This is a genomic window from Stutzerimonas chloritidismutans, from assembly GCF_051486945.1.
GTDB classification, from domain to species: domain Bacteria; phylum Pseudomonadota; class Gammaproteobacteria; order Pseudomonadales; family Pseudomonadaceae; genus Stutzerimonas; species Stutzerimonas chloritidismutans_B.
The window spans coordinates 1-56,426 of sequence record NZ_JAHVDX010000002.1 but is presented as its reverse complement, the minus strand read 5'-3'; the positions used below and the strand labels follow the sequence as shown (position 1 = coordinate 56,426).

At 60.4% G+C, this 56,426-nt stretch carries 53 protein-coding genes (1 of these 53 running past the window's edge); 26 read left to right on the top strand and 27 right to left on the bottom strand.

Translation table 11 applies throughout. From position 1 onward, the window contains the following. The 11 genes from KXR72_RS07200 to KXR72_RS07150 form a co-directional block, all read left to right on the top strand. Positions 1–76, top strand: partial view of a Wzz/FepE/Etk N-terminal domain-containing protein gene (locus KXR72_RS07200; protein WP_437420443.1) — the 3' portion only. Its footprint begins 1,202 nt before the window's first position; the window shows 76 of its 1,278 coding nt (coding positions 1,203–1,278); its start codon lies beyond the left edge, outside the window; the stop codon is at positions 74–76. 410 nt (positions 77–486) lie between these two features. Further along, entirely contained in the window at positions 487–1,767 is a 1,281-nt protein-coding gene (locus KXR72_RS07195) for a Wzz/FepE/Etk N-terminal domain-containing protein (protein ID WP_437420442.1), read from the top strand. Positions 1,768–1,898: 131 nt separating this feature from the next. Continuing rightward, positions 1,899–3,389: an MBL fold metallo-hydrolase RNA specificity domain-containing protein gene (locus KXR72_RS07190; protein ID WP_437421312.1), complete on the top strand. Its 1,491-nt coding sequence runs from the start codon at positions 1,899–1,901 to the stop codon at positions 3,387–3,389. Between the two features lie 64 nt (positions 3,390–3,453). Next, positions 3,454–4,713, top strand: coding sequence for a hypothetical protein (locus tag KXR72_RS07185; RefSeq protein ID WP_437420441.1), 1,260 nt, complete (start codon positions 3,454–3,456; stop codon positions 4,711–4,713). 9 nt (positions 4,714–4,722) lie between these two features. Then, positions 4,723–5,832: a polysaccharide pyruvyl transferase family protein gene (locus KXR72_RS07180; RefSeq protein WP_437420440.1), complete on the top strand. Its 1,110-nt coding sequence runs from the start codon at positions 4,723–4,725 to the stop codon at positions 5,830–5,832. Positions 5,833–5,905: 73 nt separating this feature from the next. Next, a complete protein-coding gene (locus KXR72_RS07175) occupies positions 5,906–6,955 on the top strand; it encodes an EpsG family protein (RefSeq protein ID WP_437420439.1) in 1,050 nt (349 codons plus the stop codon). Between the two features lie 8 nt (positions 6,956–6,963). Further along, a complete protein-coding gene (locus KXR72_RS07170; protein WP_437420438.1) occupies positions 6,964–7,746 on the top strand; it encodes a glycosyltransferase family 2 protein in 783 nt (260 codons plus the stop codon). Between the two features lie 100 nt (positions 7,747–7,846). After that, positions 7,847–8,761, top strand: coding sequence for a glycosyltransferase (locus KXR72_RS07165; RefSeq protein WP_437420437.1), 915 nt, complete (start codon positions 7,847–7,849; stop codon positions 8,759–8,761). Then, the gene (locus KXR72_RS07160) at positions 8,758–9,711 is read left to right on the top strand and encodes a UDP-glucose 4-epimerase family protein (RefSeq protein ID WP_437420436.1); all 954 of its coding nucleotides are present in this window, start codon (positions 8,758–8,760) and stop codon (positions 9,709–9,711) included. Before KXR72_RS07165 ends, KXR72_RS07160 begins: the two co-directional genes overlap by 4 nt. Positions 9,712–9,730: 19 nt before the next feature. Beyond that, positions 9,731–10,285 carry a sugar transferase gene (locus KXR72_RS07155; RefSeq protein ID WP_437420435.1) on the top strand — a complete coding sequence of 185 codons (555 nt, stop codon included), beginning with the start codon at positions 9,731–9,733 and terminating at the stop codon, positions 10,283–10,285. A 111-nt stretch (positions 10,286–10,396) separates the two neighbouring features. Beyond that, on the top strand, positions 10,397–12,400 hold the full coding sequence (locus KXR72_RS07150) for a polysaccharide biosynthesis protein (RefSeq protein ID WP_437421311.1): 2,004 nt from the start codon (positions 10,397–10,399) through the stop codon (positions 12,398–12,400). Between the two features lie 146 nt (positions 12,401–12,546). Here KXR72_RS07150 and KXR72_RS07145 read toward each other — a convergent pair whose 3' ends face one another. Next, positions 12,547–12,855 (bottom strand): nucleotidyltransferase domain-containing protein, encoded by a 309-nt coding sequence (locus tag KXR72_RS07145; RefSeq protein ID WP_437420434.1) that lies wholly within the window; start codon positions 12,853–12,855, stop codon positions 12,547–12,549. A gap of 207 nt (positions 12,856–13,062) precedes the next feature. Between KXR72_RS07145 and tnpB the strand changes: the two genes are divergently transcribed. Continuing rightward, entirely contained in the window at positions 13,063–13,422 is a 360-nt protein-coding gene (gene tnpB, locus KXR72_RS07140; protein ID WP_437420433.1) for an IS66 family insertion sequence element accessory protein TnpB, read from the top strand. Between the two features lie 19 nt (positions 13,423–13,441). Continuing rightward, positions 13,442–14,980: an IS66 family transposase gene (gene tnpC, locus KXR72_RS07135; protein ID WP_437420432.1), complete on the top strand. Its 1,539-nt coding sequence runs from the start codon at positions 13,442–13,444 to the stop codon at positions 14,978–14,980. 209 nt (positions 14,981–15,189) lie between these two features. On the opposite strand, the gene KXR72_RS07130 is transcribed toward tnpC, so the two are convergent. Together KXR72_RS07130 and KXR72_RS07125 are read right to left on the bottom strand one after the other, a co-directional pair. Further along, positions 15,190–15,597, bottom strand: a complete 408-nt coding sequence (locus tag KXR72_RS07130; protein WP_437420431.1) for a PA2817 family protein — start codon at positions 15,595–15,597, stop codon at positions 15,190–15,192. Between the two features lie 377 nt (positions 15,598–15,974). After that, the gene (locus tag KXR72_RS07125; protein WP_437420430.1) at positions 15,975–18,422 is read right to left on the bottom strand and encodes an acyl-CoA dehydrogenase; all 2,448 of its coding nucleotides are present in this window, start codon (positions 18,420–18,422) and stop codon (positions 15,975–15,977) included. A 638-nt stretch (positions 18,423–19,060) separates the two neighbouring features. On the opposite strand from KXR72_RS07125, the gene KXR72_RS07120 reads away from it, so the two are divergent. From KXR72_RS07120 to queF, 3 genes are all read left to right on the top strand, one after another. Continuing rightward, positions 19,061–19,993, top strand: coding sequence for an ABC transporter ATP-binding protein (locus KXR72_RS07120; RefSeq protein WP_437420429.1), 933 nt, complete (start codon positions 19,061–19,063; stop codon positions 19,991–19,993). Further along, the gene (locus KXR72_RS07115) at positions 19,990–20,769 is read left to right on the top strand and encodes an ABC transporter permease (RefSeq protein WP_437420428.1); all 780 of its coding nucleotides are present in this window, start codon (positions 19,990–19,992) and stop codon (positions 20,767–20,769) included. Before KXR72_RS07120 ends, KXR72_RS07115 begins: the two co-directional genes overlap by 4 nt. A gap of 75 nt (positions 20,770–20,844) precedes the next feature. After that, positions 20,845–21,675, top strand: a complete 831-nt coding sequence (queF, locus tag KXR72_RS07110) for an NADPH-dependent 7-cyano-7-deazaguanine reductase QueF (protein ID WP_437420427.1) — start codon at positions 20,845–20,847, stop codon at positions 21,673–21,675. Positions 21,676–21,720: 45 nt separating this feature from the next. Here the strand turns inward: queF and KXR72_RS07105 are convergent, their stop codons facing one another. Next, entirely contained in the window at positions 21,721–21,987 is a 267-nt protein-coding gene (locus KXR72_RS07105; RefSeq protein ID WP_437420426.1) for a DUF4404 family protein, read from the bottom strand. A 226-nt stretch (positions 21,988–22,213) separates the two neighbouring features. Between KXR72_RS07105 and KXR72_RS07100 the strand changes: the two genes are divergently transcribed. After that, positions 22,214–22,915, top strand: coding sequence for an MlaA family lipoprotein (locus tag KXR72_RS07100; protein ID WP_437420425.1), 702 nt, complete (start codon positions 22,214–22,216; stop codon positions 22,913–22,915). A gap of 80 nt (positions 22,916–22,995) precedes the next feature. Here the strand turns inward: KXR72_RS07100 and KXR72_RS07095 are convergent, their stop codons facing one another. Continuing rightward, on the bottom strand, positions 22,996–23,295 hold the full coding sequence (locus KXR72_RS07095; RefSeq protein ID WP_437420424.1) for a PilZ domain-containing protein: 300 nt from the start codon (positions 23,293–23,295) through the stop codon (positions 22,996–22,998). 205 nt (positions 23,296–23,500) lie between these two features. Here KXR72_RS07095 and rssB point away from each other — a divergent pair, with 205 nt between their 5' ends. Beyond that, positions 23,501–24,685 carry a two-component system response regulator RssB gene (rssB, locus tag KXR72_RS07090; RefSeq protein ID WP_437420423.1) on the top strand — a complete coding sequence of 395 codons (1,185 nt, stop codon included), beginning with the start codon at positions 23,501–23,503 and terminating at the stop codon, positions 24,683–24,685. Continuing rightward, positions 24,682–25,164, top strand: coding sequence for an anti-sigma factor antagonist RssC (gene rssC, locus KXR72_RS07085; RefSeq protein WP_437420422.1), 483 nt, complete (start codon positions 24,682–24,684; stop codon positions 25,162–25,164). The genes rssB and rssC overlap by 4 nt, the downstream gene beginning before the upstream one ends. Before the next feature lie 33 nt (positions 25,165–25,197). Here rssC and tal read toward each other — a convergent pair whose 3' ends face one another. From tal to KXR72_RS07065, 4 genes are all read right to left on the bottom strand, one after another. Then, positions 25,198–26,124 carry a transaldolase gene (gene tal / locus KXR72_RS07080; protein WP_437420421.1) on the bottom strand — a complete coding sequence of 309 codons (927 nt, stop codon included), beginning with the start codon at positions 26,122–26,124 and terminating at the stop codon, positions 25,198–25,200. A 101-nt stretch (positions 26,125–26,225) separates the two neighbouring features. Further along, positions 26,226–27,227 carry a tRNA dihydrouridine(20/20a) synthase DusA gene (gene dusA, locus KXR72_RS07075; protein WP_437420420.1) on the bottom strand — a complete coding sequence of 334 codons (1,002 nt, stop codon included), beginning with the start codon at positions 27,225–27,227 and terminating at the stop codon, positions 26,226–26,228. A 115-nt stretch (positions 27,228–27,342) separates the two neighbouring features. Beyond that, positions 27,343–28,431, bottom strand: coding sequence for an alanine racemase (gene alr / locus KXR72_RS07070; RefSeq protein WP_437420419.1), 1,089 nt, complete (start codon positions 28,429–28,431; stop codon positions 27,343–27,345). A 205-nt stretch (positions 28,432–28,636) separates the two neighbouring features. Continuing rightward, positions 28,637–29,566 (bottom strand): LysR substrate-binding domain-containing protein, encoded by a 930-nt coding sequence (locus KXR72_RS07065; RefSeq protein ID WP_437420418.1) that lies wholly within the window; start codon positions 29,564–29,566, stop codon positions 28,637–28,639. A gap of 101 nt (positions 29,567–29,667) precedes the next feature. On the opposite strand from KXR72_RS07065, the gene KXR72_RS07060 reads away from it, so the two are divergent. Further along, positions 29,668–30,372, top strand: coding sequence for an SDR family oxidoreductase (locus tag KXR72_RS07060; RefSeq protein ID WP_437420417.1), 705 nt, complete (start codon positions 29,668–29,670; stop codon positions 30,370–30,372). A 14-nt stretch (positions 30,373–30,386) separates the two neighbouring features. Here KXR72_RS07060 and KXR72_RS07055 read toward each other — a convergent pair whose 3' ends face one another. From KXR72_RS07055 to KXR72_RS07005, 11 genes are all read right to left on the bottom strand, one after another. Beyond that, positions 30,387–31,091, bottom strand: a complete 705-nt coding sequence (locus KXR72_RS07055) for a GntR family transcriptional regulator (protein ID WP_437420416.1) — start codon at positions 31,089–31,091, stop codon at positions 30,387–30,389. Positions 31,092–31,150: 59 nt separating this feature from the next. Beyond that, a complete protein-coding gene (locus tag KXR72_RS07050) occupies positions 31,151–31,858 on the bottom strand; it encodes a GntR family transcriptional regulator (protein WP_437420415.1) in 708 nt (235 codons plus the stop codon). Between the two features lie 50 nt (positions 31,859–31,908). Then, positions 31,909–32,937, bottom strand: coding sequence for a proline racemase family protein (locus KXR72_RS07045; RefSeq protein ID WP_437420414.1), 1,029 nt, complete (start codon positions 32,935–32,937; stop codon positions 31,909–31,911). A 10-nt stretch (positions 32,938–32,947) separates the two neighbouring features. Continuing rightward, a complete protein-coding gene (locus tag KXR72_RS07040) occupies positions 32,948–34,429 on the bottom strand; it encodes an aldehyde dehydrogenase family protein (RefSeq protein ID WP_437420413.1) in 1,482 nt (493 codons plus the stop codon). Then, positions 34,426–35,709 carry an NAD(P)/FAD-dependent oxidoreductase gene (locus KXR72_RS07035; RefSeq protein ID WP_437420412.1) on the bottom strand — a complete coding sequence of 428 codons (1,284 nt, stop codon included), beginning with the start codon at positions 35,707–35,709 and terminating at the stop codon, positions 34,426–34,428. Before KXR72_RS07035 ends, KXR72_RS07040 begins: the two co-directional genes overlap by 4 nt. 87 nt (positions 35,710–35,796) lie before the next feature. Beyond that, positions 35,797–36,675 carry a 4-hydroxy-tetrahydrodipicolinate synthase gene (dapA, locus tag KXR72_RS07030; RefSeq protein ID WP_437420411.1) on the bottom strand — a complete coding sequence of 293 codons (879 nt, stop codon included), beginning with the start codon at positions 36,673–36,675 and terminating at the stop codon, positions 35,797–35,799. A 32-nt stretch (positions 36,676–36,707) separates the two neighbouring features. Further along, the gene (locus KXR72_RS07025) at positions 36,708–37,373 is read right to left on the bottom strand and encodes an amino acid ABC transporter permease (protein ID WP_437421310.1); all 666 of its coding nucleotides are present in this window, start codon (positions 37,371–37,373) and stop codon (positions 36,708–36,710) included. Between the two features lie 16 nt (positions 37,374–37,389). Continuing rightward, positions 37,390–38,061 (bottom strand): amino acid ABC transporter permease, encoded by a 672-nt coding sequence (locus KXR72_RS07020; RefSeq protein WP_437420410.1) that lies wholly within the window; start codon positions 38,059–38,061, stop codon positions 37,390–37,392. Positions 38,062–38,073: 12 nt separating this feature from the next. Beyond that, complete coding sequence (locus KXR72_RS07015) at positions 38,074–38,835, bottom strand: amino acid ABC transporter ATP-binding protein (RefSeq protein WP_437421309.1); 762 nt, start codon at positions 38,833–38,835, stop codon at positions 38,074–38,076. 145 nt (positions 38,836–38,980) lie between these two features. After that, a complete protein-coding gene (locus KXR72_RS07010) occupies positions 38,981–39,826 on the bottom strand; it encodes a transporter substrate-binding domain-containing protein (protein WP_437420409.1) in 846 nt (281 codons plus the stop codon). A 211-nt stretch (positions 39,827–40,037) separates the two neighbouring features. Next, positions 40,038–40,949 carry a LysR family transcriptional regulator gene (locus KXR72_RS07005; protein ID WP_437420408.1) on the bottom strand — a complete coding sequence of 304 codons (912 nt, stop codon included), beginning with the start codon at positions 40,947–40,949 and terminating at the stop codon, positions 40,038–40,040. Positions 40,950–41,052: 103 nt separating this feature from the next. Here KXR72_RS07005 and KXR72_RS07000 point away from each other — a divergent pair, with 103 nt between their 5' ends. From KXR72_RS07000 to KXR72_RS06990, 3 genes are all read left to right on the top strand, one after another. Beyond that, positions 41,053–42,399 carry an aspartate aminotransferase family protein gene (locus KXR72_RS07000; RefSeq protein WP_437420407.1) on the top strand — a complete coding sequence of 449 codons (1,347 nt, stop codon included), beginning with the start codon at positions 41,053–41,055 and terminating at the stop codon, positions 42,397–42,399. A 49-nt stretch (positions 42,400–42,448) separates the two neighbouring features. Continuing rightward, positions 42,449–43,945, top strand: a complete 1,497-nt coding sequence (locus KXR72_RS06995; RefSeq protein ID WP_437420406.1) for a CoA-acylating methylmalonate-semialdehyde dehydrogenase — start codon at positions 42,449–42,451, stop codon at positions 43,943–43,945. A gap of 72 nt (positions 43,946–44,017) precedes the next feature. Continuing rightward, positions 44,018–44,776 (top strand): SDR family NAD(P)-dependent oxidoreductase, encoded by a 759-nt coding sequence (locus tag KXR72_RS06990; protein ID WP_437420405.1) that lies wholly within the window; start codon positions 44,018–44,020, stop codon positions 44,774–44,776. A 70-nt stretch (positions 44,777–44,846) separates the two neighbouring features. Here the strand turns inward: KXR72_RS06990 and KXR72_RS06985 are convergent, their stop codons facing one another. Then, positions 44,847–45,362: a nuclear transport factor 2 family protein gene (locus KXR72_RS06985; protein ID WP_437420404.1), complete on the bottom strand. Its 516-nt coding sequence runs from the start codon at positions 45,360–45,362 to the stop codon at positions 44,847–44,849. A 220-nt stretch (positions 45,363–45,582) separates the two neighbouring features. Next, entirely contained in the window at positions 45,583–46,533 is a 951-nt protein-coding gene (locus KXR72_RS06980) for a LysR family transcriptional regulator (protein ID WP_437420403.1), read from the bottom strand. 98 nt (positions 46,534–46,631) lie between these two features. Between KXR72_RS06980 and KXR72_RS06975 the strand changes: the two genes are divergently transcribed. Beyond that, positions 46,632–47,843 (top strand): MFS transporter, encoded by a 1,212-nt coding sequence (locus KXR72_RS06975; RefSeq protein WP_437420402.1) that lies wholly within the window; start codon positions 46,632–46,634, stop codon positions 47,841–47,843. Between the two features lie 89 nt (positions 47,844–47,932). Here the strand turns inward: KXR72_RS06975 and KXR72_RS06970 are convergent, their stop codons facing one another. After that, positions 47,933–50,059: a TonB-dependent siderophore receptor gene (locus KXR72_RS06970; RefSeq protein WP_437420401.1), complete on the bottom strand. Its 2,127-nt coding sequence runs from the start codon at positions 50,057–50,059 to the stop codon at positions 47,933–47,935. Between the two features lie 151 nt (positions 50,060–50,210). Between KXR72_RS06970 and KXR72_RS06965 the strand changes: the two genes are divergently transcribed. Beyond that, positions 50,211–51,929, top strand: a complete 1,719-nt coding sequence (locus KXR72_RS06965; RefSeq protein WP_437420400.1) for an amidase — start codon at positions 50,211–50,213, stop codon at positions 51,927–51,929. Positions 51,930–51,969: 40 nt separating this feature from the next. Here KXR72_RS06965 and KXR72_RS06960 read toward each other — a convergent pair whose 3' ends face one another. Both KXR72_RS06960 and KXR72_RS06955 read right to left on the bottom strand, forming a co-directional pair. Next, positions 51,970–52,161: a hypothetical protein gene (locus tag KXR72_RS06960; protein ID WP_437420399.1), complete on the bottom strand. Its 192-nt coding sequence runs from the start codon at positions 52,159–52,161 to the stop codon at positions 51,970–51,972. A gap of 159 nt (positions 52,162–52,320) precedes the next feature. Further along, positions 52,321–52,497 (bottom strand): hypothetical protein, encoded by a 177-nt coding sequence (locus tag KXR72_RS06955; protein ID WP_437420398.1) that lies wholly within the window; start codon positions 52,495–52,497, stop codon positions 52,321–52,323. Between the two features lie 298 nt (positions 52,498–52,795). Here KXR72_RS06955 and KXR72_RS06950 point away from each other — a divergent pair, with 298 nt between their 5' ends. Further along, entirely contained in the window at positions 52,796–54,802 is a 2,007-nt protein-coding gene (locus KXR72_RS06950; protein ID WP_437420397.1) for a TonB-dependent receptor family protein, read from the top strand. 80 nt (positions 54,803–54,882) lie between these two features. Here the strand turns inward: KXR72_RS06950 and KXR72_RS06945 are convergent, their stop codons facing one another. Then, complete coding sequence (locus tag KXR72_RS06945; RefSeq protein ID WP_437420396.1) at positions 54,883–56,148, bottom strand: OprD family porin; 1,266 nt, start codon at positions 56,146–56,148, stop codon at positions 54,883–54,885. A gap of 95 nt (positions 56,149–56,243) precedes the next feature. After that, the coding region (locus tag KXR72_RS06940) for a TRAP transporter large permease subunit (protein ID WP_437420395.1) at positions 56,244–56,426 on the bottom strand (183 nt) is incomplete at its 5' end.

Sequence of the window (56,426 nt, the reverse complement as noted above, 5' to 3'; positions counted from 1 at the left end):
AATGCTGGGGGTGTTTGTCGCGTTGATACGCAGTCTGATGACACGTAGTAACGAACAGCATCCCGTCCTGAGCTGAGCGAGGCTGCGCGCTTCAACGTCTACTAGCTTGCCCATACCTTGCCCGAGCAGCACCGCCCGGTGCTGCTCCGTCTCTTGTTGATATCCTCTTCCGCTTCGCTCCCCCTTCGACAGAACCTCCCTGCCAGAAATTTGTAGGGCCGAACTCGTTCGGCCTTCACAAACTGGCAACCGAATAAATTTAGTCTGCACCCAGCGGCGCTTCCCTCCGAAAAATCACCTTTAGCGTTACCGCTCGTCTACCGCGGCGTTTTGCCTCCTTGTTTCATCCAGCGTCTCGCTTGTTTTTTGTGACCTGGATGGCAAAATGCCGACCCGCTAAAGATTGGATGGAACTTTTCAATCTTTTTCAGATCGTGCCGGCGCGGCCTTTCGCTGCGCTGCCTTACCGACGAGACGGAATTCGACGTGAACGCTGCAGTCCCCCCGCAACACCTTCGCTCTGCTACCCATGATGAAATTGATCTGGTCCAGCTCGTCAGCGCGCTATGGAAGCAAAAAACGCTGATCATCGCAGTGACCTTCCTGGCTGGCCTCATTGGGCTTGCCTACGCCATGTCCGCAACGCGCTATTACACGGTTCAAAGCGTACTGCGCCCAGCAGCGATCAAAGACCTGGACGAGCTCAATCACTTGGGCATCTACAAGCTGTCACCGAAGCAGGCATTGGCTCAAGTTGGCGCTGCGCTTGATTCCTATGAGAACCGCCTCGGTTTCTTCCGTGACAATCAGCAACTCTTCGCTGATCTGGCCCAGCCCGGCCGTAGCCTGGAGCAAACGTTCGAAGCCTTTAACGACGACGCGATCAAGTTGCTGCAGCCTGACGCGAAAAAGCCCGAAGGAACCACTCCCTTCGTTGGCATTCAACTGACCTACCCGCAAGACCTCAACGGCGTTCAGATCGTCAACGGCTTCGTGCAGTACTCGCTCAATAGTGTTCGTCAGGAAGTAGCAGCCGATCTCGATACCCTGATCGGTAACCGTCTCAGCCAGTTGGAAAAGAACATGGCTGCCGCTCGCGCCAACTACGAGGCGAGCAAAGAAGTCAAAATCGCCAAACTGAGCGAAGCGGACGCCCTCAAGCGTGCCGAACTGAACGACGAGCTTTCTGCGTTGCGTCAGCAGCTTAGAACCCGCCGTGACAACCGTATCAACCAGCTTAACGAGGCGATCCGCATCGCAACCTCGTTGGGTATCAGCAAACCCACAACGCCTTCATCCCTTGGCGCCGCCGAAATCACGGGGCAGGGCAGCGTGATCCGCACTGAAGTCAACAACCAGCAAATCCCGCTCTACTTCATGGGCAGCGATGCGCTGGAGGCCGAGCGTAAAGCACTGTTGGCACGTCGCTCGGATGACTTCACCGAGCCGCGCATCGCGCAGATTGCCCGTGAACTCAAGCTGCTCGAGCACAACCGCCAGATAGAAGTGCTCAACAGCCGCGAAAACGAAGACCTATTCCTTAAAGACCTTGCCGCCTGGCGCGAGGAGGCCGCACGCCTGCGTGCCCTGCAGTTCGATACCGAATCGCTCAAGCTGGTCTCTATCGACCAAGCTGCGGTAGAGCCGAGCCGGCCCATCAAACCCAAGAAAGCGCTGATCGTCGCGCTCGCGCTGGTGCTCGGCGGTATGCTCGGGTTATTCATCGCCCTGGTGAGAAACCTGCGCCGTCCCGTAGCCTCGATCTGACCATCCGTCCGTCGGAATACTGCTGGCAACTCAGCAGTTCTGAAACTCGGTAGAATCCCCGCTTATTTTTTCAGCGGGCCCGTGACTAGCTTGTCGCGGGCATCTTGGGTGACATCGTTAAAGGAATAACCATGAGCTATCCAAAAATAGAACATCACGGCGCCAAGGATGGCGTTACCGGCTCCTGTCACCAACTGCATATGAATGCCACCAGCAGCCTGTTGGTTGACTGCGGGCTGTTCCAGGGCAACGACGCATCGATCCCGAACGAGCCCGGCGCGGATCGTCTCGCCATCGAATTCCCACTGGACACCATAAAAGCGCTGGTCGCCACTCATGTGCACATCGACCATGTTGGGCGCATACCCTATCTTCTCGCGGCAGGCTTCGACGGCCCCATCCTATGCAGCGAGCCGTCCGCAAAGCTTCTGCCGATCGTCCTCGAAGATGCCTTCAAACTTGGCTTCAGCCGTGACCAGGCACAGATCGAAAAATACATCCGCCTCGTCGAGCAGCGGATCATTGCCTTGCCGTACCAGCAATGGTTCACCTTGGCCGATACCGATGAGTTGCAAGCCCGCATACGGCTGCAGCGTGCAGGGCACATCCTCGGATCGGCCTACGTTGAAATCGACCTGACCTACCCGCAAACCGGGCAGAGCAAACGCGTAGTCTTCTCTGGCGACCTCGGTGCGCCACACGCGCCCTTCCTGATGCCCCCGGAATCACCAGAGCGCGCCGACATCCTCGTGCTTGAAAGCACCTACGGCGACCGCCTCCATGAAGACCGCGCCAACCGCCGTAAACGGCTCGAAGCCGTTATCGAGCAAGCCCTCGAAGACCAAGGCACCGTCCTCATCCCCGCATTCAGCATCGGCCGCACGCAAGAGCTGCTCTACGAGCTCGAAGATATCATCAACAAGGCCCGTCCCAACACCGCACAACCCCCTCTCCCCCCTGGGGAGAGGACCGGGGTGAGGGGAGCGGCGAGCAACACCAACGCTAAGCCCAGCACCGAAACCAACTGGCCCGAGCTCCCAATCATCCTCGACTCACCGCTCGCGAGCCGCTTCACCGAAGCCTATCGAAACCTCAAGCCATATTGGAACCAAGAGGCCCGCGAACGCATCCAATCTGGGCGCCGCCCGTTGGCCTTTGAACAACTGGTCACCATCGACAGCCACAGCGACCACCAAAGCGTCGTCAACCACCTTGCTCAGACTGCACGCCCAGCCATCGTCATTGCCGGTGGGGGCATGTGCAGCGGCGGTCGCATCGTCAATTACCTCAAAGCCATGCTCGGGGATAGACGGCATAACGTTTTGTTTGTCGGCTACCAAGCCAAGGGCACGCCTGGCCATGAGATCCAAACCTACGGACCCAAGGGCGGCTATGTCTATCTGGACGGCGAGCGCATTGACGTGCGCGCAGGCATTGCGAGTATCGGTGGCTACTCAGCGCATGCGGATCAAAAGGGATTGGTGGCATTTGTGACCGGCATGCAGCAGGGGCCAACAGAGATTCGGGTGGTGCATGGGGAGGAGGGGGCGAAACGGGCACTGGCGGCCATGCTTGAGGTGCGTTACGCCGAAAGCGAAAACAAACTGAAGCTAACACGTTAAACGCTTCGGCGCCGGTGCTGCATTATTTAGCGGTAAGTATGTGATGGACTTAAACGTAAGTACTATGGCAAGTAATTTGAAGAAAAATATTATTGCGATTGCCGCATTATTTATTGGTGTAGGAGCCGGCGCTCTATCGGCGTTTTTGCTGCAAATTTTTTTTACACATTTCTTAAGTGTGACGGATTACGGTATTTTTTCCGCTGGCTACTCAATTGCCCTTCTTATATCACCAGTAGCGGGTATGGGCTTGGGGCAGTTCATTTTAAGGACCTTTGGAGAAGAGGGGCAGGCGGCATCAAGATGGCTAGGAATTGCTAAATCATACATTATTATATCGTCATCACTAACTTTTTTTCTTATCTTTTTAATTGTTTATGGCTGGACTGAAAATCTGCTTCAGAGCTTCGCAATGGCGTGTTTGACGTTCCCTGTTATAGCTTTAGAGCTGGTTTCAGTACAGCAGCAACTAGTGGGGAATTATAAAGGTTTGGCTTTGTGGCAAGCTTTTCCCCATGTAGCTAGGCTCGTCTTTATGATCGGGATATATGTTTTTTTTTCCTACCTATCGCTAAAACTTTCATTGCTCGGCGTGATTTTTTCTTCCATTCTCGTCTTTGGTGTGGCAGCTATTAAGCTGAAGTCGGTCTTTCAAGGTGAAATCAATCTGCGTGAGTTTGGCTTTGTGACACAGAAAGTTTCTGCGAGCCAACCTAATTTGTTTGGCTTAGCAAAGGTTGCATTTCCCTTTGGAATAACGTCCCTATTGTTCTTATCTTATTTTCAAGCGTCTGTGCCGTACGCTGCGCATTATTTGGGCGCCGAGTCTGCTGCGCTCACTTCGGTTTGCATAACTATACTTACGGCGGTATATCTGGTGCCGGCTGTCATTTTTCAAAAGTTTTTATCTCCTACCATCAGCTATCGGATTTATAACGACGTATTCAGCTTGTATAAGCTTTACTGTCGCAGTTTGGTAATAATGGGTTTAGTTGGTCTTATTGCGGCGTTAATGCTCTATACGGTTAGTGATTGGTTAGTCCCTAAGATGTTCGGTGAGCAATATACTGACGCAGTATCGTTACTGCAAGTTATGGTTTTTGCTATTCCTGCTCGCTTCGCCGGAGCAAGCTGCGGTGCGTTTATGGTCAGGCAAGATATGGTGCATAGAAAAGTTTTTTCGCTTTTAGTTGTCGTATTGTTTAATTTTCTATTTATAAAGTTAATGCATGAATGTATAGGGTTTCATACAGTTGCGTATTCACTTGTGGCATCCGAAGTGATCTTGGCTCTGTTGTTACTAATATTTTCTAGAAGGTTTTAGGTATAAATAATGAAAAAAATATCGTTTAGTGGATACTACGGGATGCAGAACTACGGGGACGACTTGTTCGCAGTAGCCTGCGCGTTGGGGGCTGAGAAGTTCTGGGGAAGCAAAGCGACTGTCGTTAGCCCAAAAATATTGGGTATTGAGAGCTACTGCGATGTGCCTGCTTGGTTAAGCACGCGCTATTCATCGCTAGGATATCAAGGTGCGCTTGTACGAGGAGTAATGAAAGCCAAGGCGTTACTGCATAGTGATATTGTGCTGCTAGGCGGCGGGTCTACGCTGTCGCCGAATCCCCCCAAACTATTCGACATGCACCTGAAAATGCCATATAAGCGAGCCAAACTGGCTGCTATAGGTGTCTCGGTCGAGCCGGTTGAATCTAACAACCTGAAAAGCCTGAAGGGCTTCCTTGATGGGTTAGATTTTTTAAGTCTGAGAGATAAAGCTTCGTACGATTATTTAAGTAGTTTAAATGTCACATCCCACACGGTATTAGCTGCTGATCTAGCAGGTACGCTATTAGGGCACTCTGAGTTTCAGTCATCAGAACAAGCTGATAACGTGATAGGGCTAGCTCCTTGTAATTACGAAAGCTACGTTAGAGGAAATATCGCAACAGAAAAAAAACGAAATGAATCAATGATAGCAGGAGTTGCTAGGTACGCTTTGGAGCACGGAAGTAAAGTAAAGCTATTTTCCTTAAACAATCATAAGTTTTTCGGTGACGACGAGCTGGTATTGAGCTTCCAAGAGCATTTAGAGAGTCTAGGAGTTGATAGCTTTATTTGCTCTAACGCACAGATAGGCGCTTTTGCTATCTGGCACGAAATAAGCACTTGCTCTGTATTTTTGAGTGTCCGGCTTCACGGCGCCATAACTGCTTATTTGACTGGTGTCCCCTTTGTTCTCGTTGAATATCATAAAAAGTGCACGGAATTTCTTAACGACATCGGTCAGCAAGATATTTTGAGGCTACATGAGCCATTATCGGATACAAGTATTTATGGCGCTTTGGCGGTAGCCGCCGAGGCGGGTGTGAAATGTGCAGTGACACCAGACTCTTATCGACTGCGAGCCGAAACTAATTTTACAGCGTTCAGGGATATAATTTAACCCAGCCAAAATGCGCTAAGTAGTAAAATCTGATGACGCGGTTGGAGTAGTCCTCGGTTTATGGATATATAATATGGTGTATATATTTGGATGGATTCTGCTATTATTTATTTTATCAATTAGGAATTTAAGCGGTTACCATGGAAAGTTTTTTTTAATATTTGTCGTCTTGTATTTTGGCGTTGTCTCGATTTTTAGAGGTGACGTAGGTGTTGACACGGCGGTTTATGACGAGATGTTCCGCAAAATAATGGTAGGCGAGCCAACTGCTGAGGTTGAGCCTGGTTTTTTTTTAATCTCAAAGGTGTTGTTGTATTTTATAGGCGATCCGAAGATTGCGGTTAGGTTCATAGCCTTTATCTTTGCTATGTTGTTAACGACGTTTTTTTTAAAATCAGATGATAACGAGACGTATCTTGGCGTTGCCTATTATGTGCCCGTTTTCTGTTATTCCTATAGTATGAATGGCCTAAGAATTGGTCTGGCTTCTGCTCTTTTTTTGTTGGCTATTCAAAGTTTCAGGCGAGGTGGCAAATACTATATTTTCTTGATTTTTGCGCTCCTTTTTCACTATTCAATAATGGTTTCAATCCTTTTATTTTTTGCGGTTGTTAAAAATTGGCGCCTTCGAGAGCTGGTTTATGTTGCTGCGGTAGGTTTTGTATTGGTGTCAGTATTTGTTATGTTTAACTATCAGTTTCTATTGCTTAAAGTTGACTCCTATGCTTCCTTGGCTGCTCCGGGAATGGTGTCCGGGCTTAGCACGTGCTTAGTAGTCATGTTTGTCTTCGCGGCGATTGCTGTCTCGCATATCCAAGCTGAAAAAAAGCTAAAGACGATAGCATTTGGTAGTTTTTTTCTTTTAGTTTTTTGGATAGTTGGTCGTTATAGCTATGCGGGCTTACGGTTATTAGAGTTGCTTGCTTTCACTATTCCGCTGGCATTGTTGTACTTTCATAGCGAGGATAAACTGAAGTTCAATTCTGGTTCGCGTGGCATGATATTCGTGGCTGGGTGTTTGGGTAGTGTGTTTCTATACCGAAATTTTTTGAGTGAAGAGGGGGTGGGTGCCTCTCCTTTTCTTCCTTATCAAAGTTTTTTTAGATACCTAGATATATTTTAGAGGTGGTTTTGAAGTTCTCTGTGGTTATTCCTTCTTACAATTCTTCTCGAACTTTAGGGGCGGCGCTAAAGTCCTGTCTCGAACAATCGGTTTTGCCCTACGAGGTAATCGTAGTGGATGATTGTGGTGAAGAAAATATGGAGGAAATATTTCAAGCCTACGTTGATATTTTTAAAGGCAAGGGTATATGCATAAAATTTATTCGACTGGAAGTTAACTCGGGTCCCGGTGTGGCCAGGAATACTGGGTGGGACATGGCCGAAGGTGATTTCATTGCATTCTTAGATTCGGATGACAAGTGGCATCCGAATAAACTTGAGATATGTAGGTCGGTTTTAATCCATAACGATTTCGCTTTGATCTATCACCGATTCTCTTATTTAGAAGATCGCTCAGTGAAAAGTCTCGATCAATATCGAGTCAGAGCCACCGATATGTTATCTATTTTATTTAGAAATCCGTCGGCTACGGCCTGTTTCATAGTAAAGCAAGATCTAAACATTCGATTCGATAGTTACATGAAGTACGCCGAGGATCACGACTTGTGGCTGCGTATTTCGTATTCTAATAAAATCGCTTTTATAGACGGGCCGCCGCTAACTATCGTGGGTAGGGAGATTATGTCCGCAGGTGGGCTTAGCTCCGACAAAACTGCGATGCGTCTTGGGGAGCTGCGGATGTATTACAAATTTTGCTCTGGAGTGCGGTTCGTCTTTTTGCCTTTGCTAGTTCTTTTTTCTATGTGCAAGCATATTTTGGCTGCTCTACGAAATGTTTTGTCGATGCGCTGAAGTTTTCCTGAAATCTTGACCAATTAATATCTTATAAGGAGTGAGGTGTGGTTTCAGTAGTCGCTTTTTACGCTGGTTGCTAACTGCGCCCGAGAGGTCTATGCCAAATTTCGTATGCACACCGCGCTTCGCCGTCCTTCTCGCTGCTTATAATGGGATGCAATGGATTGAAGAGCAAGTTGGTTCTATTCTTGCGCAGCGCGGAGTCGAGGTTGTTGTTTATATAAGTGTGGATGTGTCCTCTGATCAGACCTTGGCTTGGTGTGAAGCGTTGTCTCGCCGTGAGCGTCGCGTTGTACTATTGCCTTATACCGGTGAGCGGTTCGGAGGGGCAGCAAAAAACTTCTTTCGTCTCATAAGAGATGTCGATTTTTCTGAATTTAATTATATATCTTATGCGGATCAAGATGATATTTACCTTGGTGATAAGTATATCGCCGCGCATGCGCAGATAGTTGCCCGCGACTGTTCTGCATACTCGAGCAACGTTACCGCCTTTTGGCCCGATGGTCGTCGAATTTTGCTTGTTAAATCGCAGCCCCAGCGAAAGTTGGATTTTTTATTTGAGGCGGGAGGGCCTGGTTGTAGCTATGTGCTTCGAGTGGCAGACGCTTTAGAATTTAAACGATTCCTAATAGAAAATTGGCATGCGGCTAATAATGTTTCCCTTCATGACTGGTTGACTTACGCTTGGTTTCGGTCGACTGATAGGGCTTGGCATATAGATCCGAGCTCCTACATCTTGTACCGCCAGCATGGCGGAAATCAAATAGGCGCAAATAATGGTTTTTCAGGAATTAAGAGTCGATTTAAGCTTCTAGCCTCAGGATGGTATCGTGAGGAAGTCTCGAAAATATCCAGGCTCGTTGCCGGTAATCTGCCAGCTTTACCTTCGAGCTTAGTTGGCCATGGGGCTATACCCAAGGCTTATCTGATAAGGAACTTTACGGAATTTAGGCGGTCGAGGCGTGATCTATTGGCTTTTGGAGCGCTCGCATTTCTCGGGCTTATATGATGAGTAGAATATTGCTTACCGGTGCTACCGGTTTTGTAGGATCTGCAGTTGCGCGCAGACTCGCTGAAGTCAGATGCCACACGTTTATTGCCGCGGTACGCTATCAATGCAATATTGCCGGTAGTGAACGCGTTAACGTGATCGGCAATCTTGGTGAGCCAATTGACTGGACCTATGCAGTGGCCGATGTAGAAGCTGTTGTTCATGTTGCGGCTCGTGCTCACATTATGAGAAATGATTCGCTAGTCGACCCGCTGGCCGAATTTCGCCGCGTAAATGTCGCAGCTACCCTTGATCTTGCGAAGCAAGCGGCGGAAGCCGGGGTCAAGCGTTTCATCTTTATTAGCTCGATTAAAGTAAATGGTGAGAATACTGCTAGCGGGAGATTCTTTAGCGCCTCTGACGTCCCAGCACCAGAGGATGCTTATGGCGTTTCAAAGTACGAGGCTGAGCGGGGTTTGATTGAATTGTCGGTTTCCACGGGCATGGAGCTCGTGGTTATTCGCCCTCCGTTGGTTTACGGGCGAGGAGCAAAAGGCAACTTCGCCAGCATGATAAAGCTGGTTGAGAAAGGTATCCCACTCCCGCTCGGGGCAGTTCACAACAAACGCTCTCTAGTGGGGATAGACAACTTGGTTGATTTGGTCATTCGTTGCATTGATCATCCCGCCGCCGCCAATCAGGTATTTCTCGCTGGTGATGGTGGGGATCTTTCTACAACCGAGTTGCTGCGCAGTGTTGGCGAGGCGATGGGCAGGTCCGCTCGGCTGATTCCTGTACCGGCTGGCATGCTTCAGTTTGGCGCGACCTTGCTGGGCAAAAAAGCGATGGCCCAACGGCTGCTTGGCTCGTTGCAGGTCGATATCAGCAAGACCTGCGAGATGTTGGACTGGAAACCACCCTATACGGTGCAAGAAGGGCTTAGGCGCTGCTTCGAGCGCTCCAATTGATCTATTACCGGATGAACCCGTGATTCGAGTTTTTGATTTTTTATTTTCGCTGGTGGGCTTGGTGGTTGGCTTCCCTGTGTTGCTCGTGCTCACGCTTATCGGCCTGTTCGATACGGGCTCGCCGATTTTTCGGCAAGTGCGTGTCGGTCGCAATCAGCAACCGTTTACGCTGGTCAAGTTCCGCACCATGAGGGTTGATACGGCCTCGGTTGCCACACATCTGGCCAGCAGTGCGTCCATCACTCGCTTTGGTCATTTTCTTCGCAAGACCAAGTTGGACGAGCTGCCTCAATTATGGAACGTTCTTAAGGGCGATATGAGCCTGGTGGGTCCGCGGCCAGGGCTGTTCAATCAGGAAGAGCTGACGGCGGAGCGTGCCCAGCGTGGTGTGTTCGATGTGCGGCCAGGGATCACCGGACTGGCGCAGGTGAGCGAAATCGATATGTCCACGCCTGCTCTGTTGGCGGAGACGGATCAGAAGATGATACGCAGCCTGACGCTGGTTGATTACTTCAAGTACATCGTCATGACCGTAGCGGGCAAGGGCGCAGGGGACCGGGTCGTGAAGCGCTGATCTCAGCAAATTCTCTAACTGTGTTGTCTAGCGTTCGATCGATTGAATAAATGGACTGGGAACCGAAGCGGCCGGCACTCCGGCTCTGGGAAGGGTAGCTTTGTGTTGAGATTGGCTGAAAACCTACGTACGCGGCTGGTGCGATTACCCAGGCGCTACAAGCGCTTGATTCAAGTATCGACCGATGTGGTGCTGGTCTGGATCGCACTCTGGCTGGCGTTTGTTGTTCGATTGGGCGATACCCGTAACATTGAGCCTTTTGGTGGGCATGCCTGGCTGTTTGGTATCGCGCCGCTGATAGCTATTCCGTTCTTCGTTCGCTTCGGCATGTACCGGGCAGTAATGCGCTACTTCGGTAATGACGCGTTGATGGCAATCGCTAAGGCCGTGACGCTTTCGGCGTTGCTGCTTTCCCTTGCTGTTTATTGGCGCAGTGATGCGCCGAAGCTGATTCCGCGTTCGATGGTATTTAACTATTGGTGGCTGAGCCTGGTGCTGATCGGCGGGTTGCGCCTGATGATGCGCCAGTACTTCATGGGCGACTGGTTCTCCCCGGATTCGCTCACCAAGTTCAAAGGGCGTGACGCGGGGTTGCCTAAGGTCGCGGTCTATGGGGCTGGTGCGGCAGGTAACCAGCTGGTAGCCGCCTTGCGCCTGGGCAGGGGTATGCGCCCGGTCGCCTTTATTGATGACGATCCCAATCTCTATAACCGGAGCATTTCCGGGCTGCGGGTTTACTCGCCCAAACATATCCAGCAGATGATCGACGAGACGGGGTGTAACGAGATTCTGCTGGCTATTCCGTCGGCCTCGCGCGCGCGGCGACGTGAGGTGCTTGAAATGCTCGAGCATTTTCCGCTGCACGTACGTAGCGTTCCGGGTTTCATGGATCTGGCCAGTGGGCGGGTAAAGGTTGAGGACATCCAGGAAGTGGACATTGCCGACCTGCTCGGGCGCGACGCCGTGCCGCCGCAGCAGACGCTGTTCGAGCGGTGCATTCGCGGCAAGGTGGTGATGGTGACGGGAGCGGGCGGCTCGATTGGTTCTGAGCTGTGCCGGCAGATTCTGTCGAACAAGCCTCAAACGCTACTGCTGTTCGAGCACAGCGAGTTCAACCTCTACAGCATTCACATCGAGTTGGAGCGGGCGATCGAGCGGGCTTCGCTGGCGGCCCGCTTGGTGCCGATCATGGGTTCCATCCGTAATCCCGAGCGTTTACTGGATGTGATGCGCACCTGGCAGGTGGAGACGATCTACCACGCAGCGGCGTACAAGCATGTACCCATGGTGGAGCACAACGTCGCTGAAGGCGTGCTGAATAATGTGCTGGGCACCATGAACACGGCCCAGGCGGCGGTGCAGGCGGGTGTGGCCAACTTCGTGCTGATCTCCACAGACAAGGCGGTGCGCCCGACCAATGTGATGGGCAGCACCAAGCGTGTCGCTGAAATGATTCTGCAGGCGTTGAGCCGCGAAACAGCACCGGTGCTCTTTGGTGCTGGCGACTCGGTGCATCATGTCAACAAAACGCGCTTTACCATGGTTCGTTTCGGCAATGTGCTGGGGTCATCGGGCTCGGTCATTCCGCGCTTCTACCAGCAGATTCGTAGCGGCGGGCCGGTGACGGTGACGCACCCGAAGATCACCCGTTATTTCATGACCATTCCCGAGGCCGCTCAGTTGGTCATTCAGGCGGGGTCGATGGGGCAGGGCGGCGATGTGTTCGTGTTGGACATGGGCCAGCCCGTGCGGATTGCCGAACTGGCCGAGAAACTGATCCACCTGTCCGGCCTGAGTGTGCGTTCGGAGAAAAGCCCGCACGGGGATATCGCTATCGAATTCACCGGGTTGCGGCCGGGTGAGAAGCTTTATGAAGAGTTGCTGATCGGCGACAACGTGAGCCCCACCGAGCATCCGATGATCATGCGGGCAGACGAGGAATACTTCACTTGGGACGCCCTACGAGGCGTGCTGGCGAAGCTGCTGGAGGCAGTGGAGCGGGACGACTATCCACAGGTGCGCGTGTTGCTGCGCGAAGTGGTCAGTGGGTATGTGCCTGAGGGTGAGATCGTTGATCTGATATACCAGCAGCGTCGGGCGGGGCGAACGGACTAGGCGGTGGTCTCGCCGGGCGGGCTGGGTTTGCTTTGCTGACTTTGCCTTTCTGAAGGCCGCACCCTCGAGACGAAGCTTTTTCAGCTAGGAGACAGCTGCTATTCGACGCATGGACGTGCCTCCCACAAAGGGCGGCGCTTACAGTGCTAGGAAACCTTCGGTTGTTGCAGGCAATAGAAGACCTTTCCCACCCGAGCTATGTGCTCGATGAGTTCGGGATTGTCCAAATGGCTAAAGAGCGATACGTCGAATTTGTAAGGCAAAGGAAGTTCTTCCAATAGCCACTGGATATCGAGCAAAGTTTGGTGGCTGAGGCGGTCGCCTTTGAGTACTAGATCGATATCCGAGCCAGGCCGATAGCTACCTTTGGCGCGCGAGCCATAGAGTATTGCCTCTTTCAACGAGGGGAATCGGCTGAGTACTCGCCGTATTTGATAGACGTCTGCTTCGGACAAGCCTGACTCTAGCATCTTCATTGGCTGCGCTCAGCTCGTGCCGACAAGGTTCGCTCCAACGCGCGCAACAGCGGATGATGGCGCTTTTGAATATTGTCGAGAATGGCCTCAGCTGTTTCTTCGTTAGTAAGCGCTCCATAAACCCCACCTGTCCCTAGCCTGGTGATCATTGGATGCTGAGCCCCCGTTTTCACTGGAGTTCATCCCATGATGCGTCCCGACGCCAAGGTGCAGAAGGTCTATCTCTATCCCAAGCCCGTCGACTTCCGCAAATCCATCAACGGCCTGGCCGCCCTAGTCGAGCTGGACATCAAGGTGGAGGTATTCAACCCGGTGCTGTTCGTGTTCCTCAATCGCACCCGCAGTCAGGTCAAGATCCTCTACTGGGAGCGCAATGGCTTTTGCCTGTGGCTCAAGCGCCTGGAAGCCGAGCGGTTCAAGACCAAGCCCGATGCTGGGGACGAAGCCATTGAGCTGACGGTCAACGAACTGAACTGGCTGCTCGACGGCATCGACCTGTGGCGTAACCGCCCGCACCAGGTGCTGACACCGCGTTTCGTTGCCTGAGCCGGTATAATCCGGCGCCATGAAATCTGGCGCCGATAACCTTCCCGACGATCCCGTTCTGCTCAAGCAGCTGTTGCTGTTGGCGCATGGAAAGGTGGCCCGACTCCAAGAACAGGTCGCCCTGTTGCGGCACAAACTGTTCTCGCCCAAATCCGAGCGCAGCCCTGAAGATGCCGCTTCACCGCAGTTGGCCATGTTCAACGAAGCCGAAGAACTGAGCGAAGAGCCGGTTGCTGAGGCTGTCGACGTGCAAGGTGAAGCCGAAGAAGTCGTCGCACCGGTCAAGCGTCGCGGCAAGCGCAAGCCGCTGCCGGCCAACCTGCCGCGCGTGGAAGTCATCCATGAGCTGCCCGACCACGAACTGACCTGCGCCTGCGGCGCCTGCAAACAGGTCATCGGTGAAGAAACCAGCGAGCAGCTGGAGATCATCCCGATGCAGGTGCGGGTGATCCGCCACATCCGCAAGACCTACGCCTGCAAGGCCTGCGAAGCGGCCCCGGTCACTGCTGACAAACCGGCGCAACTGATCGAGAAGAGCCTGGCCAGCCCCAGCGTGCTGGCGATGCTGCTGACCACCAAGTACGCCGACGGCATCCCGCTGTACCGCTTCGAGAAGATGCTCAGTCGCCACGGCGTCGACATCCCTCGCCAGACCCTGGCGCGCTGGGTGATCCAGAGTGGCGAACAGCTACAACCGCTGCTGAACCTGATGCACGACACGCTGCTCGACTACCCCGTGCTGCACTGCGACGAAACGCGCCTGCAGGTGCTGCATAAACCGGGACGTGATCCCACCGCGCAGTCCTGGATGTGGGTGCAAAGCGGTGGGCCGCCAGACAAGCCGGTGATCCTTTTCGACTACACGGCCAGCCGCGCGCAGGAGGTGCCGTTGCGCCTGCTCGCAGGCTACCGCGGCTACCTGATGACCGACGACTACGCCGGCTACAACGCCGTGGCCGCGCAAGAGGGCATCGAACGCCTGGCCTGCTGGGCGCATGCGCGGCGCAAGTTCGTCGAAGCGCAGAAGGTGCAGCCCAAGGGCAAGACCGGCCGTGCCGACATGGCGCTGAACCTGATCAACAAGCTCTACGGCATCGAGCGTGACCTGAAAGAGGCCAACGACAGGGAACGCCTGACCGCCCGCCAGCAACGCAGCCGGCCACTGCTCGACCAGCTCAAGGCCTGGCTGAACAAGACCCAGCCGCAAGTCGCCGGGCAGACGGCGCTGGGCAAGGCGGTGAACTACCTGGCCAGCAACTGGAGCCGGCTGGTGCGCTACGTCGAAGGTGGACATCTGCCGATCGACAACAACCGCGCGGAGAACGCCATCCGCCCGTTTGTCATCGGCCGCAAGAACTGGCTGTTCAGCGACACGCCCAAGGGCGCCACGGCCAGCGCGCAGATCTACAGCCTGATCGAAACCGCCAAGGCCAACGGCCAGGAGCCTTATGCCTGGCTGCGTTACATCCTCGAACGTTTGCCAACGGCACAGAGCGTCGAAGACTACGAAGCGCTGCTGCCGTGGAACTGCTCGCCAGCTTCTGCCTCTGCTTCCTGAAAACAAACCTCGTCCTGATGGACGGGGTTTATGGAGCGCTTACGTTGCTCATTGGTTTGGCTCCGGTGCTTTGGTCGGCGCTATCGTAACTCCGCTGAGAAACTGGCGTATGCCTATGTTGTTCAATAGCCAGGACCCTTTGACCTAGCCTGGAGGAACGTTTGGCAACGGCTAGCCTGATTGCCTCATAGGTCGCAGAACCTGTTCGATCAGTGCCGCGCGCCATCCTCGGGCATCGTTAGCAGTTGCCGTTCAAGGTTCCAGTCGAACGGCTCGTCGTTCTGCTCGGCTTCGTAGCGGCGTTCTTCCAGGCGCTGGAAGAGTTCGATTTCTTCGTCTGGCATGAAGTGCAAACAATCGCCCCCAAAGAACCAGAGCAGGTCCCGCGGGACGAGGTGGGCAATTTGCGGGTAGCGGTGGAAGACCTGGCAGATGAGGTCCTGGCCGAGGTGACGTTCGGCCGGCACGTCCTTGAGGTTCATGATCAGTTCGTCGAAGCGCTCGAGGAAAAGGGCGTGGCTTTCCTCTGAGACCTGTTCGGATTCGCCCATGGCGAGGAGGATGCCGCGCAGATGGGCGAGCAGTGCCAGGTTGTGATCGTGGTATGCGTTGGCCATGGTTCACCTGTGTCGAGTTGGGCGCGCGATTATAGGGTGCGGCGCGGTTGTAGGGCGTGTCTAGTTGACTCGTTGGTATGGGTGGGGTTCGATTTTCGAGACCGAGGGTTAAGCCAGGCGCGGGTTGTGCGGGCTTGGTTTTCCACGGCTGGAGGCCGGGGCAGCGGGATGTCGCGATGTAGCTATCAATGTAGTGTGCAGGTGTACCGGTGTTGCGACGATTAGCCAGCGCGGACCCGGCCCCTCACCCCAGCCCTCTCCCCGGAGGGGAGAGGGGGGGTGGTGCGGTTCTGCCTGCAGTTGGTTCTGGGGGTCTGTTCCGGACGTTTTCACCTAAACAGCAGGGTTCTGCTTGGTGCGTGCGGATGGGGCACGAGTTACCTCACCCGATCCGGTTGGTAGCCGAGGTCTTCCTTGGCGAAGTCGTCGACGCTGATGACTTTGCGTCTGGCGGCTTCCGCTTCAGTCAGTTGCTGGGCTTCGGCACTGTCTAGCACGCCGGCGGCGACGGCGGCATCAATGGGGTTCTCTCCGGCGACGGGCTTCACGTCGCCGCTCTTGACTGCCTTGTGCAGCTTTTTCTGCAGCGGTTGCGCAGCGACCAGCGCATCATAGGCGTCACGCAGGGCCACCAGGGCTTGGTCGCCGCGTGCCGGCCGGTACACGCCTTCGAGGATCTGTTCGAGGGCAGGATCGCCTTCGGGACGACCCAGGATAGCTGCCACTTCAGCGTCCAGTTCGTCGGACGGCCCCTTGTGCCGCGCGCCGAATGGGAAGACCAATACCTGGAGCACAACGCCGAGCAGGCGGTTCGGGAAATTGGCGAGCGTGTCGGCGAGCGCCTGTTCGGCTTTGTTCAGGCAGTCTTCGAGTGCCCAGCGCAACAGCGGCGCCTGGTCCGCCGGGTGGCCGAGGTCGTGATAGCGCTTGAGGGCGGCCGACGCCAGGTACAGATGGCTCAACACGTCCCCGAGGCGGGCGGAAAGCCGCTCGCGTCGCTTCAGTTCGCCGCCGAGCAGCATCATGGAGAGGTCGGCGAGCATGGCGAACGCTGCGGCGATGCGATCCAGGGCGCGGAAGTAGGGGCGGGTCAGGTCGTTGCCGGGCGCTTTGCCGATCAAGCCGAAGGTCAGGCCCAGCAGCAGGGTGCTGGCAGTATTGCTGACAGCGAAACCGATATGTTGCATGAGCAGCTTGTCGAACTTCACGACGGCTGCGTCGCGATCGGGTTCATGCACCAGTTCCATTTCGCGCAGCACGAACGGATGGCAGCGAATGGCGCCCTGGCCGAAGATCATCAGGTTGCGCGAAAGAATGTTCGCGCCCTCGACCGTGATGGAAATCGGCGCGGACAGCCACAGCCGGCCCAGGTAGTTGTTCGGCCCCATGATGATGCCCTTGCCGGCATGGATATCCATCGCATCGGTGACGCACGCGCGGCCACGCTCGGTGAGGTGGTACTTGAGGATGGCCGAAAGGACCGACGGCTTTTCTCCAAGGTCGACGGCGTTGGCGGTGAGGATACGGGCGCTGTCCATCAACCAGGCGTTGCCGCCGATCCGCGCCAGAGGTTCCTGGATTCCCTCGAAGGCAGCGAGTGGCACATTGAATTGTTCGCGGATGCTGGCGTAGCGGCCGGTGACGTAGCTGCATGTCTTGGCGGCGCTGACGCCAGTGGCTGGGAGCGAGATGGAGCGCCCCACAGACAGGCAGTTCATCAACATCATCCAGCCTTTGCCGATCATGTCGCGACCGCCGATGATGGCCTCCAGCGGCACGAATACGTCTTTGCCCCAGTTCGGGCCGTTCATGAAGGCTGCGCCGAGGGGCAGGTGGCGGCGGCCGATCTCGACGCCGGAGGTGTCGGTGGGAATCAGGGCGAGGCTGATCCCCAGTTCCTCCTCGTCGCCGAGCAGGTGTTCCGGGTCGTATGTCTTGAACGCCACTCCGAGCAGCGTCGCGACTGGGCCAAGCGTGATGTAGCGCTTCTCCCAATTCAGGCGCAGGCCGATTACTTCTTCGCCTTGCCACTGGCCCTTGCAGATGACGCCCGTGTCGTTCATCGCGCCCGCGTCTGAGCCGGCATAGGGGCCGGTCAGGGCGAAGCAGGGTATGTCAGTGCCCTTGGCCAGGCGCGGCAGGTAATGGTTGCGCTGCTCGTCAGTGCCGTAGTGCATGAGCAATTCGGCCGGGCCGAGCGAGTTGGGCACCATGACGGTTGTCGCCAGGTCGCCGCTACGGGTCGCGAGCTTCATCACGATCTGCGAATGCGCATAGGCGGAAAAGCCCTTGCCGCCGTATTCCTTCGGGATGATCAGTGCGAAGAAGCCTTCGGCCTTGATGTAGTCCCAGGCCTCCTGCGGCAGATCCAGGCGCTGGCCGATCTCCCAGTCGCTGACCATGGCGCAGAGTGTTTCAGTCGGGCCGTCGAGAAAGGCTTGTTCTTCATCGGTGAGCCGGGCCTTTGGATAGTTGAGCAGGACGTCCCAGTCGGGCTTGCCGCTGAACAGTTGGCCATCCCACCAGACAGTGCCGGCGTCGATGGCATCGCGCTCGGTATCCGAAATGGGAGGTAAGACTTTCTTGAACCAATCGAACATGGGGCCGCTGAAGTGTTTGATACGCAGATCAGGTATTAGCAGCGGGACGGCGATCGCCGCGAACACCAACCAGAGAATAATCATCAGCCAGGCCGGCGTTTCATAGGCCGCTCCCATCAGCGACAGGTAGGCCGCGACCATGATCAACGCCGGGACGGGTGAGACGCGCAGGTGGGCGATGACGGCGATACCGACCAGGAGAACGAGCAGCCAGAGCAGGGTCATGAGCATTTCCTTGTTGAGCGGATGGCGTCCTGTTCGAGCATAGGCACTGTGCCCACGGCGGTGAAGGGACTGTTTGCCGCGATTGGTTTCAGATAATGACCGGAACGGTGGGGGCGAGTTCTGGTTTGGGGCTGATGTAGGTGCCTCGCCGCGGATCTAGGCTTTTGGGCTTGAGTGGTTGCAATTCACCGCGGGGTCGCGGTTCCCACGGAAGCGGCGTCTAGGATTGGACTTTTGTAGGAGCCCCGCCCTCGGGGCGAAGCCTTTTAGGCTTGAGTGGTTGGAGTTCGCCGCGGGGTCGCGGCTCCCACAGAAGCGGCGTGCGGGATTGGGCTTTGTAGGAGCCCCGCCCTCGGGGCGAAGCCTTTTAGGCTTGAGTGGTTGGAGTTCGCCGCGGGGTCGCGGCTCCCACGGAAGCGGCGTGTAGGATTGGACTTTTGTAGGAGCCCCGCCCTCGGGGCGAAGCCTTTTAGGCTTGAGTGGTTGGAGTTCGCCGCCGGGGCGCGGTGCCTACGGAAGCGGCGTGTGGGATTCTTTTGCAGGAGCCCTCCTCGGGGCGAGCTCGCGCTGATGTGGTTGTAATTGCCCTGTCCTGCCCTTATGTACTGCAGATCCCTCCAGCGTTGCGTGCATGTTCTATGACTACCGCTTTGTCCATCCGGCAGTTGACCAAGACTTACGGAAACGGCTTTCAGGCCCTCAAAGGTATCGACCTCGATGTGGCCGAAGGTGATTTCTTTGCGCTGCTCGGCCCCAACGGCGCGGGCAAGTCCACCACGATCGGTATCCTTTCCACGCTTGTGAACAAGTCCGGCGGCACGGTCAATGTATTCGGCCGTGACCTGGATCGCGACCCCGGCGGCCTCAAACGCTGCTTGGGGGTAGTGCCGCAGGAGTTCAACTTCAACCAGTTCGAGAAGGCATTCGACATTCTCATCACCCAGGCCGGCTACTACGGCATCCCGGCGAAAGTCGCCAAGGAGCGCGCCGAGCAATACCTCAATCAGTTGGGCCTGTGGGATAAGCGTGATGTCTCGTCCCGCATGCTGTCCGGCGGCATGAAGCGGCGCCTGATGATCGCGCGTGCGCTGATCCACCGGCCTCGCTTGCTGATTCTCGACGAGCCTACGGCGGGCGTGGACATTGAATTGCGCCGCTCGATGTGGTCGTTCCTCACCGAACTCAACCGCGAGGGCATCACCATCATCCTGACCACGCACTACCTGGAAGAAGCCGAACAGCTGTGCCGCAACATCGGCATCATCGACCACGGCCAGATCGTACGGAACACCAGCATGCGTGAGCTGCTCAAGCAGCTGCATGTCGAAACCTTTCTGCTCGATCTCAAGGAGTCGCAGCTGGTGCCGCCGGAGCTAGGGGCCTACCCGGCGCGCCTGGTCGACCACCATACGCTCGAGGTGCAGGTCGAGAAGAGCCAGGGCGTGACCGAGCTGTTTCGTATGCTTTCGGCGCAGGGCATCGAGGTGCTGAGTTTGCGTAACAAGACCAACCGGCTGGAGGAGCTGTTCGTGTCGATGGTGGAAAACAACCTGCCCAAGGTGGCCCAATGAACGCAGAATTCCGCCCGAACCTCGTTGCCCTGCAGACTATCGTCCACCGCGAAATTCGTCGTTACACCCGTATCTGGCCGCAAACGCTGTTGCCCCCGGCGATCACGATGGTGTTGTACTTCGTAATCTTCGGCAATCTCATCGGTGAGCGCATCGGCGAGATGGATGGCTTCACCTACATGCAATACATCGTGCCGGGCCTGATCATGATGTCTGTGATCACCAACTCGTACAGCAACGTGGTGTCGAGCTTCTTCAGCAGCAAATTCCAACGCTCGATCGAGGAGCTGCTGGTCTCTCCAGTTTCCCCGCACGTGATCCTTATCGGCTTCGCGCTCGGTGGTATCACTCGCGGTCTGGCTGTAGCGGTGATCGTCACCCTGCTGTCGATGTTCTTTACCGACCTGCAGGTGCATCACCTGGGCGTGACGCTTCTTGTGATTACGTTGACCTCGACGATCTTCGCGCTGGGCGGCTTCATTAACGCCGTGTTCGCGCGCAACTTCGACGACATTTCGATCATCCCGACTTTCGTCCTCACGCCGCTGACCTACCTGGGAGGGGTGTTCTACTCGATCCACCTGCTGTCGCCGTTCTGGCAGACCCTGTCGCTGGCCAACCCCATCCTGCACATGGTCAACGCCTTCCGCTACGGCATCCTTGGCGTATCGGACATCCGCATCGGCACCGCCATCAGCTTCATGCTGGTCGCGGCCATATTGATGTACCTCTTCTCGATCCGCCTGCTGACCAGTGGGCGCGGGATGCGCCAGTAACAGTACCGCCGGGTGCGGTGATAAACGCAGCGCAACCCGATACACTGTTGGCCGTTTTTCGTACAGGTTCCCACCATGCAGCATCCCGCCGAACATTCGCCGCTGGGCAAGACGAGCGCCTATGTCGCGACCTACAGCCCCGAACAACTCTTTCCCATCCCGCGCGCGCCCAAGTGGGCCGAGCTGGGGCTGACTGCCGAAACATTGCCCTATCGCGGCGTGGATATCTGGGACTGTTACGAGTTGTCCTGGCTGCTGCCGTCGGGCAAGCCGGTGGTCGCCATTGGTGAGTTCAGCATCCCGGCCGATTCGCCGAACATCATCGAATCGAAGTCGTTCAAGCTTTATTTGAACTCGCTCAACCAATCCTGCTTCGAGAATTCTGAAGTGCTGGTTGAGGTGATGACGCGCGACCTGTCAGCAGCAGCAGGCAAGACCGTTGGCGTCAGGCTGAGGACGCTGGCCGAGGTGGCGGCGGAGGGCATCGCACTGCCTGCCGGCATCTGTATCGACGCGTTGGACGTGGCGATCGACAACTACGACTCACCGCGCGCTGCCCTGCTGCGCTGCGAGCCGGGTCGACAGGTGGAGGAGTGCGTTTACAGCCATCTCCTCAAGTCCAACTGCCCGGTGACCGGCCAGCCTGACTGGGGCACGGTGGTTATCGATTACAAGGGGGCCGCGCTGGATCATGCGAGCCTGTTGGCCTACCTAGTGAGCTTCCGTCAGCATGCGGATTTCCACGAGCAGTGTGTCGAGCGCATCTTTCTCGATCTTCAGCGCTTGCTCGAACCGCAACGGCTCACTGTGCATGCCCGCTACGTGCGCCGGGGCGGGTTGGACATCAACCCCTACCGCAGCACCGAAGCGCTGACGCCCGACAACGGCCGCTTGGTCCGCCAGTAAGTGAACGCGCGGACGACGCTCGTCTTCCGCGCCGTCTCCTTTCCTTTAAATACCCATGTTCGCCAGCGTCTGCATGATGTTGCGCAGCGTCATGGCGGTATTCGGATGGCTGGCCTCGAAGCGCTCGACCGCCAGGTTAACGCCATCGACGAGCGAATCGTTCTGGTCGACCATCTCCTGATTGGAGAGGCGCAACTCGATGTCCCGCGCGATAAGTTGCAACTCCTCGCGCTCTTCTTCAGTCAGCGGCGTGTCCTGCGCCAGTTGACTGCGCAACTCGAGCAATTGCGACTGCAGGTCATGTTCCGACATCGTGCTTCCCTCTATTGTTGGTGCCATCTCGTAAGGCCGGTGGCCATGTTTCAAGCCTAAACCAGCAAGCCAGGCCTGTCTGTTTCGATAGGCTACGCCCGGGCGAGTTCGTTGCGCTGTTTGCCAACCGATTGTGGGCGTGACTGACGGCTGACGGCAGGCGTCGGAAAGGCCTTATACTGCTGCGCTTTCACGGCAGCCCGCACTCGGACAAGAGGATGCAGCGATGCGATCGATCGGCAAGGAATGGTTCGGTTATTTCAGGCTCACGCTGGTAGCGGCGTTGGCCATGCTAGGGGCGACCTCGTCGTTCGCCGCAGAAGAAGACCCTTGGGAGGGCGTTAATCGCGTGGTGTTGCGCTTCAACGACACCATCGACACCTACACCCTCAAGCCGTTGGCGAAGGGTTACCAGAAGGTAACGCCTGACATCCTCGAAACCGGCATCGGCAACGTGTTCAGCAATCTTGGTGACGTTGTGGTGCTGACCAACGACCTGCTGCAAGGCAAGGTCCGCGACGCGGGCATCGACACCAGCCGCATCCTGTTCAACACCACCTTCGGTGTGCTGGGTTTCTTCGATGTCGCAACGCCCATGGGGTTGCAGAAGAACGATGAGGATTTCGGCCAGACGCTCGGCGCCTGGGGATTGGGTAGCGGGCCCTATGTCGTGCTGCCGTTGCTCGGCCCGAGCACCGTGCGCGACGCCGCCGGCCGTGTGCCCGATTCGTTCCTGCAGCCCTATCCGCACATCGACCACATCCCGACCCGCAACGTGACACGCGCCGTGAACGTGGTCGACTTGCGCGCCGAGCTGCTGTCGGCCGAGCGGATGATCACCGGTGATCGCTACATCTTCATCCGCAACGCCTACCTGCAGAACCGTGAGTTCCGAGTGCAGGATGGCCAGGTCGAAGACGACTTCTGACGGGCACGGTAAACAGCTTGAAACAAAACGGGAGCGCCAAGCGCTCCCGTTTTTTTTGCCATCCTCGAGCGAGGCTTACCTCAACTCATTGACAGGATGCTCAGCCCCAGGCTCTGGCGGCCGTCCTCGTGGGTGCCGACGCGCACCACCTCGGTTTCGGCGTCCAGCCCTTTCAACTCGGCATGCTCGGACGGGATCTGCACCCGCACCTTGTCACCCATGCTCAGCTGTGCAGCCGTGAGCACCTGCATCCCGGTACTCGACAGGTCCTGACACACGCCCTGAAACGTCTGGCCGGCGTGGATCAGCGTCACGGTCGTATCGACCTGCATGCGGATGAAGTCTCGTTTCTCGCTGTAGTCCCGATCGCGCTGGGTCATGGTTTCGTCCTTTAACTACTGTGGCCCCCGGGCCCTTATAACGCTCGCGAATCGAGGCTGTAAAGCAGCGCTTCGGGCGCCTGCGTCTGGCTTGAAACGCATGTCGTATGGGAGTACCGTCTGCGCCTTGAAAAGATCCCATGCCCAGCGCCCGCGCGGGGCTGATGCTCTCGCCAACATCCTGGCGATACCGCCTGGTAGGACCATGCAGAACCCAAGCGCGACGCTGCTGATCATTGATGACGACGACGTAGTGCGAGCCAGCCTGGCTGCCTATCTGGACGACAGCGGATTCAGGGTTCTGCAGGCGCCCAACGGGCCACGCGGCATGGAGCTGTTCGATACCGAGCACCCCGATCTGGTGATCTGCGACCTGCGCATGCCGCAAATGGACGGGCTGGAGCTGATCCGCCTGGTGACTGAACGCCAAGCCGATCTGCCGGTGATCGTCGTCTCCGGTGCCGGGGTGATGAGCGATGCCGTCGAGGCGCTGCGCCTCGGCGCGGCCGACTATCTGATCAAGCCCCTGGAAGATCTGGCCATGCTCGAGCACTCGGTACGGCGTGCGCTGGATCGTTCGCGGTTGCGGTTGGAGAACCGTCGCTATCGCGAGCAGCTTGAAACGGCAAATCGTGACCTGCAGGCCAGCCTGCATCTGCTACAGGAAGATCAGGACGCGGGCCGTCAGGTGCAGATGAATATGCTGCCTGACACTCCCTACGGCATCGACGACTTTCATTTCGCGCATCAGATCATTCCGTCGCTTTACCTGTCGGGAGACTTTGTCGACTACTTCCGCGTCGACGAGCACCGCATCGGCTTCTACCTGGCCGATGTCTCCGGCCACGGCGCTTCGTCCGCGTTCGTGACCGTGCTGTTGAAGTTCATGACGACACGGCTGCTCTACGAGTCGCGGCGCGGCGGCGCGCTGCGCGAGTTCAAGCCGTCCGAGGTACTCGACCACATCAATCGCGGCCTGATCAATTGCAAGCTCGGCAAGCACGTGACCATGCTCGGCGGCGTGATCGATCAGGAGCGCAACCTGCTGCACTACAGCATTGGTGGCCATCTGCCGATGCCGGTGCTCTTTACCGATGGCCAGGCGCGTTACCTCGAAGGCCGGGGCCTGCCGGTTGGCCTGTTCGCCGAAGCGACCTACGATAACTACGAGATAGAGCTGCCAGCTTCGTTCAGCCTGACGCTGCTTTCCGATGGCATCTTGGACCTTTTGCCCGGCGAGACGCTCAAAGCGAAGGAGGCGGGATTGCCTGGGCTTGTCGCCAAAGCGGGCGGCACGCTCAAGGGGTTGCGCGAGGTATTCGGCCTGGCTGGTCTTGAAGACATGCCGGATGACATCGCATTGCTGGTATTGAGCAGGAACCTTGCATGAGCATGGGTACGATCCAGTTCGCAGAACAGGATGGGACCTTCGTCCTGAAGTTCGTCGGTGAGATCCGTTTGACGCTCTGTTCTGCGCTGGACGCGACGATCGAGAAGATCTTCTCGTCGCTCAACTTCTCGGCGATCGTTATCGATCTCACCGAGAGCCGCAGCATTGACAGCACCACCCTTGGCCTGCTGGCTAAGCTGTCGATCCTTTCGCGGCAAAAGGTCGGCATGTTGCCGACCCTGGTCACCACCCACGAAGACATCACCCGCCTGCTCCAATCCATGGGGTTCGACCAGGTGTTCAATATCGTCGACCAGCCGTTGCCAACGCCTGACCAACTCGCCGACCTACCGAGCCAGGATCAGTCCGAAGAGGTGGTGAAGGGCAAGGTGCTTGAGGCTCATCGCATCCTGATGAGCCTCAACGAGTCCAACCGCGAGGCCTTTCGCGACCTCGTAACGGCGCTGGAGCGCTCCTGACTGTCATTTCGGACTACAGCTGAGCTTGAGCGACTACAGCTTGGTCGGCAGCAGCGCTTCGAGCTTTTCCTGATCCCGTGCGAACTGGCGGATGCCTTCGGCGAGCTTCTCGGTTGCCATCGCGTCCTCGTTCAGCCCCCAGCGGAAGTTGATTTCATCCATCGCGATACGCGGTTCGGTCGCGCGACCTGGTTCGAGTGCACGCGCCAGCGGCCCCTCCATGTCAGACAGCTGCCCCAGTAGTTCCGGGCTGATGGTCAGGCGATCGCAGCCGGCCAACGCCTCGATCTGGCCAACGTTGCGGAAGCTGGCGCCCATGACGACCGTTTTGAAGTCGTTGCCCTTGTAGTAGTCATAGATGCGGCTGACCGACTGCACGCCCGGGTCTTCCGCCCCTGCGAAGTCGCGGCCTTCATGCTTTTTGTACCAGTCGTAGATGCGGCCCACGAACGGCGAGATCAGGAATACGCCCGCATCGGCGCAGGCCACGGCCTGGGTGAAGGAAAACAGCAGGGTGAGGTTGGTTTGGATGCCGGATTTTTCCAGCTGCTCGGCTGCACGAATGCCTTCCCAGGTCGAGGCGAGCTTGATCAGTACGCGGTCGCGGGAAACGCCGGCTTTCTCGTATAGGCCGATCAGGCGCTCGCCGCGCTGCACCATCGCCTTGGCATCGAACGACAGACGCGCATCGACTTCGGTGGAGATCCGCCCAGGGATCAGCTTGAGCACTTCCTGCCCCACGGCCACCGCGAACAGGTCGCAACCCAGCCCGATATCGCCTTTGCAGCCAGACATTGCCGCCTGTAGGTGCTCGGCGTAGCGCGGCAGGTTCGCAGCCTTGAGCAGCAGCGACGGATTGGTGGTGGCGTCCACCGGTTTCAAGCGGGCAATGGCGTCGAGGTCACCGGTATCGGCGACAACGGTGGTGAATTGCTTGAGTTGTTCCAGCTTGGATGTCATGGGGCGCTCTATCCTCTGAGGTTGCGTTTCGCCGCGGCGGGCTGGGTGGAGCCGGTTACGGACAGCACTTGGATCGAAAAAGATCCGGCGTGTTCCTCGCTTCAGCGACCTTCCAACAAGCCGATCGCCTGGTCAAGCAAGGCCAGCGGCTCGTCAGTCTTGTGGACGTCTACCGATAGCAACTGGCGGAAGCGTCGCGCGCCTGGGAAGCCCTGCGCAAGGCCCAGTACATGACGCGTGACGTGGTGCATCGAGCCGCCGCTTTCTAGGTGCTGCTCGATGTACGGGCGCATGCGCAGCAGCGCATCGGCGCGGCTAATGGGACGTACATCGCAGCCGAAAAGCCGGGCGTCGACCTGCGCGAGCAGGTAGGGGTTGTGATAGGCCTCGCGCCCGAGCATGACGCCGTCGAGTTCTTGCAGGTGCGCTTCGCACTCGTCGAGCGTTTTGATGCCGCCGTTGAGGATGATCTCCAGCTGCGGGAAGTCCGCCTTCAGCTGCCGGACGACTTCATAGCGAAGCGGCGGAACCTCGCGGTTTTCCTTCGGTGACAATCCTTCAAGGATGGCGATGCGCGCATGCACCGTGAAACTGCGGCAGCCGGCTGCGTGCACCTGGCCGACGAAATCACGCAGCTGCGCGTAGCTGTCGCGGCCGTTGATGCCGATCCGGTGCTTGACGGTCACCTCGATGCCCACCGCATCCTGCATGGCCTTGATGCAGTCGGCGACCAGCGCCGGGTGGGCCATCAAGCAGGCGCCGATCATGTTGTTCTGGACGCGATCACTGGGGCAACCGACGTTGAGGTTGACCTCGTCATAGCCGGCGGCCTCGGCCATCTTCGCGCAAGCGGCCAGATCGGCCGGCACGCTGCCGCCCAGCTGGAGCGCTAGGGGATACTCCGCCTCGTCGTGGCGCAGGAAGCGTTCGGCATCGCCGTTGATCAGCGCGCCGGTGGTGACCATTTCGGTGTAGAGCAGGGCGTGGCGTGACAGCTGGCGCAGGAAGAAGCGGCAATGACGGTCCGTCCAGTCCATCATCGGTGCCACGCTGAAGCGGCGCGAAGGGGAAGGGCGCAGGGTGGGGTTTTGCGGGCTATTCATAGGGTGTCCGGCTGATCGTGCGGGCTGGCCGTGCCGAAGCGCGCTGAAAAGGCGGGCATTTTATCAGCAGTGCTAATACCGCGCCCGAACAAGTCGGGTGCTGACCCGCCGTGCGTCAGACACCCGAATAGCTTCTGCGGACACGCTTGAGATTGCAGAACAGTTGATAGGGGATGGTGCTGGCGCGCTGCGCCACGTCGTTGACCGAGACCTGGCGGCCCCAGAGTTCGACCGCGCTGCCGACCCCAGCGTTGGGCAGGTCGGTCACGTCGACGGTCAACATGTCCATCGAGACGCGCCCGATCAGACGGGTCAGCGTGCCATCGACGGCCACCGGCGTGCCGGTCGGTGCGTGGCGGGGGTAGCCGTCGGCATAGCCCATCGCGACCACACCGACCCGGGTCGGGCGCTCAGTGACGAAGCGCGCGCCATACCCGACCGCTTCGCCAGCTGGAAGCTCGCGCGTGGAGATGATTTTGGAGGTCAGGGTCATAACCGGTTGGAGTTGGTCGGCCAACGGTTGCGGTGCATCGAAGGGGCTGGCGCCGTAAAGCATGATCCCGGGTCGCAGCCAGTCGTGGCGGCCTTGGACGGCAAGCACTTGACGCCAGCCGAGCAGCGAGGGTGAATTGCACAGGCTGACCTCCGCCTCGAGCGATTGCCGGGTACGCTCGATGCACGTCAGTTGCTTCGGGGTGGCCGGCTCGTCCAGCTCGTCGGCCTGAGCGAAATGGCTCATCAGCACCAGCTTTTCGACGTTGCGGCTCATGCGCAGGCGTTGCCAACCCTGTTCGAACTGCTTGGGATCCAGCCCGACACGATGCATCCCTGAATCGAGCTTGACCCAGCAGGTCAGCGGCGCCTGCAAGCGCGCGCGTTCGATCGCCTCGACTTGCCAAGTTGCATGCACGACGCACCACAGCCGGTGCTCTGCCAAGAGCGCCAGTTCGTCCGGCTCGAAGATGCCCTCGAGCAACAGAATCGGCGCGCGGATGCCGGCCTGGCGCAGCTCCAGCGCCTCCTCGATGCAGGCGACTGCGAACCCGTCGGCGTCTGGCTCCAACGCCTGGGCGCAGCGAACGGCGCCGTGGCCGTAGGCGTCCGCCTTAATTACCGCCAGCGCACGTGCCTGACCTGTTTGGCGGGCAAAACGGTAGTTGGCGCGCAGGGCATCGAGATCGATCAGGGCGTGGGCTGGGCGCATGGCAGGGTCTCCAGTGGCGGTCACGCTCGCGCTCGGCGTGCCGCCTGTTCGAATGGCTCGCGGCAGCATCTGCTCGCCGACGAAGTGCCGGCGAAGTGTAGAAAAGTGCCGATAGGTAAGTTCGCTATTTATGAGCGCCTGTTTGGAGATTACCGCTTCGAACCGTCCGTTCATCAGGGGCGTCGGCATCGCCTGGGCTCATCAATCAATGGATATCCCTATCCGCCGCCTGTGCCTCATCGATCAGCCAGCCGATCACCTTGCCTGCTGGCGAGTCGGCAGGTGCCGGGCTGGCTGTGAGCAGGTAGAAGCCGGCACCGACATCCAGCTCACAGGCGCCCTGAACAGCCAGCACAAGGCTGCCACGCGCCAGCCCATCCTCGACCAGCAGGCGCGGCGCCAAGGCTACACCCAGACCCTGTTCAGCAGCCTCGATGGCCAGGCTGGTTTGCGTGAACACCGGGCCTGCGCCGCCGTTAGGCGTGCCCTGGGCAAAGGCATCGAACCATGGCGCCCAGCGGTTGTGTCCATCTGTAATCAGCGGTGCATGCGCAAGGTCCCCAGCGCTGGTCAGGCCGTGCTGCGTGACGAGCGCGGGCGCACAGACCGGCACCAGGCGCGCGTGAAGCAGGTGTCGACTGTGCGCGTCGGGAAAAGGCGGGCTGGCCCAGCGAATTGCCAGGTCCACGCGCCCCGGCCCCTTGAGCGGGCGGGTGGTGTTGGAGGCATCGATCATCAAAGCGATATCGGGATGTGCCTCGGCCAGGCGCGTCAGGCGGGGGATCAGCCAGCGGCTGGCGAAGGAGGGCGTGGTGCTCAGCGTCAGGCGGTTCTCGCCTTCGCTGCTGGCAGCCACCAGCTCGCGCGTCGCTTCCTCGACCACACCCATCGCCAGGCGGATACGGTTGGCGTAGTCGAGCGCGGCGGGCGTCGGCTCCAGGCCGCGGGCATGCCGGCGAAACAGCGCGCAGCGCAATTCGGCCTCCAGGGCGCGTACCTGTTGCGCAATGGCTCCCTGCGTCAGATGCATTTCATCGGCCGCCGCCCGAAAGCTGCCGAGCCGCACACTGGCCTCGAAGGCGAGCAGGTGATGCAGGTTCGGTAGTGACCCCTGGCGGGCTCCCCATCGTTTCACTCGGAAGTTTTCCTACTGGCTGGCAGTGTTACAGATGATTGGTCAACGCTGGTCAGAGCCGTTGAAATAAGCGCATTCAGGCTATGTTGAGGAGGCGCGGCATGACAAGCAGGAAAGTAGCAGTGATCACGGCCGGCGGTAGTGGCATCGGCGCGGGGGCGGCGCGCGCGCTCGCGGAGGACGGTTATGAGATTGGCATCCTGTCTTCATCGGGCCGCGGCGAAGCCCTGGCGCGCGAGTTGGGCGGCATTGGGGTGACCGGCTCCAACCAATCCAACGAAGACATCAAGCGTTTGATCGACGAGGTCGAGGCTCGCTGGGGGCGCATTGATGTGCTGGTCAACAGCGCCGGGCACGGTCCGCGGGCAGATTTGCTGGAAATTACCGACGAGCAATGGCAAGGCGGCATGGACGTATATTTCCTCAGCGCCGTGCGCCCGACCCGGCTGGTGGTGCCGCTGATGCTGAAGCAGAAGGGCGGCGTGATCATCAACGTCTCGAGCTTCTCGGCCTTCGAGCCCGACCCGACGTTCCCGACGTCCAGCGTTTTCCGCGCGGGTTTGGCGGCCTATACGAAGCTGTTCGCTGACCGCTACGCGGCCGACAATATCCGCATGAACAACGTATTGCCCGGCTTTATCGACAGCCTGCCGGAGACGGCCGAACGCCGTGAACGTATCCCCATGCAGCGCTACGGCAAGGTCGAGGAAATGGCGGCGGTGATTCGCTTCCTGGCCTCGCAGGGCGGCGGCTACATCACAGGCCAGAACCTGCGGGTGGACGGTGGCATCACCCGCTCGATCTGATTGGCGGCGTCCGGCTAGAGCTTCATCGACTCGGTAAGGTTCTGCTGCATGTAGTCGAGGAAGCGGCGCTGGAACAGCATCGTGTGCTCATGGGCAGCGCGCTCCGCGGCTTCGGCATCCCGGGCGCGGATGGCCTCGACGATTTCGTCGTGATCGCGCCCGAGGCGGTTGGAGCTGGCTGTGCTCATGATGAAATCGAAGTGCAGGTGTTGCAGCCGTTGGCCTTCGTCGAGCAGCTTCTCGTAGTAGCTGGTGAGGTAGGGATTACGTCCGGCACGGGCAATAGCCAGGTGAAATTCCCGGTTCAGCTCGGTCATCAGCTGGAAATCCCCCTTGTTGATCGAGGCCATGTAGGCATCGCTCGCCTGGCCAATCCGATCGATATCGTCGGGCGTGCCCTGCAGCGCGGCGAGCCGGGTTACGGCTCGCTGGATCAAGTCCAGCGCAGCGATGTAGTTGGGAAATTCGTCGATCTCGAAGGGTGTGACCAGCGTCGTTCGGTTCGGAAGGATGGTGACCAGCCCTTCGGTGACCAGCCGGGCAAGGGCGTCGCGCACGGGCGAGCGTGACAGGCCGAACTGTGCGGCCAACGACACCTCGTCCAGCGGTGCACCGGGCTTCAGTTTCAGCGTGAGGATCTGCTTGCGCAGCTCATCGTAGATGTAGCGGCCACCGTGGCGGCGCGCCTTGGGCTCGGGTTTCACTGCCAAATCATTCATCAGGGCTTCTCTGCGTACGGTTGCGCGACGGCACTAATCGTCCGGCGCGCGGCGCTCGCTCAGGCAATCGACAGGCCGGCCGTCAGGTTCTGCTTCATGAAATCGAGAAAACGATCCCTGAACAGCATCGTGTGATCATGAGCGGCGCGTTCGGCTGCATCTGCCTGGCGTCGTTCGATGGCATCCATCAGCGTGTCGTGGTCCTGCTCGGGTTGGGTCAGGTTACGGGAACTGATGACGAAATCGAAGTGCAGGTGCAGCAGCCGCTGGCCTTCGTCCAGCAGGCGTTCGTAATAGGTGGTCAGGTAGGGGTTTCCACCGGCGCGAGCAATGACCATGTGAAATGCCTTGTTCTGCTCGGTCATCGTTTGGAAGCCGTCGCTGGTCAGGGCTGTTACGTAGCGCTCGTTGGCCGCGCGGATCTTCGCCATGTCGGCATCGCTGCGATTGAGCGCGGCTAACCGGGTCACGGCGCGTTGAGTCAGGTCCAGCGCGGCAATGTAGTTAGGAAATTCCTCGATCTCAAAGGGTGCGACCAGCGTGGTGCGGTTGGGCAGGATGGTCACCAGGCGTTCCGCAATCAAGCGCGCTAGGGCGTCGCGTACGGGTGAACGGGACACCCCAAACTGATTGGCCAGCGATACCTCGTCGAGCTGTGTGCCCGGCCGCAGTTCAAGCGTCAGGATCTGCTTGCGCAGCGCCTCGTAGACGAAGCGGCCGCCATGACGGCGCACCGCTTTGCCTGTGTCCAGCGTCAAAACATCCATCAGGCGCCCTCTGTTGTCGTTGTGGGTCAGGCTGCGGTTCGTCTCGCCAGCTAGTTGGCGAAGCCCGATCCCCAGGTGTCGCTCAGCATGAAGCCGGCGGCTAAGGGGTCATCCGGGTCGACGCCCAGCTGTTGAATGCCGTAGACCCAGGCCCGCCCGGTCACGCGCGGCAATACCGCGGCGCGGCCGCCAACTTCGGTCCGCCCGAGCAGGTCGACGTTGAACTCGCCGCCTATGGTCGAGCGCGACAGCAACCGGTCGCCAACCTCCACGAGGCCGCGCGCATCGAGCGTAGCCAGGTTGGCCGAGCTGCCCGTGCCGCAGGGCGAACGATCGACCCGACCGGGAGGCAGCGTGGTGCAGGTCTGGTAGGTCTTGTCGTCGATGCGATTGCGGAACATCACGTAGGCGACTTCGTTGATCGATTCGAACAAAGGGTGCTGGACTCGGACGTGTCGGTTGATCACTTCCTTCAGCGCCACACCGGCGCTCGCCAACTCGCGGGCGTGCTCGGGTGCGATTGAGAGGCCCACCTGATCGACGTCCACCAGCGCGTAATACACGCCACCGAAAGCGATATCGGCTTTGATACGCCCGAACGGCTCGGTCTCGATGTCGACATCCAGCGTTTCGACGAACGCCGGCACCATGTCCAGCGATACGCTCAGGCAGCGTCCGTCTTCGCAACGCGCCTTGGCGGTGACCAATCCGGCCGGGGTATCGAGTACCACGACCGACTCGGGCTCCTGCATCGGGACCATGCCGAGTTCCAGCAAAGCGGTGACCACGCAGATGCAATTGCTACCGGACATGGGGTGCGCCTTGTCCGACTGCAGGACGATGAATCCGGCCTGCGCTTCCGGGCGCGTCGGTGGCAGCAACAGGTTCACCGACATCTGCAGGCAGCCGCGCGGTTCGAGCGTTACTAGGCGTCTGAGGCTGTCGTCCACCTCGTTGATGTAGTTCATCTTCTCCAGCATGGTACTTCCGGGGACGTCGATGACGCCCCCGGTGATGACCTTGCCGATTTCGCCTTCGCAATGCACGTCCACGAGTTGCAGGGTTTTCTTCCAGCGCATGGCGGCTATCTCACTTGATGTACCAGCCCCAGGGCTGGTCACTGTCGTAGCGGGTGATCTGCTTGGTTTCCAGATAATTGTTCAGGCCCCACTCACCGAGCTCGCGGCCGATGCCGCTTTGCTTGTAGCCGCCCCAGGGCGCTTCGGTGAAGGTCGGTTGCGAGCAGTTGATCCAGACGATCCCGGCGCGCAGCTTGCGGGCAACGCGTTCGCAGCGTGCCAGGTCGGCGGACATGACCGCTGCAGCGAGGCCGAATCGCGAGTCGTTGGCCGAGCGCAGGGCCTCGGCTTCGTTGTCGAAGGGGCGCACGCAAACGACGGGGCCGAAGATTTCTTCCTGCCAGATCCAGCTGCCTTCCGGCACATCGGCGAAGATGGTCGGCTGCAGGTAGAAGCCTTTATCCAGGCCGGCGGGGCGACCGCCGCCGGCAAGCAACTTCGCGCCTTCTTCACGGCCTCGGGCAATGGCTTCGAGGATCTTGTCGTACTGGGCGCGGTTGACGATGGGGCCTAGCAACACGCCATCTTCCATGCCGTTGCCGATCTTGACCTTCGCGGTTTCGTCGGCGAGGCGTTTGAGCAACGGCTCATAGAGGTCTCGCTGCACGAGCACGCGCGAGGTGGCCGAGCAGACCTCGCCCTGGTTCCAGAAGATGCCGAACATGATCCATTCGACGGCGGCCTCGATATCGCTATCGTCGAACACAATGAAGGGCGACTTGCCGCCGAGTTCGAGGCTGATGTTTTTGATGTCGCGCGCCGCGGCCTGCATGATGCGGCTGCCGGTCGGCACGCTGCCGGTGAACGCCAGCTTGTCGATGCCGGGGTGTTCGCTGAGCGGCGCGCCGGCATCTGGACCGAGGCCGGGCACGACGTTGAGCACGCCGGCCGGTAGCCCGGCTTCGTCGGCGATGCGGGCCAGTTCCAGCGCAGTTAGCGGCGTCAGTTCCGAGGGTTTTAGCACCATGGTGCAGCCGGCAGCGAGCGCGGGCGCCACCTTCCACGAGGCCATCAGCATCGGGAAATTCCACGGAATGATGGCGCCGGCGACGCCGATCGGCTCCTTGCGTGCGACCGAGCTGAAGCGGTCATCGGCCAGGGCCACGGGTTTCTCGCGCTGCTCGTCCAGCTCTTCAGCCAGGTCCGCATAAAAGTCGAAGCAGCCCGCCGTATCGCCGATATCCCACAGCGCCTCAGGCAGCGGCTTGCCATTGTCGCGCACTTCCAGTTCGGCCAGTTGCTGTTGCCGCGTGCGGATGCCTTCGGCGATCCGGCGCAACACGGCGGCCCGCTCCGCACCGGTCATCTGCGGCCACGGGCCTTCGTCGAACGCCTTGCGCGCAGCCTTCACGGCGCGGTCGATGTCCTGCGCGGTGGCGGCCGCAACCTGGGTGATCACGGTTTCGGTACTCGGATCGACCGTCTCGAAGGTGCCGCCCTCGGCCGGGGCGACCCAATGGCCGTCGATGTACAGGCGTGTGTAGTCGGTCATGCGTGTCCTCCAATAAGCGCGAAGCGATCGGCTTTAAACGGGGTGAGGTCCTGGGCTGGCGTGCGGCCGGCTACCAGGTCGGCGATCAGGCGGCCCGTGGTGGCGCCGAGCGTGAGGCCCAGCTGGCCGTGGCCGAAGGCCATGAAGACGTTGGTCAGCCGCTCGCTGCGGTCGATGATGGGTTTGGTGTCGGGCAGGAAAGGGCGATAACCGACGCCATATTCCAGATTGCGGGTCTGCAGCTGGGGCAGAATCCGCTGCGCCTTTTCCAGAATGATTTCGGCGCGCTTGAAGTTGGGCTCAGCGTTCGGTCCGGCAAATTCGATAGTGCCGCCGATCTGCAACCCGCGCGTCATGGGCGCGAAGCAAAAGCCGCCGTCGGCGTAGATCACCGAATGGCGAATCTCCACGCCCGGCTCGGGCAGCACGGCCTGATAGCCGGCGATGCCGGCCAGCGGGATGCTCACGCCCAGTTGGTTGAAGAACTGCCGCGAGCCGGCACCCGCCGCGATCACGACCTTGCTTGCTGGGAAGCGATCGCCGTTGGTGAGGGTGACGCCGGTTACGATGTCGTCCAGCTCGACCAACTGCTTCACTTCGCCGAGCACCCTGACGCCGCCCTGGTTGGTGAAACTCTCGGTCAGCGCCGCGATGAAGCCTTCGGTATCGCTGACGTTGCGCCAGTCCGGGAACAGCAGGCCGTGCTTGAACTTCCCTGCCAGCGCCGGCTCGAGGTCGGCGATGGCCGCGGCATCGAGCTCTTCGGACTTGAAGCCCAGCTGCTTGCGCAGTTCCAGGTGCGGGCGCTCGTGGGCCAGCCCATTGGGCGAGTCGAATACCTCGATGATCGGCCGTGTACCGAGCAACGCCTTGTCCGCGCAGGCGTCGAGCAGCGGGGCGTAATCGTCATAGACGCGGCTGGTCAGGGTGGTAATGGCCTCGGCAATCTCGACGATTTTCGAATGCCGGGCGCAGGCGAGAAAGCGCAGAAACCAGGGAAAGATGCCGGGTAGCGCGGCAGGGCGCAGAGCCAGCGGGCCTTTCTGGTCCAGCAGCCAGCCGGGGATCTTTTTCAGAATGCCGGGCTTGGACAGCGGGATGACTTCGCTCACGGCCATCTGCCCGCAACTCCATTTGGCCGTGCTGTTGCCCGGCGCCGCGGGGTCGATCAGGGTGACGGCATAACCGTCGCGCTGCAGGTAGAGGGCGCAGCAGACGCCGACAATCCCACCCCCGATGACGATGGCCTTTTCTTTGTGTTCCGCCTGCGAATCATTCATGACACGCGCTCTCGATACGACAGATAGGGTAGGGGGCCGGCGCCCCGGTCGTTGAATCAAGGGGCCCTCGTCGGGCCCGGAGTTGCATCAGCGTTGCGAGGCTTCGAAGACCTTGCGGAATTCGGCCTTCTCGTCATCGGTCAGGGGCAGCAGGGGCGCGCGCGCATTGCCTGCCTTGAAGCCAGCCAGTTCGGCACCGTATTTGACCTTCTGTACGAACTTGCCGCTTTCAAGGTTGGCCATGATCGGGAACAGGTTGCGCATGACGTTCTGCGCCCCGGCCAGGTCGCCAGCGCTGAACTTGTTATAGAAGTCGACCACCTTCTCCGGAAAGATGTTGGCCGGTCCGCAGATCCAGCTGGTTGCGCCCCAGATGAAGAAGTCCAGCGCCTGGTCGTCCGAGCCGCACGACAGTTCGATCTTGCCCTTGTAGTTCTCGCCGATCTCGATGGCACGCAGCAGGTTGCCGCTGCTCTCCTTGATGGCGACGACGCGCGGGTGATCTTTCAATGCTTCGATCACGCCCATGCCGACCTCGACGTTGGTACGGATCGGGTAGTTGTAGAGCACCACGTTGATGTCGGGGAAGGTGTCAAGGATGGTCTGGTAATGGCTGAGCAGTTCTTCCTGCGACGGCAGTGCGTAATACGGCGGAGCGATCAGCAGGTTGTTGTAGCCGGCATCGACGGTCTGCTGAATTTGCTCGAGCACCTCGCGGGTGCAGGAGCCGTTCGCGCCGGCGATCAGGGTGCCGCGGTCGCCGACCACTTCCTTGACGGTAGCCAGGATCTGGCGGCGTTCAGGGTTCGTCAGCGCGTAGTATTCACCGGTCGAGCCCAGCGGGACGAAGCCGCTCACGCCCGCATTCAGGTGATGCTCGACGATGGCCGCCAGCGTTTCGTGATCCACGGCGCCGTTGGCGTCGAACGGGGTAACCAGGGCGGGAAGGATGCCTTTGAGATGCATGGTGGTTCTCCTGTTTCAGTAATGCGTACGGGTTAGTAGGCGTAGCGCTTGAGCATGCGGGCCTCGACCACGCCAACCAGGCGGGTGAGTGGGAACGCGACGAGGAAGTAGATGACGGCCACGGCGGAGAGAAACTCGACCGGTCGTGCGGTGCTGTTGGAAATGTTCTGGCCGACGAACATCAGGTCGGCGACGCCCACCGAGGAGATCAGCGCGCTTTCCTTGAACAGGCTCACCACGTTCGAGAGCAGCGGCGGCACCGAGCGCAGCAGCGCCTGCGGGAAGATCACGTAGATCACCTTGACTCGTGACGTCAGGCCGAGCGCAGTGCAGGCGTCGTGCTGGTCGGCGGCGATGGACTTGAGCGCGCCGCGGAAGGTCTCGCTGGTGATTGCAGCCATGTACAGCGTCAGCGCGATGAACACCGAGACGTACGGCGACATCGATACGCCAAGCACCACCGGGAAGCAAAAGAACACCCAGAACAGCTGAATCAGCAGCGGTGTGCCGCGAAAGAACTCCACGTATAGCGAACTCGGCCAGCTCAGCAGGCGGCTTTTCGATATGCGCAACAAGCTGATGAGGAAGCCCGCCAGGCTGCCCGCCAATGCGCAGCTGAGCGTGATGGCCAGCGTCAACGCCAGGCCCTTGAGCAAGACGTCCCAGAAGAAAAACACGGCTGTGAAGTCGATCTCGATATTCATGTTCAACTCCTCAGCGCGCGGTCGCGGCTTCCTGGCGGCGCTCGTAGTACTGCACCAGCTGCGAGATGGGCAGCGAGAGGGCGAAGTAGATCAACGCGATCAGGCTGTAGGTTTCCAGGGGGCGATAGGCTTCGGTGGCGAGCATCTTGCCGACGTACATGAGGTCCGAGACGGCGACGATGGCCACCAGCGCGCTCTGTTGCAGGCTGCCGATTCCGTTCGTCATGAGCACCGGCAGCGCGCTGCGCAGGGCTTGTGGCAGCACCACATAGACCGTCCGTTGCCAGGGCTTTAGGCCGAGCGCGATGCTGGCGTCCAGATGTTCACGCGGTACTGCCTGTACGCCGGCTCGATAGGCTTCGGCATTGAACGCCGTCAGGTTGAGTCCGAGTGCCAGGAACCCCATGGCGACGGGGTCGAGAAACACGTTGAACAGCATTGGCACGCAATAGAAGAACCAGACGATCTGCAGCAGCGCCGGTGTGCAACGAAAGAATTCGATGAACAGCTGAGCGGGCCAGCGCAGGAACGGCCAGCGACTCATGGCGAGCAGGCACAGGCCGAATCCAAGGACGAGGCCGATCACGTTCGAGACGAAGGCCAGCTGCAGCGTGACCATCAGGCCGTCCCAGATCGCGTCGAAACTGCCCTTGAGGAAGTGGAAGTCGAATTGGTAGTCCATGACTGACCCTCCTCAATCCAGGTGGATGACTTTTTCGAGGAATTCGCGGGTGCGCGCTTCGCGGGGCTGCTTGAAGATCTGCTCCGGCGGGCCTTGCTCGACCACCTTGCCGTTGGCGCAGAACACCACGCGGGTCGCGATATGCCGGGCGAAATGCATGTCGTGGGTGACGATGATCATCGCCATCTTTTGCTCGGCCAGTTGCAGCATCACGTTCTGCACTTCGGTGACCATTTCAGGGTCGAGCGCCGAGGTGACCTCATCGAACAGCATCAGTTTGGGCTCGAGCATCAAGGCGCGGGCGATGGCGACGCGCTGCTTCTGCCCGCCGGACAGCTGGCTCGGGTAGGCGTTGAGCTTGTTTTCCAGCCCGAGGCGGGCGAGCAGCGCGCGTGCCCGTTCGGTAGCCTCGGCCTTCGATGTGCCGTGCACTTTGGTAGGTGCCAGGATCAAGTTGCCGAGGATCGATAGATGCGGAAACAGGGTGTAGTGCTGAAACACCATCCCGATCTGGGTGCGCAGTTTTTCGTCGAGCGATTTGCCGCGCACCGACTCGCCATGGATGTAGGGCTGACCCTGGAAATGGATCGTCCCTTGCTGGATGCTTTCCAGCCCCATCAGCACCCGCAGCAGCGAACTCTTGCCGCTACCGCTTGGGCCGATGATCACCAGTCGGTCGTCGGCGCGCATGTCGAGGTTCATGTGATCCATGACCTTCAGCTGCTCGCCGTAGGCCTTGCACACGTCGCGCAGCTGAATGAAATCGCCGGTCATATCGACGGCCTGTGGGGCGGGCGCGGCCGGCTCGGTGGTAGCCGTTTCAGGGGCGAGCACGGGCTGTGGCTGGGCGGCCACCAGATAGGGAGCTTTCATTCTCGGGTTCTCCTGGAGGGCTGCAGGAGCCCTCGGGGTCAACGGATCACTGAGCGGGCTTGTTAGCCGCGTTGAGCTGCTGCGATGCCTTGTCGACCAGGGCGGCGATTTCGCCGGTCGCTCGACGTTGGGAGAGATAGATGTTCAAGACCTGGAGGTCGGCCGCGGACACGTCGCGGCGCAAGCCGAACGCAACGCCCTGCTTGGCGAGCGCCGGATTGGGCAGGACTTCCTTGGCCCATTGAGGGTTAGCCAGGGCGAAGAGATGGTTGGTGTCGTTGGCGTCGACCAGCACGTCGGCACGACGCGACATGACCGCCAGGCGCGTCTCGTCCATGCCCGGCAGGCGCATGACTTTGGCGTTTTTTACCGCTGCGGTAATGGCCTTGTCCTGCGCAGTGCCGGACATCACCGCGAATGTCACGCCGTCCTTGTCGTAGTCCTGCAGGCTCTCGCCGGCGCCTTCGAACTTGGGGTTGTCCTTGTTCACCAGCAGTGAGATTTCGTAGTCAGTGGCTTTGTCCGAGAACGCCACTGCGAGGGCACGCTCCGGCGTCTGGTTCAGCGCCATGGCCAGGTCCCACTTGCCGCTCTGCAGGCCGGCGACGAGGTTGTCCCAGTTGGTGTCGACGAACTGGACCTTGACCTTCAGCACGTTTTCACCGAAGTCGCGACATAGGTCGACGAAGAAGCCGCTGTAGTCGGCTGAGCTGGCGTCACGCATGACATAGGGCGCCGCTGTCGCCGCGCCACAGCGCAGCACGCCGGCTTTTTGAATGTCTTTCCAGAGCGTTGCATCGTTTGCCTGAGCAGGCAGTTGGGTTAGCAATGCGCCCATTGCAGCAGCACCTGCAATGGCGTTGCGGATCTTGCGGGAAATGAATCGAGCCATGTCTGACCTCACCGATAGCGTTGTTTTTATAGGCAGAAGTACGAAGCAACCGATCGTGCACCGTCTGTTTGGCTGGCGCCTTGTGTGCAGTGCTGCATGCAGAGTAGGCCCGTAAAAAAACGCGTGTCAACACGCCGCAGTGAAAATTTTCCCGGGCGTGCTTGGGCTAACAGGGGTGTAATGGCCGTGTTCTGACCGATTGGTCAGCCGCTCAGGCCGTCTGCTGCAAGGCTTCGAGGAAATGCTCGAGGATCAGATGAGGGCGACGGCCGCGACGTGTCGCCAAGGCCAGCTTCGCCTCGAAGAACATGCGTTCGGGCAGCAGCGCGACCATCTGTCCTTTGGAAACCCAATTTTCGGCGTAGTGGTCCGGTAGAAAGCCGATGTAGCTGCCGGTAAGGATCAGGAACGCGGTGCCTTCGCGGTCGGTTGCCGAGGCGCTGAGGTTGAGCTGCTGATGCAGGCCGATGGCCTCGGCGGTCATGCGGTAGCTCGGCACCACAGCGTCGACGTGTTCCAGTTCGGCTGGTTTCAGGTCCGCGGCGCGGGCGAACAGTGGGTGCTCGCGGCTGCAGTAAAGATTCGACCGTTCTTCGTAAAGCTGGGTGTATTCCAGCCCTGAAAGCGGCGTCACCAGCGGCAGGGCACCGACATGCAGGCGCCCGTCGAGCAGGCCTCGCTCGATTTCCGCAGGCGTACTCATGCTGATGTTGATGCGCACGCCGCTGCCCTGCGCACGCACCGCCTTGAGTGCCTGAGTGATGCGCATCTTCGGCTGGGTGACCAGGTTGTTGACGATGCCGATGTTCAGGTCGCCGCGCAGCTGCTGGTGCATCTGGTTCACTTCGCTGCGAAAGCCCTCGATGGCCACCAGCACGGCTTCACCGGCGCGCAGCACCTCGCGGCCTTCGTCCGTCAATGCGAAGCCTGCTCGGCCGCGTTGGCACAGGCGCATGCCCAGGCGCTTTTCCAAATCGGCCATGTGCAGGCTGATGGCCGAGCGGCTAATTCCCAGTACACCTTCGGCAGCGGCGAAGCTGCCGCACTCGGCGACAGTGCGGAAAAGCCGGAGCAGGCGCAGGTCGAAATCGGCCACTTGGTTGAGCGGCGCTTTCTTCGTCATAGGTAAATAAATCCATAACTGAAGTGAAGTAAATATAGATTTAACTCACCTAACGCATGAGAACAAGCTGCAAGGCAGGTCAACCAGCCACAGGTCTCACGCCATGAATCAGCTTTTGCAGTTCCCTTCGCCTGCTCAGAGCCAGCTAAAGCTGGACGCACATTGGATGCCTTTCTCGGCGAACCGCAACTTCCAGCGCGATCCACGTTTGATCGTTGCTGCCGAAGGCAGCTGGCTGATCGATGACCAGGGTCGCCGGGTCTACGACAGCCTGTCTGGACTCTGGACCTGCGGCGCGGGCCATTCACGCAAGGAAATCCAGCAAGCCGTTGCGCAGCAACTTGGCACGCTGGACTATGCGCCGGCCTTCCAGTACGGCCATCCGCTGTCGTTCCGGCTGGCAGAGAAGGTCGCCGAGCTGACGCCCGGTGATCTGAACCACGTGTTCTTCACCGGCTCGGGCTCCGAATGCGCCGATACCGCGATCAAAATGGCGCGCGCCTACTGGCGTCTGAAAGGGCAGCCGCAGAAAACCAAGCTGATCGGCCGCGCGCGTGGGTATCACGGCGTGAACGTCGCCGGCACCAGCCTCGGCGGCATTGGTGGTAACCGCAAGATGTTCGGTCAGCTCATGGATGTCGATCATCTGCCGCACACACTGCAGCCGGGCCTGGCCTTTACCAAGGGTGCCGCCGAAACGGGTGGGGTAGAGCTGGCCAACGAGTTGCTCAAGCTGATCGAGCTGCACGATGCCTCGAACATTGCTGCGGTGATCGTCGAGCCCATGTCCGGCTCGGCCGGCGTCATCGTGCCGCCGCAAGGCTACCTGCAGCGCCTGCGGGAGATTTGCACGCAGCACAACATCCTGCTGATCTTCGATGAAGTCATCACCGCGTTCGGCCGTTTGGGTACCTGGACGGGCGCTGAATACTTCGGCGTGACGCCGGACCTGATGAATGTCGCCAAGCAGATCACCAACGGCGCCATTCCCATGGGCGCGGTCGTCGCCAGCCGCGAGATCTACGACACCTTCATGCACCAGGGCAGCCCGGAGCATGCGGTGGAATTCACCCACGGCTACACCTATTCAGCGCACCCGGTTGCCTGTGCAGCAGGCCTGGCGACCCTCGACCTGTTGCAGCGCGAGCAGCTGCTCGAGCAGTCGGCGGCCCTTGCGCCGAAATTCGAACAGGCGCTGCACGGGTTGAAGGGCGCCAAGCACGTCGTCGATATCCGCAACTGCGGCTTGGCCGGCGCGCTGCAGATCGCTCCGCGCGACGGCGACGCCATCGTCCGCCCATTCGAGGCCGGCATGGCCTTGTGGAAGGCTGGCTTCTATGTGCGTTTCGGCGGGGACACTCTGCAGTTCGGGCCGACCTTCAACGCCAAGCCTGAGGATCTTGACCGTGTATTCGATGCGGTTGGTCAGGCTTTGCAAGGCGTCAATTGACAGCTCCGCCCATTAACAATGCATCCCGGCTATTGATCGAGGAACACCCATGACACTCGTACCGCATCTGATTCACGGCGAGCGCGTCGCCAACGCTGAGCGCACCGCTGACGTATTCAATCCAGCCCTTGGAACGGCCGTGGCCCAGGTTGCATTGGCTGACCGTGCCACGGTGCAGCAGGCCATCGATTCAGCCAAGGCGGCGTTCCCGGCCTGGCGCAACACGCCGCCGGCCAAGCGCGCCCAGGTGATGTTTCGTTTCAAGCAACTGCTCGAAGAGAACGAGCAGCATATCGCCCAATTGATCAGTACCGAGCACGGCAAGACCGTCGAGGATGCGGCGGGCGAACTCAAGCGCGGCATCGAAAACGTCGAGTACGCCTGTGGCGTGCCCGAGCTGCTCAAGGGCGAATACAACCGCAACGTCGGGCCGAACATCGATGCCTGGAGCGATCTGCATCCGGTCGGCGTCGTCGCGGGCATCACGCCTTTCAACTTCCCGGCGATGGTGCCGTTGTGGATGTACCCGCTGGCGATCGCCTGCGGCAACTGCTTCATCCTCAAGCCGTCTGAGCGCGACCCGAGTTCGACATTGTTCATCGCCGAGTTGCTGCATCAGGCCGGCCTGCCCAAGGGCGTCTTGAATGTCGTACACGGCGACAAGACGGCCGTCGACGCGCTGATCGAGGCGCCGGAGGTCAAGGCGCTGAGCTTTGTCGGTTCCACACCGATTGCCGAGTACATCTACGCCGAGGGCACCAAGCGCGGCAAGCGCATCCAGGCACTGGGCGGCGCCAAGAACCATGCGGTACTGATGCCCGACGCTGATTTGGACAACGCAGTAAGTGCCTTGATGGGCGCGGCTTATGGCTCGTGCGGTGAGCGCTGCATGGCGATCTCGGTCGCCGTCTGTGTAGGCGATCAGATTGCCGATGCGCTGATCGACAAGCTGGTACCGCAAATCCAGCAGCTCAAGGTCGGTGCGGGCACTGCCTGTGGGCTGGACATGGGGCCGCTCGTCACTGCCGCGGCGCGTGACCGGGTGGTGGGCTTCATCGATGGCGGCGTGGCGGCGGGCGCGCGGCTGGTGGTCGACGGCCGCGGGCTGCGCGTCAGCGGGTACGAAGACGGTTACTTTGTCGGCGGTACGCTGTTCGATCAGGTCACGCCCGAAATGGACATATATAAGGAAGAGATCTTCGGCCCGGTGTTGTGCGTGGTGCGCGTCAACAGCCTGGAACGGGCCATGCAGCTGATCAACGACCACGAATACGGCAACGGAACGTGCATCTTCACCCGCGACGGCGAATCGGCCCGGCTGTTCTGCGACGAGATCGAAGTGGGCATGGTCGGCGTGAACGTCCCGCTACCGGTGCCGGTGGCTTACCACAGCTTTGGTGGCTGGAAGCGCTCACTGTTCGGCGACCTGCATGCGTACGGGCCAGACGGCGTGCGTTTCTACACCCGCCGCAAAGCCATCACCCAGCGCTGGCCAAAGCGCGAGAGCCACGAGGCGGCGCAGTTCGCGTTCCCGAGCAACGGCTAATCGATAACGCAGATAACGCAGAGAGGAGGGCCATCGGCCCTCTTTTCGTGTACGGGCAAGAGGATGCGCACTATGGACAAACCGCTCGAAGGCAAGACCGTACTGGTGACCGGTGGCTCTGGCGGCATCGGCGCGGCAATCGTCAAGCAGCTCGCCGCCGAAGGCGCACGCGTGCTCGTGCATTACGGCCGTGACCAGGTGGCGGCCGAGCGAACCCTGGCTGCTGCGGGTGGCGGCGGTTATGTCGTCCAGGGCGATCTGGCGTCGCCCACCGGGGCGTTCGATCTCTGGGCGCGCGCAGTCGAGTTGGCTGGGCGCATCGACGCACTGGTCAATAACGCCGGTATTCGCACCGAAATCTCCATCGAGGCCGATCCGGAAGACTGGACGCGTGCCTGGCGCACCGAGTTTCAGGTCAATTTCTTTGCCGCGGCCGACCTGTGCCGCGAAGCGATCCGTCATTTTCAGGGCAACGGTGGCGGGCGCATCGTCAACATGGCCAGCCGGGCCGGGCAGCGTGGTTATTCGGCGGACGCCTTGCCATACGGTGCGACCAAGGCCGCGCTGATCAATCTGACGCGGTCCATCGCACGCTCCTTTGGGCAGGACGGGATTGTCGCCGTGGCGATAGCACCGGGTTGGGTGCGAACGGACATGGCCGAGCGTTTCATCGCGACGCAGGGCAAGCAGGCAGCCGTGGCGGAAATCCCCATCGGTGAGTTGGCCGAGCCAGGCGACGTCGCCGAACTGGTGGCCTTCGTGCTGCGCAACTCACAGGCCTCGCTCAACGGCTCGACGCTGGATGTAAATGGCGGCAGCTACATCCGCTAAGCGAAGAAGCCCCGCCAGATCGGTGCGCATCGGCAACACGTCGTCTGCAGGGCCAGCGTGGTTGCTGCTTTTACGGGGCCGGGATGCGCCGCAGGACGTCGTCATAGGGTGCAAGGTCCAGGTACGCCGTGACCTCGGTGGCCTTGCCGTTGCGCATCTGGAAAATCCAGGCGTAGCTGTTGGAGTAGGGTTGGCCGTCTTTCGCGACGCCAGCGCCATCCCACTGGATGACGACATGATCGCCATCGGCCCAGACCTGTTTGCTGACGGGCCGGACCGGTGTCTGCAGGCGCGAGGCGAATGGCCGAATGGCCTGCTCGACGAAGTTGTCGAGGCCTCGGTATTCACCGGCGCTGGGGCCAGAACCCTTGATTGTCCAGACCATATCCGGCGCGAGCATGTCGCGGAAGAACGTGTTCCCGCCCGCGGCCCAGGCGTCGAACGCTTCGGTGACGATTCGCTTGTTGCGCGTCTCCAGGTCATCCTGGGTGTCGGCGTTCGTCGGGCTCGACAGCAGCGCGGTGCTGAATGCCAGCACGGTCGCCAGGCCGGATGAGCGGATGCGAGTAGAGGTCGAGGTGTACATGCTGAGCTCCTTTTGGAAGTCGTCGGGAAATGCCTCACAGCCTTCAAATCGGAAACTGTGGGGACGAGCTTGCCTGTTGGGTGGGGCTTGGCTGTAACCGGATCCTCCGTGCTCCTTGCTCGATTCTCTCGCGTCGTGTGCCGGGCGCGTTGTCGAGCGAACTCAGAACCAGCAGGCCTCACGCATGCGTTGGCTGCGGCTTGAAGCCCTCTCGGTGGCGTCAATCGGTTTTCGCGTCCCCCGACGCGCGCAATTCGACGAGATTTGGCATGCGCTGCCGAATGAGTTCGGCGAACAGCCGCAGCTTGGCTGGGTAACTGCGTGCGTAGGGGTGGATCAGGTAGACCGGCAAGGGCGCGGCCTGCCATTGTGGGATCAACTGCACCAGACGCCCTTCTTCAATGTCTCGGGCGACGACCCAGGCGGAGCTGATGCACGCACCGAGCCCCGCCAGTGCCGCGCTGCGCAGGGCATAAAGGCTGTCGGTGCTCAGGCGTGGCTGGATACCGAAGCGGTGCTCTCGGCCGTCCGCCTGGCAGGTCAGCACGACCTGATCGGTGTAGTAGGTGCGTAGCGCCAGCCAGGGCAGGCGTTGCAACTCAGCCGACGTGTCCGGTAATGGGGCGTCGCCGAGTAGGGCTGGCGCGGCGACCACGATCCGTGGCACTTCGCCGAGGCGAATGGCGACCACCGACGGGTCGTCGATAACACCGACCTGAATCGCGCAGTCGATGCCTTCGGCTTTGAAATCCGGGCTGCGATCATGCAATACCCATTCGACGTTGACCTTGGGATACCGGCGCAGATAGTCGCCCAACGGCGCAATCAGCTGGTCCTGGCCGAAGGCATGCGGGGCCTGGACGCGCAGGGTGCCGCGTGGATCGTCGCGTGCGCCGAGCAGCTCGGCTTCCATTTCCGCCCAGCGTTCGAGCAGCTGCACGGCGTAGGCATAGCAGCGCTCACCATCACCGGTGAGCTGCATCCGGTGCGTCGAACGGGCGAGCAGCTGCAGGCCAAGCGAGCGCTCCAATGTTTGCAGTCGTCGGCTGATGGTTGGCTGGGTGGTGCCGATCTGCGAGGCGGCGGCGGAGAGGCTGCCGGTATCGACGATACGGACGAAGGTCCGAAGCAGCTCGATGCGATCAAACCCGGTAACGATGAGGTCTTTCATACGTGTCACGCATAACTGATGTGTAAACGAGGCTACTACAGCGGTTGGTGATGCGCGAAGAGAATGGCGGCACGTTTCAACGCCAATGGATCTATGTCATGACTTCAGCTCAGCTTATCCCCTCGCTCGATCAAGGCTCAGCGGCTCCGTCGCGGGGGTTGGTTCTTCTGCTTGCCACGGGCGCCGGCCTCAGCGTGGCGACCCTGTACTACAGCCAGCCCATACTCGGTGTGCTGGGCGCGGACATCCAGGCGGGTGAGCGCGCCGTCGGCATGGTGCCGATGCTCACGCAGCTGGGTTACGCCTTGGGCATCCTGTTGCTCGCGCCGCTGGGTGATCGTTACGACCGGCGCCGGATCATCCTGGCCAAGTCCCTGATGCTGATTGTGGCGCTGTGTATCAGTAGCTTCGCCCCGGGCATCGCCACCTTGCTCGTGGCAAGCCTGGCGATCGGTCTGACCGCGACCATGGCGCAGGACATCGTGCCGGCCGCAGCGACGGTAGCCCCCGAGGCGCACCGCGGAAAGATCGTCGGCACGGTGATGACCGGCTTGCTGCTCGGGATCCTGTTGTCCCGCGTGATGAGTGGGCTGATCGCGGACCAGTTCGGCTGGCGAGCGGTATACGGGATGGCTGCCGTTTCGATCGCATTGATCGGGCTTGGCGCCTGGCGCGGCTTGCCGCGCTTCGCTCCCACGACCGCTTTGTCCTACGGCGATCTGCTCGGTTCGATGCTGAAGCTCTGGTCGCGCTATCCAGCCCTGCGTCGTGCGGCCTTTTCACAAGGGCTGTTGTCAGTCGGCTTCAGTGCGTTCTGGTCTACCTTGGCGATGATGCTGCATTCAAGCTTCGGGCTGGGCAGCGCCGCCGCCGGTGCATTCGGCCTGGCCGGAGCGGCAGGTGCGCTGGCGGCGCCTCTGGCGGGACGGTTGGCCGACCGCAGCGGGCCGGAGCGCGTGACCCGCTTAGGTGCTGGGCTGACTGCGGCCTGCTTTGCCATGTTGGGGTTGGCAGTCGCTGTTCCGCCACAGTGGCAGCTGGGCCTGATCGTGGTCGCTGCAATCGGGTTCGATTTCGGTATCCAGGCGACACTGGTGGCCCACCAGACCATTGTCTACGGCATCGAACCAGCCGCACGCAGCCGTTTGAATGCACTGCTGTTCACCGGCGTGTTCATCGGCATGGCGGCAGGCGCCGGGCTCGGCAGTATCGCCTTCGCGCAGTGGAGTTGGATGGGCGTGGTGGGGCTGGCGACTTTGGCAGCCATCGCCGCGCTGGGCGTACGACTGGTCCGTGGCGGGAGGAACTGACTGACGCGCGGATGGGCGGCGATGTGCTGGCCCATCCGCGGGCCGAGGCGTTAACACGATGTTTCGGGCGCTCCTTGAGCGCCTGGCGGCTAGAGGCTTATCGAAACGCCGGCCTGCAAGGTGCGCGGGGCGCCGGGGTAGGCCCAGATGTTGCCCCAGGCGCGCTCGTCGTATTCCTCGTCGAACAGGTTGTTGAGGTTCAGGTTGAGGCGCACGCGCTCGGTGAGCGGGTAGTAGGCGAGCAAATCGACGGTGGTGTAGGCGCCCATGTCGAAGGCGGTGTTCGATGTGCTGCCGCGGCGGTCACCGACGTATTTCATACCAACACCCAATCCGAGCCCGGCTAGCGTGCCTTCGGCAAACTCGTAGGTGTCGAGCAGGCTCAGGCTGTGGCGTGGCACGTTGGCCAGCCGGGTGCCGACGGGCATGGTCGTGGTCGAGCTGTCGGTCACTTCCGCATCGACATAGGCATAGCCGCCGATTACCCTCCATTCGGGCGTTATGTTGCCGGCGACGCTGATGTCGAAGCCGCGGCTGCGCACCTCGCCGGCTGCGACCTGGTAGTTGCTGTCCTGCGGATCGGTGGTCAGCACGTTTTCCTTGGTGATGTGGAAGAGGGCCGCCGTCACGCTCAGGTTGTGGTCCGGCAGTTCGTATTTGATCCCGGCCTCATGCGCGATGCCCTTTTCGGGATCGAACGCCTGGCTGGAGCGGTCCGCGCCGCGGTTGGGTTTGAACGAGCGCGAAGTGTTGGCGTACACGGCCAGTTCGTCTGTCAGGTCGTAGATCAATCCGAAACGCGGCGAAACGGCATTGTGCGACTGGTCCCAGCTGCCGGTACTGGAAAGCTTGTTCACGTAGCGCTGCTCGAAGCGCTCAAGGCGAGCGCCGAGCTGTGCACTGAGGCGCTCGGTCAGAGCGATCTGGTCTTGCAGGTAAAAGGCATAAGTCTTGAGGTCTTCTGCGTCGTGGGTCGTAGTGCGGGTCAGCGCGGGCAGCGCCTGGCCGTAGACTGGCGAGTAAAGGTCGATCGGGAAGGCGTCCGCCGCGCCGCTGGAGCGACGGATCAGCGAGTTGTAGTTGAAGTCGTCGAATTCCAGCCCGAGCAAAAGGGTGTGCTCCAGCCCGGCGGTCGCGAAATGGCCCTCGAGGTTGGTCTGGGCCATGAAGTCGTTCCAGTTCAGCCAGCGCTCGCTGTAGTTCCGGCCAATGGTACGGCCGTCGGCAGCGATGCCGTTGTTCTCCACCGCACCGCCGTCGATGCTGCCGTCGAGGTACTGCACGCCGCCACGTAGCGCCCAGTCGGCATTGAGCTGGTGCTCGACGCGCAGTTGGGTGGTGGCGTTCTGGTTGGTTAGCTTGCCGGCGCTTTCCTCGCCGAGAAAACGATCGCGCGGCAACTGGCCGGCCTGGGTGGCGTAGCGGGTGACGCCGCGGTCCATCGGGTGGCGGTTGTGCAGGTAGTCACCTTCAAGGATCACGGCGGTGTCGTCACTGAGCTGCCAGCGCAGCACCGGTGCGACGTTGTAGCGTTCGCTTTCGACATGGTCGCGGAAGCTGTCGGCACCCTCGGCCACCACATTCAGGCGATAGGTGAAGTCGGCGCTCTCGTCGAGCGCACCGGTGGTATCGAGCGTGCCGCGGCGCAGGCCCTCGGTGTCGACCTGGCTGCCAAGCACCGTACGCTGCTGTGCCTGAGGTTGTTTGCTGATGATGTTGAAGGTGCCGCCCGGGTCGCCGCGACCGTAGAGCATCGATGCCGGCCCGCGCAGTACTTCGATGCGCTCCAGCGTGCTGGCGTCGGGCATGTTCGGGTAGCCGCGGTTGACCGCGAAGCCGTTGCGGTAGAACTCCTGGGTGCTGAAGCCGCGCACGAGAAATTCGGTCAGGCCCTGGCCGCCGAAGTTGTTGCCGCGCTCGACACCTCCGGCATAGTCCAGCGCATCTTCCAGGCGGGTCGCGCTGATGTCCTGCACGACCTGCGCGGGTACGACGCTGATCGATTGCGGCGTTTCGTGGATGGGGGTATCGGTACGTGTGGCGCTGGCGGAGCGGGTTGCACGATAACCGTCGACCGGGCCGTCGGCGCGTTCGGCCGATGCGGTCACTTCCATTTCATCGAGCGCCAGCGGGCTTTGTTGCGCTTCGTCGGCCAGGGCCGTGGTTTGGCAGAGCAGGGTGGGAACCGCGAGCATCGGGAACAGAAGGCGCCGCATCGTACGATCCTTGGAAACGGAAGGGGCGCGCATCCTAGAGTTATTGCGATTTATTATCAACTGAGATCGTGTCGCATAACCCTGGCCTCTCGGCGGCCCGGGCGGATATCGCTATATTGTGCGCACCGTTTCCAGAACCAGAGAGGGCCGAATGAATACACCGATCGAAGTCACCGAAGCGTCTATCGCCGACCTGCGTAAAGCACTCGACGAAGGGCGGGTCACAGCGGTCGAACTGGTTCAGGCCTACCTCGCGCGGATCGAGGCCTACGACGGTCCGGACACCGCTACGGCACTCAACGCCGTGGTGGTGCGTAACCCGGAGGCACTGGAAGAGGCGCGCGCTTCGGACGCCCGTCGCGCCCGCGGCGAAACCCTGAGCCCGCTCGACGGCATCCCCTACACCGCCAAAGACAGCTATCTCGTCAAGGGCCTGACGGCGGCGTCCGGTAGCCCGGCCTTCGCCAAGCTCGTCGCCTACCGCGACGCCTTCACCATCGAGCGTCTGCGCGGGGCAGGCGCGATTTGCCTGGGTAAGACCAACATGCCGCCGATGGCCAATGGCGGTATGCAGCGGGGCGTCTACGGTCGCGCCGAGAGCCCCTATAACGGTGAGTACCTGCCGGCGCCCTTCGCGTCGGGTTCGTCCAATGGTGCCGGTACGGCAACCGCTGCCAGCTTCGCGGCGTTCGGCCTGGCTGAAGAAACCTGGTCGAGCGGCCGGGGCCCGGCCTCTAACAGTGGCCTTTGTGCCTACACCCCCTCGCGCGGCGTGATTTCCGTGCGGGGCAACTGGCCGCTCACACCGACCATGGACGTGGTCGTGCCCTTCACGCGGACCATGTCCGACCTGCTCGACGTGCTCGACATCATCGTCGCGGAAGACCCTGACACCCGGGGCGACCTGTGGCGCATGCAGCCGTGGGTGCCCTTGCCGAGTGTGGCCTCGGTACGGCCGGCGTCCTATCACGAATTACTGTCGGGGACCGACGCGCTGGCCGGTAAGCGCTTCGGCGTACCGAGGATGTACATCAATGCCGATCCCGAGGCGGGCACCAGCGAGAATCCCGGCATCGGCGGGCCGACCGGGCAGCGCATCCATACGCGGCCATCGGTGATCGCGTTATGGGAAGCGGCCCGCCATACGCTTGAAGCCGCCGGTGCCGAGGTGGTCGAGGTGGATTTTCCGCTGGTCTCCAATTGCGAAGGGGACCGTCCCGGCGCGCCGACGGTGTTCAATCGCGGGTTGGTTTCTAAGGACTTTCTCCACCACGAACTCTGGGACCTCACCGCCTGGGCGTTCGACGATTTTCTGCAGGCCAATGGCGACCCGGCGCTGAACCGCCTGGTGGATGTCGACGGCCCACAGATCTTCCCGCACGACCCAGGCACATTGCCGAACCGTGAAGGCGATTTGGCCGCTGGCATGGATGAATACGTGCGCATGGCTGAGCGCGGCATCACGCCGTGGGATCAGATCGAGACGCTGCCGGACGGCCTGCGTGGCCTTGAGCAGACGCGCCGGATCGACCTTGAGGACTGGATGGTTCGGCTCGGGCTCGATGCGGTGATCTTCCCGACCGTAGCGGACGTGGCACCGGCCGACGCTGACGTTAACCCCGAATCGGCGGACATCGCCTGGAGTAACGGCGTCTGGGTTGCCAACGGCAACCTGGCGATCAGGCATCTGGGCGTACCGACCGTTACCGTGCCGATGGGGATCATGGCGGATATCGGCATGCCGGTCGGCCTGACGTTCGCCGGTCGCGCCTATGACGACACCGCGTTGCTGAGGCTGGCTGCGGCTTACGAGGCGACTGGCAACAAGCGACAGGTGCCGCCGCGTACGCCGCCGCTACGCCGAGGATGAGCGTCGGGCAGCAGCTTGCCGCCCGGCGTGCGCCGCGAACCTAGGCGGACGGCGTCTCGTTCTTGTCGTCCGCACGCGGCCGGATACGGCCAGTGAGCAGCGTTGCTGCGTTCGAATAATCGGTAGTGCGTGCGGCGCGGTCGCGTTCGAGGTTGCGGTAATCGAGCAGGGCGCCGGTGCCGATCATGCCCAGGCTGAGCAGGGCGCAGAGCGCGATCTGGTAGAGATTCATGAGGGAAACTCACGTGGAAAAGGGATGGCTATCCAACCCTTAACTTGCAGCGGTTTCCATTGGCCGTTGGTGCAATGGCGGAAACGCTCGGCATTGCCGCGATGCAACGACGAGCGCCGTGTCCTTGAGCAGGCACGGCGCAGTCAATCGGGTGGGGTGTCAGGCTTGGCGCCGCTCGGCTTCCGGAAGTACATGCGGCGCCGCCAGCCGGGCCTCAAGCGTCTGGACGAAGGCGCGGGCTTCGGATTCGCTGCGGAACGTCACCTTCCGCTGACCCATGCATACCTCCCATACGCTTCCTTCGCGGGGTGAAAGCGGTCGAACCTGGATATTCATGATTGCCTCCGTTCAGCATTCAAAACGTCAGCGAACGCTAGGTTTCTGCCGGTGTCCTGTCAATTGCAGCATTGCCGCAGCCAGTTACCGTTTATGTCCTCGACGGCGAGAGCGGTCGCCATTGCCGCGAATGCTCTAGGGCGAGACCTATAGCCCGACGATGGCCCCGTGCCGCTGCGACGTTCGAGGCCTGGCGCGGGCGCTGGCTGGGCGGTAGGGTGCAGTACCCGGGCGATCTCATCGTGCCGCGGCAACAACAAGAACGGGCGTCTATCGCCTGCAGATTAAGGAAACGTCGATGCTCAAGAGGACACTCATCGGAGCGATTGCCATCGCCTCCGGCTCCGCTGCCGCGCAAACCAGCGATGCGCTGGTGCTCGATCCGCTGCTGGTGACCTCGCCGCGCAGCGAGAGCGACTGGCTTACGCTGCCTATGGCCGTCAGCGCCAGGGCGGTCGAGGACCAGCCCGGCGAACAACTGCTGAGCCTGGACAGTTTCCTCGCGCCGATCCCCGGCACCGTTTCCCAGAGCCGCTACAACCTGGCGCAGGGCATGCGGCTGTCGATCCGCGGCTTCGGCGCGCGTTCGAGCTTCGGTGTGCGGGGGGTGCGCGTGCTGGTGGACGGCGTGCCGCTGACCATGCCCGACGGGCAAACCGAAATGGACGGTTTGGACGCCTCGCTGATCGAGCGCGTGGAAGTCATCCGCGGACCGGCGTCGACCATTCACGGCAACGCCGCGGGCGGTGTGCTGTCCATTGAAACCCGCCAGCCGAGCGCGACGCCGCGCACCCAATTGGAACTCACCGGTGGCGAGTTGGGTTATCGGCGGGCTCGGGCCGAGACCAGCGGCACGGCTGGCGCGCTGGGTGGGCTGCTGGCCGTAAGCAGTACGCGGCTCGAGGGCTATCGTCCACAAGGCGTGGCGGAAACCAACAACCTGACCGGCAAGGTTCGCTGGCTCGGTGAGCACGGAACGTTGTCCGCAACCCTTCACGCGCTCGATAACCGCGCCGAAGACCCGGGCGCGTTGACCCTGGCCCAGGTTCGTGACGACCGCTCCCAGGCGCGGCCGCAGAGCTTGCAATACGACTCGGACGAGTGGATTCGCCAGCAACGCCTGTCGCTCGTCTGGGATGGCCAGGCCGCAGGGGACGACACCTATCAGCTGCGCAGCTATTACGGGCGTCGCGAGTTTGGCAACAGCTTGCCGCTGCAAGCCAACGGGCAGACCAGCTATGACCGCTGGTTCGCGGGCATTGGCGCCCAGCACACCTTCCGCCGCGAATGGGCGGGCTTGCCGAATGCGCTGACGGTCGGCCTTGACCTGGAAAGCCAGCGCGACGAGCGCAGCCGGCATGACAACCTCCCAGGCGGCATCACTGGTGCCCTGACGCAACGCCAGCGTGAAGCGGCAGACAGCCGCGGTGTATTCGCCGAGAACCAGCTGTCGTTCGGCTATGGCTGGCTGCTGACCACCGGGCTGCGTTATGACAGCGTGCGCCTGGAGGTCAAGGACCGCTTCGTCGGTGACGGCGATGCCGACGAGTCCGGCGGGCGCACCTTGGATGATTGGAACTACAGCCTCGGCCTGAGCCGGCAACTGGATGAGCACCATGTACTTTACGGGCGTTACGCCACCTCGTTCGAGACACCGACCATCAACGAGCTGGCCAACCCGGCCGGTGGCGGATTCAATCCATCCCTCGGACCGGCACAGGCGACCAATCGGGAGATCGGCCTCAAGGGCGAATGGCCGGGGCTGCGCTACGAGGCGGTGCTTTACAGCATGCGCATCGAGGATGAGCTGGTGCCGGTCGTGGACGGGCGCACCTTCTATACCAATGCCGGCCGTAGCAGCCGCGATGGCGTGGAGCTGAGCGCGCAATGGCTGTTCGGTCGGTATTGGCAACTGACCGGCGCGTGGAGCTACAACGACTATCGCTTCGATCAGTTCGAGAATTTTGGTGGCAACCGTATCCCTGGCATCCCTCGCCAGAGCCTGTTCGCTGAAGTGGGATATGACCGCGAGGCCTGGTTCGCGCGGCTGAACCTGAGCGCGCACGACCAGCAATATGCCGACAACGCCAATGACAACAGCGTTGCTGGGTATGCCGTTGCCAATGCGCGAGTCGGCTGGCGGCTGAACGCCGCTGGCCAGCGTTGGGAGCCGTACGTCGGCATCGACAATCTTTTCGACCGCGATTACTACGACAACCTGCGCATCAACGACAACTTCGGTCGCTACTACGAACCCGCCCCGGGCCGGACGCTCTACGCCGGCCTCAAGTTGACGTTCGAATAAAAAAGGCCCGTCATCGACGGGCCAAAAGAGCATCACGCGCAGGAGAGGGCGCGTATGAAGGGAGCAGCAGTGACGCGGTTTTACAGGATCGACAACGGGTAGTTGAAGATCAGGCGGTTTTCGTCCAGGTCGCGGGTATTGACCTCGGAGCGGAAGCTAGAGTTACGCCACTTGATATTCAGGTTCTTCGCCGGGCCGTTCTGGATGGTGTACGCCAGTTCGGTCTCGCGGCCCCACTCTTCGCCATCGTCTGTGGTTGCAGTGCGGATGTTGTCACCGCTGATGTAGCGGTTCATCAGGGTCAGGCCGGGGATGCCGACGGCGGCGAAGTTGTAGTCGTGGCGCAGCTGCCAGGAGCGCTCGTCAGCGTTGTCGTAGCTGTTGTTGAAACTGTCGTTGGCCAGCGAGCCGCCGCTGGTGCCGTTGACGCGCATCCAGCCAGTATCGCCGCTGACTTTCTGCAAGCCGACGTAAAAGGTGTTGCCGCCGGCCTTGAGGCCGAACAGGCCGGAGTAGGTCTTGTTGTCCAGCTCGCCAGCGCGGGCGCTGCCGTCGTCCTCGCCCTGGAAGTAGCCGAGGTTGGCGGTCAGGGCCAGGTTGTCGCCCAGCGGCTGGGTGTGCAGTAGCTGCACGTACTGCTGCTCGTAGACATCCTTTAGTTCGGCAGTCCAGAGGCCGACGGTGGTGCGCTTGTCGTTGAAGGCGTATTCGCCACCAAGGAAGTTGAAGCGGTCGGAGGTCGCGCTGGAAACGCCGTTCAGGGACATGTCTTCCATGCTGGCGTCGTCACGCGGGCTGTTCTGGCGGAACTGGCCACCGTAGAGGGTTAGGCCGTCGAGCTCCTTGGAGGTGACCATGCCGCCCTGGAACGTCTGCGGCAGCGAGCGGCCGTCGTCCGAGCGCAGGATTGGCAGCACCGGCATCATCTCGCCAACCTTCAGCTCGGTGTTGGAGAACTTGGCCTTGGCAGCGACCCCGAAGCGGCCGTAGTCATCGGCCGGGCGGTTGCCGTCGTGAACTGGCAATAGTCCGGTACCACGGGTGCCGCGGCCGCCGTCGAGCTTGACGGAAAGCCCCGCCAGCACGTCGACACCGAAGCCGACCGGGCCCGGGGTGTAACCGGACTGGACGTTGAGGATGAAGCTCTGGGTCCACTCTTCGGCCTTGGAGCGGTCGTCGATCGCGTCGTCGCGGAACTCACGGCCGATGTAGAAGTTGCGCGCGGTGACGCTTGCCTTGGTGCCGTCGACGAAGCCTTCGGCGTGGGCCAGCGGCGCGCTGCCGGCGGCAACGGCAAGGGCGAGCAGGCTCGGGGCGGTCAGTTGCTGGAGGGTTGGACGCTTCATTGTTGTTGTTCCTTTTTTGTTGGTGAAGGTGTCGAAGGTGCCCGGCCGGCGGTACGGTGCCGAGGCCGGGCGTGTTGCAGCCGCGGGTGCGGTAATCAATTCAGCCAGCGCACCAGGCACAGCGTGATGGACGGGAAGAGCACCAGGATCACCACGCGCACCACGTCGGAGATCAGGAAGGGCACCACGCCGCGGAAGGCGTCGCGCAGGCTCACGTCGCGGGCCATGCTGCTGATCACGTAGACGTTCATGCCCACCGGCGGAGTGATCATGCCGAT

What these genes read in the sequence shown, in the direction of transcription:
- KXR72_RS07190 (WP_437421312.1), top strand. Translation starts at nt 1,899, where the DNA reads ATGAGCTATCCAAAAATAGAACATCACGGCGCCAAGGATGGCGTTACC.
- KXR72_RS07185 (WP_437420441.1), top strand. Translation starts at nt 3,454, where the DNA reads ATGGCAAGTAATTTGAAGAAAAATATTATTGCGATTGCCGCATTATTT.
- KXR72_RS07180 (WP_437420440.1), top strand. Translation starts at nt 4,723, where the DNA reads ATGAAAAAAATATCGTTTAGTGGATACTACGGGATGCAGAACTACGGG.
- KXR72_RS07175 (WP_437420439.1), top strand. Translation starts at nt 5,906, where the DNA reads ATGGTGTATATATTTGGATGGATTCTGCTATTATTTATTTTATCAATT.
- KXR72_RS07165 (WP_437420437.1), top strand. Translation starts at nt 7,847, where the DNA reads ATGCCAAATTTCGTATGCACACCGCGCTTCGCCGTCCTTCTCGCTGCT.
- KXR72_RS07160 (WP_437420436.1), top strand. Translation starts at nt 8,758, where the DNA reads ATGATGAGTAGAATATTGCTTACCGGTGCTACCGGTTTTGTAGGATCT.
- tnpB (WP_437420433.1), top strand. Translation starts at nt 13,063, where the DNA reads ATGATGCGTCCCGACGCCAAGGTGCAGAAGGTCTATCTCTATCCCAAG.
- tnpC (WP_437420432.1), top strand. Translation starts at nt 13,442, where the DNA reads ATGAAATCTGGCGCCGATAACCTTCCCGACGATCCCGTTCTGCTCAAG.
- KXR72_RS07130 (WP_437420431.1), bottom strand. Translation starts at nt 15,597, where the DNA reads ATGGCCAACGCATACCACGATCACAACCTGGCACTGCTCGCCCATCTG.
- KXR72_RS07125 (WP_437420430.1), bottom strand. Translation starts at nt 18,422, where the DNA reads ATGACCCTGCTCTGGCTGCTCGTTCTCCTGGTCGGTATCGCCGTCATC.
- KXR72_RS07120 (WP_437420429.1), top strand. Translation starts at nt 19,061, where the DNA reads ATGACTACCGCTTTGTCCATCCGGCAGTTGACCAAGACTTACGGAAAC.
- KXR72_RS07115 (WP_437420428.1), top strand. Translation starts at nt 19,990, where the DNA reads ATGAACGCAGAATTCCGCCCGAACCTCGTTGCCCTGCAGACTATCGTC.
- queF (WP_437420427.1), top strand. Translation starts at nt 20,845, where the DNA reads ATGCAGCATCCCGCCGAACATTCGCCGCTGGGCAAGACGAGCGCCTAT.
- KXR72_RS07105 (WP_437420426.1), bottom strand. Translation starts at nt 21,987, where the DNA reads ATGTCGGAACATGACCTGCAGTCGCAATTGCTCGAGTTGCGCAGTCAA.
- KXR72_RS07100 (WP_437420425.1), top strand. Translation starts at nt 22,214, where the DNA reads ATGCGATCGATCGGCAAGGAATGGTTCGGTTATTTCAGGCTCACGCTG.
- KXR72_RS07095 (WP_437420424.1), bottom strand. Translation starts at nt 23,295, where the DNA reads ATGACCCAGCGCGATCGGGACTACAGCGAGAAACGAGACTTCATCCGC.
- rssB (WP_437420423.1), top strand. Translation starts at nt 23,501, where the DNA reads ATGCAGAACCCAAGCGCGACGCTGCTGATCATTGATGACGACGACGTA.
- rssC (WP_437420422.1), top strand. Translation starts at nt 24,682, where the DNA reads ATGAGCATGGGTACGATCCAGTTCGCAGAACAGGATGGGACCTTCGTC.
- tal (WP_437420421.1), bottom strand. Translation starts at nt 26,124, where the DNA reads ATGACATCCAAGCTGGAACAACTCAAGCAATTCACCACCGTTGTCGCC.
- dusA (WP_437420420.1), bottom strand. Translation starts at nt 27,227, where the DNA reads ATGAATAGCCCGCAAAACCCCACCCTGCGCCCTTCCCCTTCGCGCCGC.
- alr (WP_437420419.1), bottom strand. Translation starts at nt 28,431, where the DNA reads ATGCGCCCAGCCCACGCCCTGATCGATCTCGATGCCCTGCGCGCCAAC.
- KXR72_RS07060 (WP_437420417.1), top strand. Translation starts at nt 29,668, where the DNA reads ATGACAAGCAGGAAAGTAGCAGTGATCACGGCCGGCGGTAGTGGCATC.
- KXR72_RS07055 (WP_437420416.1), bottom strand. Translation starts at nt 31,091, where the DNA reads ATGAATGATTTGGCAGTGAAACCCGAGCCCAAGGCGCGCCGCCACGGT.
- KXR72_RS07050 (WP_437420415.1), bottom strand. Translation starts at nt 31,858, where the DNA reads ATGGATGTTTTGACGCTGGACACAGGCAAAGCGGTGCGCCGTCATGGC.
- KXR72_RS07045 (WP_437420414.1), bottom strand. Translation starts at nt 32,937, where the DNA reads ATGCGCTGGAAGAAAACCCTGCAACTCGTGGACGTGCATTGCGAAGGC.
- KXR72_RS07040 (WP_437420413.1), bottom strand. Translation starts at nt 34,429, where the DNA reads ATGACCGACTACACACGCCTGTACATCGACGGCCATTGGGTCGCCCCG.
- KXR72_RS07035 (WP_437420412.1), bottom strand. Translation starts at nt 35,709, where the DNA reads ATGAATGATTCGCAGGCGGAACACAAAGAAAAGGCCATCGTCATCGGG.
- dapA (WP_437420411.1), bottom strand. Translation starts at nt 36,675, where the DNA reads ATGCATCTCAAAGGCATCCTTCCCGCCCTGGTTACCCCGTTCGACGCC.
- KXR72_RS07020 (WP_437420410.1), bottom strand. Translation starts at nt 38,061, where the DNA reads ATGGACTACCAATTCGACTTCCACTTCCTCAAGGGCAGTTTCGACGCG.
- KXR72_RS07015 (WP_437421309.1), bottom strand. Translation starts at nt 38,835, where the DNA reads ATGACCGGCGATTTCATTCAGCTGCGCGACGTGTGCAAGGCCTACGGC.
- KXR72_RS07010 (WP_437420409.1), bottom strand. Translation starts at nt 39,826, where the DNA reads ATGGCTCGATTCATTTCCCGCAAGATCCGCAACGCCATTGCAGGTGCT.
- KXR72_RS07005 (WP_437420408.1), bottom strand. Translation starts at nt 40,949, where the DNA reads ATGACGAAGAAAGCGCCGCTCAACCAAGTGGCCGATTTCGACCTGCGC.
- KXR72_RS07000 (WP_437420407.1), top strand. Translation starts at nt 41,053, where the DNA reads ATGAATCAGCTTTTGCAGTTCCCTTCGCCTGCTCAGAGCCAGCTAAAG.
- KXR72_RS06995 (WP_437420406.1), top strand. Translation starts at nt 42,449, where the DNA reads ATGACACTCGTACCGCATCTGATTCACGGCGAGCGCGTCGCCAACGCT.
- KXR72_RS06990 (WP_437420405.1), top strand. Translation starts at nt 44,018, where the DNA reads ATGGACAAACCGCTCGAAGGCAAGACCGTACTGGTGACCGGTGGCTCT.
- KXR72_RS06985 (WP_437420404.1), bottom strand. Translation starts at nt 45,362, where the DNA reads ATGTACACCTCGACCTCTACTCGCATCCGCTCATCCGGCCTGGCGACC.
- KXR72_RS06980 (WP_437420403.1), bottom strand. Translation starts at nt 46,533, where the DNA reads ATGAAAGACCTCATCGTTACCGGGTTTGATCGCATCGAGCTGCTTCGG.
- KXR72_RS06975 (WP_437420402.1), top strand. Translation starts at nt 46,632, where the DNA reads ATGACTTCAGCTCAGCTTATCCCCTCGCTCGATCAAGGCTCAGCGGCT.
- KXR72_RS06970 (WP_437420401.1), bottom strand. Translation starts at nt 50,059, where the DNA reads ATGCGGCGCCTTCTGTTCCCGATGCTCGCGGTTCCCACCCTGCTCTGC.
- KXR72_RS06965 (WP_437420400.1), top strand. Translation starts at nt 50,211, where the DNA reads ATGAATACACCGATCGAAGTCACCGAAGCGTCTATCGCCGACCTGCGT.
- KXR72_RS06960 (WP_437420399.1), bottom strand. Translation starts at nt 52,161, where the DNA reads ATGAATCTCTACCAGATCGCGCTCTGCGCCCTGCTCAGCCTGGGCATG.
- KXR72_RS06955 (WP_437420398.1), bottom strand. Translation starts at nt 52,497, where the DNA reads ATGAATATCCAGGTTCGACCGCTTTCACCCCGCGAAGGAAGCGTATGG.
- KXR72_RS06950 (WP_437420397.1), top strand. Translation starts at nt 52,796, where the DNA reads ATGCTCAAGAGGACACTCATCGGAGCGATTGCCATCGCCTCCGGCTCC.
- KXR72_RS06945 (WP_437420396.1), bottom strand. Translation starts at nt 56,148, where the DNA reads ATGAAGCGTCCAACCCTCCAGCAACTGACCGCCCCGAGCCTGCTCGCC.